This window comes from Oceanimonas sp. CAM02, assembly GCF_032842915.1.
Lineage (GTDB): Bacteria > Pseudomonadota > Gammaproteobacteria > Enterobacterales > Aeromonadaceae > Oceanimonas > Oceanimonas smirnovii.
The window spans coordinates 1-57,671 of record NZ_JAWJBK010000013.1 but is presented as its reverse complement, the minus strand read 5'-3'; the positions used below and the strand labels follow the sequence as shown (position 1 = coordinate 57,671).

Below are 57,671 nucleotides of genomic sequence, written 5' to 3'. Positions count from 1 at the left end.
GTGGTTAAAGGCAGCCACCAGCCGGGTGTGTCTGGAGCGCAGCATGCCGTTACCGAACACGTCGCCGCCCATGTCGCCAATGCCCACACAGGTGAAGTCGGTATCCTGACAGTTAATGCCCAGCTCACGGAAATGGCGCTTCACCGACTCCCAGCCGCCCCTGGCGGTAATGCCCATTTTCTTGTGGTCGTAACCCACAGAGCCGCCGGAAGCAAAAGCATCTCCCAGCCAGTGGCCATATTCGGCACTGATGCCGTTGGCAATGTCCGAGAAGGTGGCCGTGCCCTTGTCGGCGGCGACCACCAGGTAATAGTCGTCTTCATCATGGCGCACCACGTTTTCCGGATGAGTGACTTCGCCGTTAACGATATTGTCGGTCACATCCAGCAGGCCGCGAATAAACAGCTTGTAGCAGTCTTTACCTTCCTGCAGAAAAGCGGCGCGATCCCCTTCCGGCAGTTGCTTGCAGACAAAACCGCCCTTGGCCCCCACGGGCACAATCACAGTGTTTTTCACCTGCTGGGCTTTTACCAGGCCCAGCACTTCGGTGCGGAAGTCTTCCCGGCGGTCCGACCAGCGCAGGCCGCCTCGGGCCACCTTGCCCCAGCGCAGGTGTACCCCTTCCACCCGGGGGGAATATACAAAGATTTCAAATTTCGGCAGCGGCAGCGGCATATCACTGATCGACTCCGGAGCCAGCTTGAAGGACACATATTCCTTGTCATTACCATTTGCCGCAGGCTGATAGAAGTTGGTGCGCAGGGTCGCTTCAATCATTTCCATATAACGGCGAATAATGCGGTCGTCATCCAGGTTGGCCACCTTGTCCAGCTCTTCCACCAGCTCCTGGTGCAGGGCCTGCAGTTTTTTCTCGCTGCGTTTGAATGACGGGCTGAAGCGCTGCTCAAACAAAGTGAACAGCAAGCAGGATAAATGCGGATAGCGATACAGGGTTTCTTCAATATAGGCCTGACTGAAGGTGACCCCGGTCTGGCGCATATAACGGGCATAGGCACGCAGCACACTGACTTCCCGTCCGGTCAGACGGGTCGCCAGCACCAGGCGGTTAAAGCCGTCATTTTCCAGCCGGTTATTCCATACATCAGAGAAGGCATCCTGAAAGCGCTGCTGGCTGGCATCCAGATCCAGGGGGCCGCGCGGATGCAGCATGGAAAAATCCAGGATCCAGAAGGTTTCGTCACCGCAATCCACTTCATAGGGCGTTTCGCCAATCACTCTCAGCCCCAGATTTTCCAGCATGGGCAGCACATCGGACAGATGAATGGGCTCGGCCCTGTGATAGAGCTTTAGCCGCACCCGGTTGGAGTCTTTGGCCTGCTCCTGGGCACGATAGAACAACAGCCCCAGACGGTTATCATCACTCAGGGCTTCCAGTTGCTCAATATCAGCCACTGCCGTGCCCGGCATTACATCTTCGGTGTAAGCTCTGGGAAAGGCCTGCTGATATTTACTCTTGAGGCGATTGCCCTCAGCTTCGCCAAAGCTTGCCGACAGCGCCTGCTCCAGTTTGTCGTCCCAGCTGCGGGCAGCTTCTATCAGGTTGGACTGAATTTCGTTCACATTAATATCCATGGTGTTATTTTGCACGCGGATCAGATAGTGAGTGCGGGCCAGCACCCCTTCCGAGAAATAGGTAGTAAATTCCACTTCCTCTTCAGAGCCGAAGTAACGCTGAAAAATCCGCTGGGTTTTCTCCCTCAGGGCCGTGTTGTATCTGTCTTTGGTGACATACACCATGCAGGAAAAAAAGCGGCCGAACAGATCCCGGCGCACAAACAGCCGGGTCATGTCCCGCTCCTGCATGGCCAGCACTCCCATGCCAATGTCCAGCAGCTCGTCTTCACGGGCCTGAATAAGCTCGTCGCGAGGGTAGGTTTCCAGAATATTCAGCAGGGCTTTATAAGCATGGGATCCGGCTTCCAGGCCGGAGGCAGTGATGATGCGGGTCAGCTTTTCGCCAATCAACGGAATTTGCATGGCGCTGGTGTTATAAATGCTGGAGGCATACAGGCCAATAAAGCGATCCTCACCAATCACATTGCCCTTGTTATCAAACCGCTTCACGCCTATATAGTCGATATAAGCCGGTCTGTGTACGCGGGATTTATGATTGGTTTTGGTCAGCACCAGAATATTTTTGCTCAAGGCCTCTTTTTGCGCTGTGGGTGTCAGGCTGCTCAGGCGCAGGCCGTCACTGTGCTGTATATTACGCATCAGCCCCAGGCTGGTATCGTGATCCGGCACCAGCTCATAATCTCCCTCAATGGCGGAAATATGATAGCGGCGATAACCCATGAGGGTGAAGTTGTGATTGGCCACCCAGCGCAGAAACGACAGGGTTTCTGTTACATCCTGCTGATCGTGCTGTTTCACCTGAGCCGGCAGGGCTTCAATCACCTCATTCAAGGTATTGACCATGGGCTGCCAGTCATCTACCGACAGCGCAACTTCTTCCACCACCGACAGCAGCTCGTCTCTTAACTGATCCCGTCTGGCTTTCTCGGGCTGGCGATCAATTTCAATCAAAAAGGCCGTTTCCGCCCTGTTTTGCTTACGCTTGTCTTTGCTGGAAAGGATTTCGGTCAGACGGCCCTGCTTGTCGCGCACCAGGTGCATGGGCTGATGCAGCATCAGGTGAGCAGTAATGCCCAGCCGGCTCAGCGCCATGCGGATCGAGTCCACCTGAAAAGGTGCATCCCGCAGTACCAGCTCAACAATAGTGTGAGGTGATTGCCAGCCATGGCGGGTCAAGGTGGGGTTATATACCTGAACATGGGGTTTATCATCCGGGCGGGTTTCAAAATCGTTCCAGAGATTAATGGCGGCACCATAAAGATCACTGTCATTGCGATGGTTCAAATCATCATGGGTCATGCCACTGTAGAGCTTGCAGACAAATTGCTGTACCAGGGGAGCTATGTTCTCGGGAAACTTTTCACTAACCAGTTGTTCAACGTTTTCAAGTAATACAGAAGTGCTTGCATTAAGTGTCATGGTATTGGATTCCTCATGAGCAGGCTGACCATGGAGAAAAGAATGACCAATGAGTGTGACAACTCACCGGAATGACAATCAGTGTATGCCTGCTGAAACAGGAAAGCGAGGCATTCTCTGAGCAAGGATCTGAAAAATATCGCCACCGTCACTGATGCGCAGAATATATGCAAAGGCAAAGAGAAAATAAATGAATGAATATTCCATGAGGCGGCATATTTAAATCATTTTTTACAATATACAAAATAAAACGACGACACCGTCAGGGCATCGCCGTTAATTGTTATGAATAAATACTTAAATACGTTGCAAACGCTGCAGCGAATTGCGCTCACTCAGCTCCACTTCAAAGCGCCCGTGCAGTCCGCCATGGCCTACAAAAGCACGAAAGTGGTGCAGGGGCAGCTGCAACCTGAGCCCCTGCTCTGTCATGACCGTCAGCGCCGACACCCGGCCGGTATAATATCGCTGTAGTTCGGCCGCAGAAATTGCCAGCCGAAAGTGAAAACGCTGCATCAGTCCAGTGCCTTGCTGATCTTTTCATACAGATCACGAGACAGTGAGGGTAATGCCATCAGCTGCTGCAGCCGCTGCTTTATCAGGCTCTGACGGCCGTCATCGAGCCGGCGGAACTGAATAAAGGGCGTCAGCAAGCGGGAAGCTACCTGGGGGTTGCTGTCGTTCAGTGTGGTCAGTACTTCAGTAAGCAGATCATAGCCGGCACCGTCAATACGATGAAACTGCGCCGGATTACCCTGACAAAAAGCACCAATCAGCGCCCTCACCCGGTTGGGGTTGGTCAGACTGAAGGTGGGGTGTGTCATCAGCTCACGCACTCGTGCCAGCGTATCGGCACCAGGTGCCGTGGCCTGCAGCCGGAACCAGTTGTCCAGCACCAGTCCGTCGTTGCGCCACTTTTGCTCGAACTGTGTCAGCATAGAGTGACGGCAATCCAGCTCACCACGCACCGCTGCGCGCAGGGCTCCCAGAGTGTCAGTCATGTTATCAGCGGCGGCAAACTGATCTGCCACTCTGGTCTGATCACCGGTTAACGCCAGATAACCCAGCGCGGTATTTTTCAGCGCCCGGCGAGCCATGTCATCATGATCAATGCGATATTCCGGTGTCTGGTTCTCTTCATAAGCCTGCTGCCAGGCTGGTATCAGAGCCTCAGCCAGCTCTTTGGCCAGGTGCTGGCGCACTTCGCACAGCTGCTCGATATTCGCCTGTTCAAACAGCTCCAGCAGGCTGTTTACATCCGGCAAGGTCAGCATTTCTGCTTTTAGTGCTCTGTCTATGCCGCTGTCTTCCAGCGTACAGCGAAACACATCCAGCAGGCTGCGGGGCAATACCGGTGCCTGGCGGCGTTGCAGCAGTGCCATATTATGCCGCACCGTATTATTGATAAGCATCTGTACCGCATCCCAGCGTACAAACTCATCCAGACTGACCCGGGCCAGCAGGGTCAGCTGCTCATCGGTATAGAGATAATCCAGTTTTACCGGCGCCGAAAAACCCTGCAGCAGTGCCGGTACCGGACGGGATGGCACGCGCTCAAATACAAATTCCTGCTCGTTTTCCAGCACATCCAGCACGGCATCAGCAGGCTGGCCGTTCAGGTACAGCGATATCGGTTCACCCTGTTCGCTGTAGAGCGCCACGCTCAGGGGAATGTGCAGCGGCAGCTTTTCGGGCTGATCTTTGGTGGGCGGCGTGTGCTGCTGCACCGTCAGGGTATAGCGCTGAGTGTCTGCATCATAAGCATCACGCACCGTCAGCTCCGGCGTACCGGACTGACTGTACCAGCGTTTGAAACGTGTCAGATCCCGGCCACTGGCCTCGCTCATGGCCGCCACAAAGTCATCACAGGTGGCCGCCTGGCCGTCAAAACGCTGAAGATAAAGTGCCAGACCAGCCTGGAATGCCTGCTCACCCAGCAGAGTGTGCAGCATGCGGATCACTTCCGAGCCCTTTTCATACACCGTCAGGGTGTAGAAATTATTCATCTCGATCACCGCATCGGGGCGAATGGGATGGGCCATGGGGCCGGCGTCTTCGGCAAACTGGGGGCCGCGCATAATGCGCACATTACTGATGCGGTTAACCGTGCGCGAGCCCAGATCAGAAGAGAACTCCTGATCCCGGAACACCGTCAGCCCTTCTTTCAGCGACAGCTGAAACCAGTCCCGGCAGGTAACCCGGTTGCCGGTCCAGTTATGAAAATATTCATGACCGATCACCCGTTCCACATCCAGATAATCATCATCGGTAGCGGTTTTGGCGTCTGCCAGCACGAACTTGGCGTTAAATACATTCAGGCCTTTGTTCTCCATGGCCCCCATATTGAAAAAGTCCACCGCTACTATCATGTAAATATCGAGATCATATTCCAGATTGCAGCGCTGCTCGTCCCAGCGCATGGACGCCTTGAGGCTGTCCATGGCATGTCCGGCTCGGTGAAGGTTGCCCTTGTCCACAAAAATTTCCAGCGACACTTCGCGGCCGCTGTGAGTGGTATAGCTGTCGCGCAGTACATCAAAGTCACCGGCCACCAGTGCAAACAGATAAGCAGGCTTGGGAAACGGATCCTGCCACTGCACCCAATGGCGGCCATCATCAAGCACACCCTGCCCCACCCGGTTACCGTTGGACAGCAGGAAGGGGCAGGTGGTGGCATCGGCGGTAATGCGGGTGCTGAAGCGGGCCAGCACATCGGGCCGGTCAAGATAATAGGTAATACGGCGAAAGCCCTGCGCTTCACACTGGGTACAGAAAGCATCACCCGACTTGTACAGCCCTTCAAGGGCCGTGTTGGCCGACGGATTAATGCGGTTTCTGATGGTCAGCACAAATTCCTGGGGCACCTGAGGCAGCACCAGGGCGTTCTCTTCCTGTTCGAACTGAGTGGTTTCAATGCCGTTCACCGACACCGACAGTAACTCAAGTTGCTCGCCATTCAGCACAAGCGGCTCATTATGCTCACCATTGCGGCGCACACGGCTGATGGCCACTACCTCGGTGGCGGTGTCGTGCAGCTGAATATCCAGATCCAGGGTGTCAATCCAGTAATGAGGCGGCTGATAATCGTCGCGATATTGCACCTGAGGTTGGGTTTGGCTCATAGTGAATCTCGTTGAAAATGATGAATGGAAGTGATCAATAAAAAAACGGGGCCGCAAGCTGGCCCCGTATTAACCTGTTTTGCTCAGCCCAGCATGTCGGCCAGATCGGCGGTAATGCGCGCCGCTTCTTCCAGATAGCTGTCTTTAGGCTCAAAATCCTTGGGTGCCTCGTCCAGACTGGCTACCGGCTCCAGATTAGCACGACGCAGCCGGTCATTCAGCCGTGCCAGAGATTTGGCATCCTGCTCTTTCAGCTCGGCTTTACGTTCTGCCAGGTTGAGCGAAATGGACGTTTCGTCTTTTTTCTTCTGATATTCGCGAATATCTTCAAATACATAAGAAAATTCCGGATCCTGCTCAATTCGCGCCTGATGACGCTGGCGCAATTTAGCAAGATAAGGACTCAAATCCTGTACCTGGCTGAAATCAACGCTTTCAATCTGATCCCAGGGAAGTGCGTTTTTCTCCAGGCTTTCTCCGGTTTCATCAGCTTTTATGGGAGTGGGAAACGGAATATCCGGCCTCACACCACGGTTTTGAGTGCTGCCACCATTAATACGGTAGAACTTGGCAATGGTAAACTGAACAAAGCCCATGGGATGTTCATACAGGTCGTAAATGCGCGACAGGCTGCGGTGCTGTTGTACCGTGCCTTTGCCGAAGGTATTTTCACCCAGAATAATGGCCCGGCCATAATCTTTCATGGCGGCAGCGAAAATCTCTGAGGCCGACGCCGAATAGCGATCCACCAGCACAGCCATGGGGCCGTCGTAGCTGATACGATCGTCTTCGTCACCATTCACCGAGATGCGACCCAAACCGTCGCGAATTTGTACCACAGGACCATTATCAATAAACAGGCCGGTCAGGGCCGAGGCTTCGGTCAGCGCGCCGCCGCCATTGGTGCGTAAATCAATGACCAGCCCTTCTATATTCTCCTGCTGCAGCTTCTCCACTTCCCGGGCCACATCAACACTCAGGTTGACGTAAAAGCTCGGAATTTCAATCACACCGATGCGATGCTCGTCTACCTCCAGTACCTTGCCACTGGCGGCCCTGTCTTCCAGGCGCACGGTATCACGGGTCAGTTCAATCACCCGGGGCGTATTGGCCACCGCCTGACCACGCTGGATTTGCAGCCAGACTTTGGTGCCTTTTGGCCCCTTAATAAGATCCACAACTTCATCCAGCCGCCAGCCAATCACATCAGTAATTTTATCCTGCGACTGCCCCACCCCGATAATGCGGTCATCAGGCTGCAGCTCGCTGGACTTGGCCGCCGGACCACCAGGCACCAGGGAGCGAATGACAGTGTAATCGTCTTCGGCCTGCAGCACGGCACCAATACCTTCCAGCGACAGATTCATCTCAGTCTCAAAGCGCTCGGCATTGCGCGGGCTCAGATAGCTGGTATGAGGTTCAATGGCCCTGGCAAACGCATTGGCAAAGCTCTGGAAGGCATCTTCACTTTCACTTTGAGACAAACGTTTGATGGCATTGTTGTAACGCTTGGTCAGGGTGGTCTTGATTTCATCCCAGTCTTTGTCGGCCAGTGCCAGACTCAGGGCATCAAACTTCACCCGCTTGCGCCACAACTCATCCAGCTCCTGACGGCTGGCAGGCCAGTCGGCTTCGGTGCGGTCAAACTGGTAACGCTCGTTATCCTCAAACGTCATGGGCGTGTCGAGCAACGACAGTGCATAGGACAGGCGCTGATAGCGCAGTTTCAGACTTTCGTTGTACATTTCAAAGGCAGAGTCGAGCCGCCCGGCCCGCAGCAGGTCATCAAAGCTGTTGCGAAAGCGCTCAAAGCGCTGAATATCCTGCCGGGTAAAAATGTTACGGTTGTAGTCCAGGCTTTCAATGTAACGATCAAAAATCGCCTGAGAAAACTGATCGTCCAGCCTGAACTGCTTGTAATGAGAACGGGTGAACAGCGCGGTAATCCGCTTGGCCGCTGCTGCGTGCTGACTTTCCGGTGCCAGCGCAGGAATAGCATCAGCATCGATGGCCGGTGCCACTGCCTGAGCAAGGCCAGTGGCCAGCACAGCGGCGGCCACCAGGGAATAACGAATTCCGTGACTGATCAAACCCTACTCCTCAGAGAACTATATGTTCAAATTTAACGCGCACTGACATACCGGTTTTCAGTTCAACCTGAACATCGTCCCGGGTCACTTCCTTAATGGTAGCGGGAACCGGCGACTTGCCCAGCAAAACTTTGACACTCTGCTCTACCGCGAGTTTCGCAGGATCCACTTTTTTTGCACGCGGACGGGGCTTTTTACCGGCCGGCTTTTCCTTGCGCGGGCCAAACACCTTTTCCTTGCTGTCTTTGAGCGCCTGTCTGGCGTGATCAATATGCTCCTGGGTCAGCTCACCGCAGGGGTTGCCGTCGAGGTCAACACGGCTCATGCCGGCCTTGAGGCCGTGCAGATAACGCCAGCTGGAGGTGTACTGGCGCAACGCGGTGCGCAGCAAAGTCTTGGATACCTTGGGATCATCCGTCATGCGTGCCGCCAGATCCTGAAAGATACCAATCTTGAGCGGTTTGGCTTCGCCTTCCGCTACAAAACACTGGGGAAAGCACTCGGCCAGATAAGCAATGACTTCTTTACTGTTTTTCAGTTTTTCAGAGTTTTCCATGAATTACCTTGGGGTTTGAAACCAGTGGGCGCACCGCCCGTTGAAACCGGCATATTATAAGGGCCGCACCAACAAAAGCGACCCCGGCATATTACAGTATTGGCAGTACAGCCCGCACCAACGCAGACAAGCCCTGTTCATCGTGGGCATCAAAGCGATTTAAGTCAGGGCTGTCAATGTCCAGCACGCCCCAAACCTGCCCGTCAGCATCAGCCAGCGGCACCACAATTTCAGAATTGCTGGCGGCATCACAGGCAATATGACCGTCAAATGCATTGACATCGGCTACCCGCTGCACCTGATTGGTTGCGGCTGCTGTGCCACAGACCCCTTTACCAACGGGAATACGCACGCAGGCAGGCTTGCCCTGGAACGGGCCCAGCACCAGTTCATTGCCGTCATGCAGGTAAAAGCCGACCCAGTTAATGTTATCGAGGGACAGGTTCAGCAGTGCCGACAGGTTGGCCAGCTTGGCAATACGGTTGGGTTCGCCTTCGCACAAGGCCAGTGCCTGAGCGGTCAGGCTTTGATAAAATGTGTGTTTTTCGCTCATGGTGTCAGAGAGTTAACGGTTTTGGGTTAACTTACCTGCCCTTCAGGCAAATGAAAACCAAAGATGGTGATGAATGAATAAAAAAGATTCAAACAGCCGGGTTTTGCACTGGTCCGGGCTGATCAGCATGATGCGGCGACATAAAAAACAGCTGATCAGAGCCCACCTGCTGGCCATTGCCGGCACCCTGCTGGCGGTGCCTGTTCCCCTGCTGATGCCATTGCTGGTAGACGAAGTGCTGCTTGAGCAACCCGGCAGCCTGATTGCAGCCCTGAACCCTATATTGCCTGACAACTGGCAGACCGGAGTGGGGTATATTTTAGCGGTGCTGGTGGTGACACTGTTGCTGCGCGTTATGGCCCTGGTATTCAATATTTTGCAGGGGCGGCAGTTTGCCCGGGTAGCCAAACACATTACCTTTCAGATCCGCCAGCGTCTTACCCGCCAGCTGATGCGCACGCCCATGCGCACCTTTGAATCTGTGGGGGCCGGCAGTGTCAGCTCCCACTACATCACCGATGTGGAAACCCTTGACAAATTTCTGGGCGAAACACTGAGCCGGCTGCTGATAAGCCTGCTGAGTGTGATAGGCACTGCCGTGGTGCTGTTGCTGCTGAACTGGCAGCTGGGGCTGTTTATTCTGCTGCTTAACCCTGTGGTAGTGTTTTTTTCGAGCCGGCTCGGCTCAAAGGTAAAGTATCTCAAACGCAATGAGAACAAGGCTTTTGAGCTGTTTCAGCAGGCGCTGGTAGAAACCCTGGACGGCATTCAGGAAATTCGTGCGGCCAACCGGGAGCGCCACTATCTGCGCCGGGTCATCGACAGGGCCCGCGGCGTACGGGATACCGCCATTGAATATCACTGGAAAAGCGAAGCAGCCGGAAAGGCCAGTTTTCTGCTGTTTCTGTCCGGGGTGGAGTTATTTCGGGCCGTTGGCATGATCATGGTGTTGTTTACCGATCTTACTGTAGGTCAGATCTTTGCGGTGTTCAGCTACCTCTGGTTTATGATGGGGCCGGTACAGGAGTTGCTCAATATGCAGTATTCCTTCTATGCCGCCGATGCCGCTCGTAAACGCATTAACAGCATGCTGGCACTGGGCGGCGAGCCTGAGAGTCAGGGCCGCGTTAATCCTTTTACCGGCACCACTACCCTGCCCATTGATGTCAATCATCTGAGCTTTTCGTACGATGGTGAACGAAAAGTGCTGGATGACGTAAGCCTGAGCATTGCCGCCGGTGAAAAGGTCGCTCTGGTGGGTGCCAGTGGTGGCGGCAAGTCCACTTTTATTCAGCTGTTGCTGGGGCTTTATCCTGCCGACAGCGGCGATATTCGTTTTGGCGGTGTCAGCTGCAAGGATATTGGCTTTTCCACCATTCGCGAGCATGTGGCCACCGTGCTGCAGCAGCCGGTGCTATTTAACGATACGGTGCGGGCCAACCTGAATCTGGGTGACGAACACCATGATGATGCCATCTGGCAGGCACTGAAGGTGGCACAGCTTGATGAGGTGGTAGCGGCCATGGACAAGGGCCTGGATACGGAAGTGGGCCGGCGGGGAGTACGGCTCTCGGGCGGACAACAACAGCGGCTGGCAGTGGCCCGCATGATCCTGAAAGACCCCGCCATTGTGATTCTGGATGAGGCTACCTCGGCGCTGGATACCGATACCGAGCAGCGCTTGCATCAGGCCATGTCGGGCTTTCTGAAAGGTCGCACCACCCTGATAGTGGCACACCGGTTAAGTTCGGTGCGTCAGGCCGACAGAGTGATTGTGTTTGAAGACGGAAAAATCAGCCAGTCGGGCACTCATCATGAGCTGCTGGACCGGCCCGGTCTCTATCGCACCCTTTACAGCTGATCAGGCAACGTCTTTAACCTGTTCCTCTTCATGGCCGGCAGCAGCCTTCTGCTTGTCGGCTTTTTGAGCCGGCTTTTTCTTCGGTGCCGCCAGTGCCTGCTGGTTTTCTGCCAGATACAGCGCCAGCGCTTCCCTGTCTTGCTCGTTAAGTGCGACCGGTGCCCCTTCCAGCACGGTTTCGATATGTTCAGCCTGATCGAGCAGCCGGTCATAGGCATCGGCTTCTTTTTTGTTGGTGAAGATCATCTTCTCAATCCCATTACGCACAACACGATATTGAACTTCTACAGCCATAGTGGACTCCTTATCTGTATAAACATACAGTAAACAAGCATCCCTGTTATTTCAAGGGTTAACTGGCAGCCCTGCTATTAAAGGCTAAAATTTGTAAAGGGAGCGCCTGTCTGGCGTTCTCTTAGCGCACGGCTCAGTCAATGAGCCATTCCCCTGAGCCAGGTACACGGATTTCGTACCTGGCTTTTTTTGTGCTGGCTTACTGGCAAACAACGCCGATCTGTATTAGATTAAAAGCTTATATTTTTATGTTGGCATAACTTATGTTTACTCTGGCCGCCGAATTACGTCACACCATGGATCAACTGGAGCTGGCTCTGGCAGAGCTTAACCAGCACCTGCGCCAGCAGGCAGGATCAGCGCCGGTAGCTGCCGCCTGGTTGCTGCCGCAAACACCCACGGGCAAAGAGCACGAGCCGGTAGAGATCATCACCATAGAAGAACACATGGCCGGCCTTCCTGCCCTTGATGCAGCCCTTGCCGCCTTTGGCCGCTGGCATATCTCGCCCGGTTGCTCCGCCAAAGCCAGCTTTCGGCTGCCGGGCTTTGTGCTGCTCCCTGCAGCCAGCCACTCAGTCATCGCTCCTCTGGTAGAAGAGGTGAATCACCTTAAGCAGACCTTTCGTGCTCTGGTACAGCAACTGGACGACAAAGACAAAAAGTTCACTCTGGTGCACGACACCTTTCCGGGTCTGATCACCCTGCAGGTATATCGTCAGCTCACGCTGCTGCCTCGCTCCGCCTCCCGGCTGGGCTTTACCTGGGCCAACAAGCAAATTATTCAGAAGGTAGACAAGATAAAACTGGTGGAGCAACTGATGCAAAGCCGGCTCTCCCCTCCTCCGCTGGTAGATGAGCACACCTGGCTGCAATGTATCGACCGTGAAATTTACGATGTAAAACGTCTGCCCGCTCACATTGAACTGCGCCTGCGCCGGCCGGTCAAAACCCATCCCATGGTCAATGTGCGCTGGCATGAACAGCTCACACCCCGTCAGCAGCAGTTCAAGGCGCACCTGCCGCTGATATTGTGCCAGGATGAACTGCCGGCAGTCACGCCGTTGGGAAACTATCCTCCCGCGAACACCCGCAAGCGACGCAGTGCGCGCATTGGCGGTGAGCCCTTGATTCCGCGGCTGCATATTTATCCGTATCAGCCCTGACATACTGCTGAGTGGCAGTGTTATCATGGCATAATGTTTCTTTTGTAACTGCTGGAGCCCGAAATGGCGCTGCCCCTTTCATTACTGTTGCTGCTGGCAAGCCTGGCCGGGCTGACGCCCCTTGCCATCGACATGTATCTCCCCAGCCTGCCCACCATTGCTGAAGATCTGGGTGTGCCCGTGTCACAGGCACAGCTGACCATCAGTGTTTATCTGGCCGGCTTTGCGCTGGGCCAGCTGTTTTACGGGCCGCTGGCCGATGCCACCGGGCGCAAGCCGGTGATGCTCGGCGGACTGGCGCTGTTTACCCTGGCAAGCCTGGGCTGTGCCTTTGCCAACAGCATTGAAACCCTGATGACCTTTCGGTTGCTGCAGGCACTGGGTGGGGCCGCCGGATCTGTGGTGCTCAACGCGCTGCTCAGAGACATGTTTGAGCGGGACATGTTCGCCAGAGTCATGTCCATGGTCATTCTGGTGATGACACTGGCACCGCTGGTGGCTCCCATTATTGGCGGCTATCTGTTGCTGGTGGGGCACTGGCACAGCATTTTTGTGCTGCTGGCAGTCATTGGTGCCCTGGTCTCGGTCGCGCTGGCGCTGCGCATTCCGGAAACCTTAAAGCCCGAGCACCGGCAATCGTTTCGTATCTGGCCGGTGCTGCAGAACTACAGCCGGGTGCTGCGCCACCGCGCCGCCCTGGGTTACATTGGCTGTGGCGGTCTCACTACCGCTGCCATGTTTGCGTTTATTTCCGGCTCGCCGCTGGTCTATATCGAGTTGTATGGTGTACCTCCCGAGCGCTATGGTCTGCTGTTTGCCCTGAACATAGTGCTGATGATGGTGCTGACCTTTGCCAACAGCCGGCTGGTAAAACACCTGGGCAGTGATCGTCTGCTGAAAACCGGCCTGATACTGGCGGCGGTAGCGGCGATGGCGCTGTTGTTTTTTGGCATCACCGGCATCGGTGGTCTGTGGGGGCTGGTGCCCGCTATTATGCTGCTGATAGCGCAAATCAGTCTGGTGGGGGCCAATTCCATGGCCGGGCTGCTCAGTCATTTTCCCGAGTCGGCAGGCACTGCCTCGGCGCTGGCCGGCACAGTGCGCTTTGGTCTGGGTGCGCTGGCCACCTTTGCGGTCAATGCCAGCCATGCCCTTTCTGCCCTGCCCATGACCCTGGTGATGAGCCTGTGCGCCTGGCTGGCGCTGGCCAGCTATTGGTTACTGGTGCGGCCGGCGCTGACAGCACCAGCATAATTTATGCAACAGCAGCCCTTTTTTTACTACCGGTGCAAGTGATATAACTAAAAGGCATCGCTTTGCGATCACATTCGCTTTTATCAAGAAGGAATTGACAACACTATGTTTGAGAAGGTCACTGCTGCTCCGGCGGATCCTATTCTGGGTCTGACCGATGCGTTCCGCAAAGATGCCCGTACCGATAAAATCAATCTGGGCGTAGGTATCTACAAAGACGAAGCCGGTCAGACCCCGGTACTGCGCTGTGTCAAAAAGGCTGAAGCCCGCCTGGTGCAAGAGCAAACCACCAAAAACTATCTCAGCATAGAAGGCATTGAGGCCTATGGTCAGGTAGTACAGAAGTTGCTGTTTGGTGATGGTGCCGCCATTATTGCCGACAAACGTGCCCGCACCGCTCAGGCACCGGGCGGCACTGGTGCCCTGCGCATTGCCGGCGAGTTTATTGCCCGCCAGCTCGACACCAACACCATCTGGATCTCCAATCCTACCTGGGCCAACCACAGAGCCGTGTTTACCGCCGCCGGTCTTGAAGTAAAAGAATACGGCTACTATAACGCCGACACCAAGGATCTCGACTTTGACGCCATGCTCGCCAGCCTGGAAGATGCCAAAGCCGGTGATGTGGTGCTGCTCCACGGCTGCTGCCACAACCCTACCGGCATTGATCCCACTCAGGCGCAGTGGCAGCAACTGGCCAAACTGGCCGCCGACAAGGGCTGGCTGCCCATGTTCGACTTTGCCTACCAGGGCTTTGCTCAGGGTACGGAAGAAGACGCCTATGGCCTGCGTGAGTTTGCCAAACACAATGCCGAGTTGCTGATTGCCAGTTCTTTCTCCAAGAACTTCGGCCTCTACAACGAGCGTGTGGGTGCCTTTACCCTGGTTGCCGCTGATGAAGACACCGCCAATACCAGCTTCAGCCAGGTGAAAGCCATTATTCGCGCCAACTACTCCAACCCACCGTCTCATGGTGCCAACGTGGTGGCCATGGTCGCCAACGATCCTGAGCTGTATGCCGACTGGCAGGCCGAGCTCAAGGAAATGCGCGACCGTATTCAGGAAATGCGCACCCTGTTTGTGGAGAAGCTGGCCGCCCGTGGTGTTAATCAGGACTTCAGCTTTATTGCCCGTCAAAATGGCATGTTCTCCTTCTCGGGTCTGTCCAAAGAGCAGGTAGCCCGCCTGAAAGACGAGTTTGGTATCTACATTGTCGGCTCCGGCCGTATCAGTGTGGCCGGTATTACCAAGGCCAATATCGACGCTCTGTGCGACGGCATTGCTGCCGTACTGTAAGCAGGTACGCCGCTGACAGCAAAAAGCCCCGCACAGCGGGGCTTTTTTATTGCGGTAAGAATTGTGCTTAAATCACAAAACGGCTGACCAGACTGTTCAGCTCACCGGCAAGGCGCGCCAGCTCCTGGCTGGAAGCACTGGTCTGGTTGGCACCGGCCGCACTCTGTACCGACAGATCCCTGATATTCACCAGATTGCCATCCACTTCCCGCGACACATGCGCCTGCTCTTCCGCCGCACTGGCAATGGCGATATTGCGATCATTAATACCGGCAATGCTGGTGGCAATCTGCGCCAGCGCTTCACCGGCCTCACGGGCAATATTAAGAGTGCCGCTGGTACGCTCATTGCTGCTCTTCATGGCAATAACCGCATTCTGAGATCCTTGCTGCACCGCCTGGATCATCTGTTCAATTTCCTTGGTCGACTCCTGAGTGCGATATGCCAGCGCCCTGACTTCATCGGCTACCACCGCAAAACCGCGCCCCGACTCACCGGCCCGGGCAGCTTCAATGGCAGCGTTCAGTGCCAGCAGGTTGGTCTGATCGGCAATGGCCCGGATCACATCCAGCACTGTGGTGATGTCATTTACCCGCACCGCCAGACTCTCTATATTACCCATAGTTTCGCCAATTTCACCGGCCAGGCCTTCAATTGAAGTGACCGTCTGGCCCACCCGGTCCCGGCCGAACTGAGCACGCTCATCCGCTAGCTCCGACTCACGGGATGTACTGGACGCATTGCGCGCCACCTCTTCTACTGCTGTGGTCATTTCAGTAACCGCGGTAGCGGCCTGCTCCAGCTCCTGGCTTTGCTGATGCAGGCCTCTGGTCGACGCTTCTGTCACCGAGCTGAGCTGCTCGGAGGTAGAAGCAAGCTGATGAGAGGAGTCGCTGATAAGCCGCACTGTTTCTTTCAGGCTGTTCTGCATTTGCTGCAATGACTGCAGCAGGCGGGCAGGCTCATCATTCCCTTCCACGTTTACCGGCCAGGTCAAATCACCACCGGCAATGACTTTGGCTACTTTTACTGCATCGCTGATCGGGTGCACTATACTGCGGGTCAGCAGCAGGGCCAGCACGCTCATACCCGCCAGCGCCAGCAGCAGCAAGCCAACTATCGCATTACGCGACAGAGCATAAACCTCATCGGTTTCGGTATTGGTCTGGTCAATGCGCTGATGCTGCACCTGATTCAGCTCACGCAGCAGATCGGCCAGCTGCTCGGCCAGGGGAGCCAGATCCAGCCGCGACGCCAGGTTGGCACCGGCCAGATCGCCTCGCTCGGCCTGACGCATAATGCGTTCGTTGGCCTGCCAGTAGCGCGCTTCCACGGTTTCAAAACGCTGCAGCAACTCACGCACTTCCGGCATTTGCGCCAAACCGTCATATTCACGTTTAAACTCAGCAAGCTTGCGTTTGGCCGCTTCCAGATTGGCCCGGGATTCGGCCCGTTTGTCCGGCTCGGCCGAATTTGCCAGCGCCAGGCTGTGCAGACGAATGCGAAGAAATTCCTTATCAATATTTTCTACGGCTGTCAGGCTGGGAACCCGATGCATCGACAGTATGGTTATTTGCTCATTAAGCCTGTCCAGCTGCAGAATACTGAGCATGCCCAGAATCAACATCAGTGCGCCAATCACACCAAACGACAGTGCAGCCCTCAGGCCAATATTTATATTACGCAACACGCTTGCATGCTCTCCTTTTCAATTTATTACAACATTGTCATCAAACCGTCATGACACATTCATCTTATCGGCAGAGGTACCAAAACATGACTAAAAATGTGATCTGTGTTGCTAAGTGAAGATTATATGTACAGGGGTGTGATTCGACTTTATTACTGATAGGCAACTATCGTAGTATCAAGGCACTGATTTTATTTGCATTAGGTCATCTTTGAGCACGCATCGCCCTCAGCAGCAGCCAGTTTCATGTTCCGACCGCCGGCCATTGATTTCCCGCCGCCGGTTGCGGGTATGCCATGAGTGCGATCTGGTGGTGGCCCTGCCGTCATTATCGCCGGGGCAAAAAGCTGACTGTCCCCGCTGCGGACATACCCTGGTACGTCGTCATGCCAATCCGGCAGAGCGTTCTCTGGCACTGGCGCTGGCAACTCTTATCACCCTGGCGCTGTCGGTGGCCTTTCCCTTTATCGGCTTTGAGTTCAGCGGCATCGGTAACCGCATTGAGCTGACCGAGAGTGCATCAACGCTTATTGGCCTGCATCAGCCACTGGTGGCCCTGTGTGTGCTGCTCACAGTCATTATTCTGCCGCTGGTTTATCTGCTCAGCGTGTGCTGGCTGTGTCTGGGCATGCTGTTGGGACATCCGCTGCCCCGCAGCCCGCAAATTGCGCGTACCCTGCGTCATGTTTCTCCCTGGATGATGGCGGATGTATTTGTGATTGGCACCCTGGTCAGCCTCATCAAGGTGGTCGGCATGGCTGAAATAGAACTGGGGCTGTCATTCTGGACCTTCTGTGGTTTCGCTGTTCTGCTGCTTAAAACCACTCAGTCAGTGGACAAGGACTGGCTCTGGTTTTCGTTGGATCGCACAGGCATGGCGCCGCCGGGCACCCGGGCCGGCCTCACCGCCAGTGAGCAAAACCTGTGCGGCTGTGACACCTGTGGCCTGGTCAATGATATTGCACAAACGCGTAAACCTCGCTGCCGTCGCTGCGACGAGCCCCTGCATCCCTGGCATGGCATTAACAATCAGGCCACCCTGGCACTGCTGGCCGCTGCTATTGTGATGTATCTGCCTGCCAACCTGTATCCCATTATGGTCACGACCTCTCTGGGCAGCAGCTCGCCTTCTACCATTATTGGCGGTGTGCTGTTGTTTATTCAGCACGGTGACTGGCCCATTGCCTTTATTATTTTCACTGCCAGTGTGCTGGTGCCGGTGAGTAAAATTCTGGCACTGCTGTGGCTGTGTTATGTGGTGAAGCAGGAAAAAGCGGGGCTTAACCGCATGAATCGCATTCGGCTCTATCGCATTACCGAGTTTGTGGGCCGCTGGTCCATGGTAGATGTATTCGTGGTGGCCATTCTGGTCGCCCTTATTCGCAACGGCAATCTGATGTCTATCGAGCCCGGCCCTGCCGCCCTTGCCTTTGCAGCCGTGGTAATCCTGACCATGCTGGCCGCCATGCTGTTTGATCAGCGCAGTATCTGGGTCGGTGCCAACCCGAAAAATAATGATAACTCCAAGGAATCCAATCATGCCTGAGTCTTCCCGCGCTGAGCGTAAAACCCAGCGCTCGCTGTCGCCCATCTGGATAGTCCCGCTGGTGGCCGTGCTCATCGGTGCCTGGATGATCTATGACAACCTCAGCAAACTGGGGCCGTCCATTACGCTGGTTATGGATAACGCAGAAGGCATTGAAGCCGGCAAGACCCTGATAAAAACCCGCAATGTAGAAGTGGGCCGGGTCGAGAAGGTCAATCTGTCAGACGATCTGCAACACGCGGTAATCACCGCCCGCATGAGTCCCCAGGCTGAGGATATGCTTAATACCGAAACCCGGTTCTGGGTGGTCAAGCCGCGCATTGGCCGGGAAGGCATCAGCGGGCTGAATACCGTGCTTTCCGGTGCCTACATACAACTGCTGCCGGGCAACAGCAAAGAGTCTCTGCGCCGCTTTAAGGTGCTGGATCAGCCTCCGGTAGCCCCGCCCGACGCCGCCGGCATTCGCATTAATCTTGTCAGTCAGGTGGGCAATGCCATCAGCACGGGAGATCCGGTGACTTATCAGGGATATACAGTGGGCCGGGTTGAGCACAGCGAGTTTGATGCCGAAAAGCGGGAAATGCAGCTTCGCCTGTACATTCAGGCCCCCTATGACTCGCTGGTCACTACCACTACCCGTTTCTGGACCAGTGGTGGCATTGATATGCGGCTCGACTCTCAGGGCTTTCGCGTAAAAGTCGGCTCACTGGAATCACTGGTGGGTGGCGGTATTACCTTTGGCGTACCGGAAAATACCCCTATGGGAAAAAAGGCCAGAGCCAACGCCAGCTATACGCTGTTTGCCGATGAAGAAAGCGCCAATGAAGGCAGTTATGATCAATATCTGGAATATGTGCTGCTGGTAGACGATACGGTCAGAGGACTGGAGCCCGGTGCACCGGTAGAGTATCGCGGTGTGCGCATTGGCTCTGTGGTCAGCGTTCCCTGGCAGTTTACCGCGCCACAACCCGACTCTCTCAGCCGGTTTGCCATTCCGGTATTAATCCGTATTGAGCCCCAGCGTTTCGACAACGAACTGCAGACCATTGATGAGGACCAATGGTATGCCCGCTTTGAACGTATGTTCAGCCACGGTATGCGGGCCTCATTAAAAGCCGGCAACCTGCTGACCGGCGCCCTGTTTGTGGATCTTAATTTTCATAAGGAAGTGCCGGCATTTGAGAAAATGACCTTTGTGCAGCGCCGCGTATTTCCCACCACCTCGGGCAGCTTTGCCCAGATTGAGCAAAAAGTGTCTAACCTGCTCGACAAATTCAACAACCTGAACATAGAGCCGGTAGTCGACAACCTGAACAAAACCCTGGCAAGCACTGAGCAGACCATGGAGAAAATAAACCGCATTGCCGCCTCGGTTGACCGGCTGCTGGCAGATCCGGCGACCACTGAGCTGCCCGCCAATGTTAACCAGACCCTGCGCCAGCTCAGTCATACGCTTGAGGGCTTTGCTCCCGACTCACAAGGCTATAACGAGCTGACCCGGACTCTGTCACGGCTGGAAAAACTGATGGCAGATATGCAGCCGGTGCTGCGCACGCTGAACGATCAGCCCAATGCCCTGATCTTTGACCGTAAACCCACTCAGGATCCTCAACCAAAGGCGGCCAGATAATGCTGAAAAAACACATGAAACATCTAGCCCCGGCACTGCTGGCACTCACCCTGGCTGGCTGTGCAGGCTCCGATAACAGCGCCGGCCAGGCCGACTACCTGCTGCCGGAAAGCCCGGCCGACGAGCAGTATTCAGCCAGACTGTCGGTGATGGTTGCCCCGCTTGATACTGCTGCCTTTCTCGACAGTGACGGCGTTGTTATGCAGATCAGCAGCATTGAAGTTCACCAGGCACGCAATCACTTGTGGGCAGAGCCCCTGCCCGCTCAATTGCGCCAGTTGCTGATCCACCGGCTTCAGTCTGCGCTGCCCGAGTCTCAGGTTATTCAGCGTGGTCAGCCGCAGCATGCCTTGCCTGTGCGTGAAGTAAGACTGAGGCTGGATCGCTTTCAAGGGCACTATGACGGTGTAGCCCTGATCCGTGGCCACTGGCAGATCCTTGATCAAGAAAAAAACCTGCTGAAACAGCGCGCCTTCAGCATTGAGTCTCCGCTCCGGGCAGACGGCTATCCCGAGCTGGTACGGGCACTGGCGGCGGGCTGGGAGCAGCTGGCAGACGAGCTGGCGTCCACGCTGAATGAAATTCCGGGCTGATACAGCCGCTGAGAAGCAACCCCGGAAATTCCGGTCATTTTTGTAATCGCAAGCACAATGGCCGTTATGCGGCCACCGGCAAAGAGGATACGGAATGTTTCTGAAAATATTACTGTTACTGCTGCTGTTGCCACTTGCTGTTAACGCGGACGATGCCAGTGCCTGGCAGGCCCTGAAGGATGGCAACGCCATGTTACTGATGCGCCACACCCATGCTCCCGGGAACGGCGTGGCCACCGCCGTCATTCTGAACGACTGCAGCACTCAGCGTAATCTTGATGAGCAAGGCAAACGGGAAGCCAGAGACTGGGGAGAGCGGCTGCGCCGGCACGGCATTACCGAGGCAAGGGTATACAGCAGCCAGTTTTGCCGTGCACTTGAAACCGCCAGATTACTGAACGTGGGAGAGGTTGAGCCCGCTCCTGCGCTGAACTCGTTTTTCCTGACCCGCGAACGTCGTTCGGCGCAAACCGAGCAACTCAAACAGTTTATTACCGGGCTGGAGCCCGGCCTGCCCATTGTGATGATCAGCCATCAGGTTAATATCTCGGCACTGACCAGCCGCTTTCCTGCCGCCGGTGAAGCACTGATCCTGGCTTTCCCGTTAACAGGCCGGCCTGAGGTACTTGCCAGTATTCGCCCCTGAACTTGTGACGTCAGCTCAGGAGGCGATTTGTTAGCCTATTTCAGGGCCACAATTGTATGTTGGCATAAACTATTCCCGGTGAGATACAAAGATCAGCTTATTGGTATCAAAACCGGCGTCAGCGGCCTTTTCCAGCAAGGCTTGCTGCACCGCGGGATCCAGTTCAGGGGTGCGCGCCAGCAACCATAAATAGTCCCGGTTCAGGCCCGACACCAGCGCATGCTGATAGTCGTCATCCAGCGAAAACACCACATAAGCACCATAAAAAGGCCCGAAAAAAGACACCTTAAGGTGTGCCGTATCAGGGCTGTCTACAAAATAGGCCTTGCCCTCTGCTTCCTTCCATTCATTGTTTGCGGCATCAAAACCACGGTTAATCACTTTTACACCGCCATCATCACGCAGGCTGTACTCGGCGGTTACTTGCTCCAGCCCCCGCTCAAAACTGTGATCAAGCCGAGCAATTTCATACCAGGTGCCCAGATAGCAGTTAAGCTCAAAACCCGATACCGGGGTAATGCCATCCGGTTTGCCGGCACAAGCCGTCAGCAGTAACAGCAATGCAAATAACCCCTTGCGCATCCTTTATTCCTCTTGGTGTTGGTTGGTATTGGTTCTGGCCTGTTGAAGTTGCAGGTGTGGCACCGGAATATCAATGCCTGACTCGGCCAGCGCCACGCGAATGGACTCCAGCAACTCACAGGAAATGCGACCTTTCACTTCCACGTCCTGAGCACTGACCCACACCTGGGCACTCAGGATCTGGGCAGAGTCTGCCAGTTCTCGCATCTGCACTCTGGACGATAACATCTCATTATTAATGGCCCTGGGATGCGCCTGTAAAATAGGCATAATCACACTGCGCACCCGTGCTATGGGCTCGTTCAGCCCTACTCTCAGCGGAATGCGAATGCGGGTTGCGCCCTCGGCGCTGAAGTTCACAATATCTGACGTGGCCACACTGTCGTTGGGGATCATGGTGAACACATTGTCACGGGTGCGCAGCCAGGTGGTTCTGAAGGCAATCCGTACCACTCTGCCTTCCTGGCCATGAATACAAACCCAGTCGCCAATACGAAAAGGCCGCTCAATCAACAGCATAATGCCGGCAATAAAATTAGACAGCGTAGACTGAGCCGCAAAGCCCACCGCAATCCCCACTATGCCCAGACCGGCAATAATAGACAGCACATCAAACCCGAACTGCGCCATCACTGTAATGGCCCCCAGCGCCATTAATGTGACCGACAGGGTATTTTTACACAGCTGCACCAGTGAAGAGTCCAGATGACGGCGTGACAGGCGATTAATCAGGCCACGCGACAGCAGCGCCCACACCAGATAAAACGACAGCGCCATCAGGCCGGCACGGGCAGTGCCCTTTAACACGCCCTGCTCGGCACCAAACTGCGCCAGCACCGCCACCACCATGGCCAACCCCAGCAAATAGCGCAACAACACAATACCGGTACGAAACGGTGCCTCACCATGGCCAAGTCGCCCCAGCACCCAGCGCAGCACAGTGCGGCCCAGCATATACAGAATGCCAAACAGCAGCACTATCATCAGGGTTACCAGCAGCTGGCCAACACCATAGATAAGCAGCTCCTGCCAGTTCAGCCCTTCCAGTCCCAGGGCTTCTCCGGTTTCATGCAGGCTCTTTTCAAACTGTTGCCACAGCAGTGCTATGTCCTGTTCATTCATGTAGTTACCCTCAGGAAAGGCAATAAACGCCTGTCAAAAAATATAGCAGCCAGGGCCAAAAGCTGTGTCAAACGAATCGCCACCGACGAGTTTTGTCAGACTGAATATCAAAAAACCGACAAATTTTTATTACAGCTTCTACACTGAAGTGGCTGCAGGTTTGCTGGCTGCAGCATGTGGCAAGGATTAAATAACAAGGATCGACAGCAGCAAGTGCTTGATTGAAAACAGTGATTAATCCGAGGTGTGATAATGAAAATGCTGAAAAAAGCTCCCCTGGCCGTAGTAATTGGTGCCACGCTTCTGCCTGCTCTGGCCATGGCCAACATGCACGGCGGCCATTCCATTGGCCCAAGCGAAGGGGACCGTGAGTTTGCTCTCTCGGGCACCGGTGAAAGCAGCAAGGATTTCGACAGCGGCAGCGCTGGTGTAAGTGGTGATTATGGCTGGTATCTGACCGATAAAACCCTGGTGGGTTTACGTCAGGGCGTAAGCTACGCCAGTGTTGAGAATGGCAGTGACGAATGGAGAGGAAGCACCAGCGTGTTTGCTGACTACCACTTCGGTCAGGGCGCTGCCCGTCCGTTTGTGGGTGCGTCTTTGGGTGGAAAATATGGTGACGGCGTCAATGATACCGGCATTGCCGGTCTGGAAGTCGGTCTCAAGTATTATGTGCTGCCTTCCACCTTCGTACAGGCCCGCGCTGAATACCAGTTCCTGTTTGATGATGGCGACAGCGCCGAAAACAACTTTGACGACGGTGCCTGGGCCTACACCATTGGTATGGGTCTTAACTTCTAAGCACACAGCTATCAAAGCAAAGCAGCCCTTTCCGGGCTGCTTTTTTATTGTGTAAACCCTTGTTTGCGCTCGGCACAGCGCTCAATAATGGTCTGTTTCTCAGTGTCAGGCTTTTCTTGCCAGCCGGCAATCTCATCCACATGACGAAAGCAACCGGCGCACACTCTGTCGTCATTCAGCTTGCAGTAACCAATGCAGGGGCTGGCTACCGCACTCATTCCGCCACCCGCTCCATCACCACATTCACCAGCCCATTGCCCTTCATCAAGGTAGTCTCGTTAACGATGGTCCAGACCTCTTCCTGACCGTCTTTTACAAACACCAGATATTGCTTGCCCGCCGACTCACGCACCAGAATGTCATCAAAATACGTGCGCTCACCATTGTGCTCCATATAGTCTTTGCCAATCACGATCTGCTCACTGCCCACCAGGCCGGAAAAGTCACTCATCAGCTGCGACATCATCTCGTTGGAGGAGTCGGCACGGGTTTCATACACCCCTTCATAGCCATGGTCACAGCCAGACAGCAGAACCAGCAGGGCTGCACAGGCCATATATTTTATTGGTTTCATTATCAAATCACCGGCGAGTTAAAAATGCCTATGATGCCCATGGCCGCCTGAAAAACAAGATCTGTGCATGGCAGACATGCTCATCTCCTTATAATTGATTACAGTATGGTGTATCGGCTCCACCAACAACACAAAACGCCATGAAACAAAAACTGCTTATGTCCTGGAGCAGCGGAAAGGACAGCGCCTGGGCCCTGCATCAGCTGCAGCAAAACGCAGACTATGAAGTAGCCGGACTCTTTACCACGGTCAACCAGGCATTTGAGCGGGTAGCCATGCACGGTGTGCGCACCACTCTGCTGCAACAACAGGCCGATGCCATGGGCCTGCCACTGGAGATCATTCCCCTGCCCTGGCCCTGCAGCAATGAAGATTATCAGCAGCTGATGGGTAATTTTGTTGCCCGGGCCAAAGCACAGCATATTAGCGCCTTTGGCTTTGGCGATTTATTGCTGGAAGACGTGCGCCAATACCGGGAAGACCGGCTGGCCAACAGCGGCATTGAGGCGGTATTTCCCATCTGGCATACCCCAACCGACACCCTGCCTCACAACATGCTTCAAAACGGCATGCGCGCTGTGATCACCTGCCTGGACCCGAACAAGGTGCCAAGAGAGTTTGCCGGCCGTGAGCTAACGGCTGAGCTGCTGGCCCAGCTGCCAGAAGGCACCGATCTCAGTGGCGAAAACGGCGAGTTTCACACTTTTGTGTTTGACGGCCCCATGTTTAAAAAACAGGTTGCCATTACACCGGGAGACATAGTGGAGCGGGACGGCTTTGTTTTTGCCGATTTTTTGCCGGCGCGCTACACCTTAAACTGACTCACCAGAGCGCGCAGGTGCTCGGCACGCTGCTGCAGCTCACCAATGGCCGCCAGCTGCTGCTCGGCATTATGATGGATGCCGGAAGCACTGTCGGAAATAACATGAGCCGACTGGTTAATATGCTCGGCCACCGCGCCCTGCTCTTCCGTGGCGGCTGCCACCTGATGACTGCCGGAGCTGATGGCCTCAAAGCGCTGCTGAATGCTGGCAAGCGCCCGGGCCGACTGCTCGGTGCTTTCTGCCACTCGCTGGCTGCTTTCGGTGCCTTCCCGAATGGCTGCCGTAGACTGACGCGCCGTTTGCTGCAGCCGGCCAATTTGCTCGGAAATTTCCTGGGTGGAAGCCTGGGTGCGCTGCGCCAGACTGCGCACCTCATCGGCCACCACGGCAAAGCCACGGCCCTGCTCACCGGCGCGGGCCGCTTCAATGGCGGCATTCAGCGCCAGCAGGTTGGTCTGCTCGGAAATGGCGTTAATCACTTCCACCACAGAGTTAATGGCATCGGCCTGATCTGCAAAGTCGTTAATGGTGGCTTCAATGTCGGTCATCACCCGGTTGAGCTGGGCCATGGTCTGGGTGGTGAGCGCCATATTCGCATTGGTGCTGCCGGCTTCACCCACGGCAGCTTCGGTGTCGGTGGCAGTGCGCTGGGCAATGCCAGATACTTCCGTGACCGTTTGGCCCATTTCAGTAATGGCGGTGGCCACTTGTTCGGTTTGACCGCGCTGTACGTCGGTGGCTCTGAAGGTATCGTCCGCCAGGTCGGCCAGCTGCTCAATACCACTTTTCATGGCGGTTTCGGTGGCCTTGATTTCTGCCACCAGCTCACGGATTTTACCAATAATGGCGTTAAAACCATGAGCCAGGTGCCCCAGCTCATTGTCGTGGCTGTCATCCAGCCGGGTGGTCAAGTCGCCGCCGTTACCGGACATATTCAGCAAATCGTCACCCACACGACGAATGGCCTTGCCCAGCGCCCGGGCAAACAGCACCGTAATCACCACAAATACCGCCGCCAGCAGCACACTCACCAGCACGGAAGAAGAAATGGCCCCGTTAATGGCACCACTTATCTCCGCCGCCGGCAGCACCGCCACCAGCTTGAGGCCAGTTGCCTCAATGGCCTGAGTGGCAAGGTACACATCCTCTCCGTTAAAGCCGGTTTGCTGAAACTCAAAACCGGCTTCACTGCCGCCAAGCAGCTGCTTCACCGGCTCAAACCCGGCCAGGGCGCTTACCTGCTTGCCCACCAGCTCCGATTTGGGGTGAGCGTTAATCACGCCATTGCCATCCACCAGAAACAGATAGCCGTTTTCACCCAGGCGATAACCCGAGATAAGATCAACCACTGCCGATACGTCCTGACCCATGCCGGCGGCCCCCACACGCTTGCCGTCAATTTCTACCACCGAGTTTACAAACAGGGTCAGTTTGCCGGTGCGCTCGTCCGGATCCAGGTTCAGCGCCCGCTGCTGGTTGCTGTTAATAAAGGTGTAATACCAGTTATCGAGCGGATCGGACTGAGAAATCTGCTTGAACACGCCCGCATCGGTGTAATAGGTGCTGGTTTCGCCTGAAACCCAAAACAGGGTAGAAGCGCCGGTATACTGCTGCTGCTCTCTGAAAAAGCTCATCACGCTGCCATGCATGGGAGAGGCACTTTCGCCCTCACGCATCCAGTCGTGCACCAGGCCGTTGGCAGCCAGATTATCAGACAGCAAAATAGTGGGCAGCAGCTCGGCGCGCACCTGCTCAGCCACCTTGCCCACACTGTTGGGCAGATATTCGCTTTCGGTTTTGCCGTAATACAGCCCGGAAAACCGCTCCACGTTAATAACGGTAGACACCAGCGTCAGTACTGCCAAAGACAGCGTAACAAAAGCAATAAGAATGGTGGTTAACTTGAACTTGTGCATGCCGGCTCCAGGCGGTGTAGTGCTTAGACTTTAGTCTTATCGGCAGTATGAGCATAAAACTGTAGGGCAAATACTGACCGGTTGGTCAGGAGCGGCATGCTAAAGGAATCAATTAAGGCGGGCAAGAACAAAATTCATCCGGTCCGGCCGGTGCCGATCCGGATTAAGCTTATACCCCCAGAAAGGTAAAGGGCTTGGCTTCCTTAAGCTGATCATTGGCCATGCCTGAATAAATATTCTGTTGCTCAACGCCTAAATCAAGCTTAAGTACCTTGCCGGCGTCGGCAGAAAAATCCAGGCGGTTAAGATCGAGCCAAAACACATTGGGAGTCAGAGCCGATTCAAAAAAGTAGAGTTTGCGTTTTTGATCCGACACGGTTTTCCAGCGGGTGGATGAAATATTGGGCTGATCCGGCGTGCTGATGCCATAAGGCACAGAGACGTTATTAATCACACTGAATACGCTGGCAATGGTTTTTTTGGCATCCGCTGTTTTAGGAATGGCGTTCACATAAAAGGCCGCGCGGGCAAACCTGTCGGCGGCGCGGTTGGTGCCCGGCAGCATCACGGTTCCCCCCACTTCCTGCCAGTAGGAAGACAGCGCCAGCTGCTGATCATAAGCGGGTGAATTGGTCATTACCTGATAACGCTTGTCATGGTGAATAACCTGCCTGCCATCAATATATTCAATGATGGCGCTGTCTCCGCTGGCATCGGAAATAGACAAATGCAGCGTGGCCAGGCGGTTTTCTCCGGGCACAAAATCGGTGATCAGGGTAAACGGCTCCTGCTGCAACACCGCTACCGCTTCCTCTACACTGGCAAAGTTATCCAGCACATACTGCGCCCAGGCCGCTAACGACAAACCAGGCTTGCTGTTATCCCGCTCAGGATATTCAGACTCCACCAGCCACAGCACATTGGCGACCAGGCCGGCTTCGTTCATGCCGTCTGTGGTGGCAATATCATAGCCACTGGCAATCACACTGCCATATTTGGAGGTCCAGGTCAGAGAATCAGGGCCGGCTTCACCACTGCGGGACATGCCTCGCGGAAACACCCATAAATTAGTGCCAACATCGGTTTTCCAGTCCATGGAGCGTGCCGTAATAACCTGTTCATCGGCACCGTGATACACAAAACGCGTGCAGGCATGAACACTGCCTGCCAGCACGGGTAACAAAATGGCGGCACTCACAGCAAAGATTTTGCGGGCTTTTAAAGACATGATTAACTCCGTTTAATTTTTACCCGGGAAACATTATCCGTTGTTACACTACTTTAATGTTAATTACTGACCGCCGTTTCACTCTGCTGCAGCCATGGCATTAGCGCAGCGGCTGTTGCCGGGCCAACGGATGAAACCCACTGGCAACTCACTCCCTATCTCTGGGCTGCCGGGCTGAATGCCAATCTTTCTCCGTTTCGCCGGGCACCTGAGCTGAGCACGCAACAATCATTTTCCGACATCATCGACAATCTTAATGCTGGCGGCTTTATCAACCTTTGGGTGCGTCACAACCGGTTGGTATTTTTTGGTGATGCCATGTTTACCGACACCAGTAACAGGGAAGCCGTGGGACCATTGCCCGCCATGCAATTACCGGGCTTCAGCGTGACCATTCCGGCAGGAGCCAGCACTTCTGCCCGCCTCGACAGCCAGCAATGGTCGGCAACCCTGCTGGGCGGCTCCCATTGTTGCTGCCCGCGTTCAGGTGCGAGCCAGCGAGCAGCTTTCTTTACTGGTGCAGGGGGATATTGGCGGACATGCCGGCAAGGCCGACAGCACCTGGTCGTTACTGGCGGCAGTCCGCTATCAGTTGCCGTCGCAGTTATCCGTGCTTGCCGGCTATAAGGTGATCGACGTGGACTACCACCATGATGACTATATTTACAACGCCAGGCTGGGCGGCCCTGCTATTGGCCTGAGTTACCGTTTTTAACTGCACAACAAATGCCTGGTTAAGGTGAACGCAGACATTGTTTGAGCTCGGCCACGTTATGCTGACTGAACACCTGAATGCCATGCCGGCGCAACAGCGCAGTGGTAACGCCCTGCCCCGCTATTTTGGTGCCGGAAAAACGACCGTCATAAATCACACTGCTGCCACAGGAGGGGCTGGCTTCAGCCAGAATGGCAACGCGAATATGGTGCGCCCGGCAAAACGCCAGCGTTTGTTCAGCACCACGCACAAAGGCGTCTGTGCAAACAACCCCAGTATTATCCATTACCCGGGCATGAGCGGTTAACTCGGCCGGCGCTCTGGGCACCGGCAAACCGCCGGCCACTTCCGGGCACAGGGTTTTAATGCAAAAGTGCTGTTTAAGCCAGTCCAGATCCTGGGGCTGCAGCCCCAGGCTTTTGCCGTTATAGCGTACCGGCGCGCCCATCAAGCAGGCGCTCACAAGAATATTTTCCATAAAAAAAGCCGCCTGTTACGGCGGCCTCATGCATCAGGCTTTTTTTACAAAGGCGGCGGTGACCATCATCTCGCCCACGCCGTCTACCTTGCAGTCCAGCTCGTGATCCTTGGCATCCACAATGCGGCGGATTAACGCCTTGGTGCCAATTTTAATCACCATGGAGCTGCCCTTCACTTTCAGATCCTTCGCCACGGTAATGCGATCCCCTTCCTGCAGCAGGGTGCCGTTGGCATCCTTGGCAGTAATGGGCGCATCTTCGGCGGCCACTTCCGCAGGGTTCCACTCATGACCACACTCGGGGCAGATCAGCTGCGCCTGATCCTGATAAACATATTCGGAATTGCACTGGGGGCAAGGAGGTAAAGACATAATTCGCTTCTTCTTTAACGTGATTTTGCCGGCTATTCTACCCGTTATTTCCCGACTTTTCGAGTGGGTTTAAACTTGCCCGACGTTCGCGTTATTTGGCAGCAATAATCACACTACTTCGAGCAAGATTTATACACTTGGCCGTTCAGCTCACCTTATATAACCACTCTTCAGTGAGAAACTTGCTCGACACCAGAGCTTTGGCTGCTTCCAGCTCCTGCGGCAAATAACTGCCGGCCTGAGTCTGATACAGCTCGGCAAAATGGCTGATAAAGGATTCAATAATGGCCTGACGCTCCAGCCCGGTCTGGCTGCGCATGGGATCCACCCGCTTGTTGGCGCTGGTAATGCCCTTGTCCGACAGTTTCTCACGACCGGTGCGCAGCACCTGCAGCATTTTGCTGGCGTCTATGTCGTAGGCCAGAGTGGCATGGTGCACCAGCACGCCATTGGCAAAGCGCTTTTGCGCCGCGCCGCCAATCTTGCCCTTGTCGGAAGCAATATCATTCAGCGGCACATAACGGGCCCTGATGCCCACCTTGTTTAGCGCGCCCAGCACCCAGGCATCCAGCTGCTGATAAGACTGCTCAATGTTAACCCCGTCCACCAGCGACGTGGGCACGGTAAGCGAATAAGTAATGCAGTTGCCCGGCTCCATAAACATGGCCCCGCCCCCGGTAACACGGCGCACCACCTGCACCCCGTGCTCGGCGGCGGCGTCCATATCCACCTCGTTCTTTACCGACTGAAACGAGCCGATCACCACCACCGAATCGCTCCAGTCCCAAAAGCGCAGCGTGGGTTTGCGCAGGCCGGTGCCCACGGAATGAGCCAGCACTTCGTCCAGCGCCACATGCTCCGCCGCCGGCAGGCAGACCGGGGCAATAACCTCAAATTTATGATCCAGCCAGCTGCTGGCCTTGCCCAGCGCCCGGCGCACCGCCGTGGCCACCGCCTCGGCAGAAAAGCCGAACATCATTACATCGTCATTCAATGCCGCGTTAATGGCGGCCGCAAGCGTCTGGTGGCTGGCAGTCACCGGCATGCCGGTAAGTGCCTGGTTAATGCAGTCCAGCGCCGACTCCGGCTCCAGAAAAAAATCACCGGAAATGCTCACGTGCGCAAGGCAATCCTGCTCAACCTCAACGTCGGCCACCACCAGTTTGCCGCCCGGCACCTTGAATTCTCCGTGCATGACACCACCCTTCAGATAAAAAATCAGTGTAACAAAACTCTGTGCATTAACGGTGCTTGTATTGCGTGGGGCAATAGCCCCGGCTCACATCCGGGCTGCGCAGTTTGAGATGCTTGGTGGCACGCCCCGACACCCGCGCACGCCACACCCTGAAACTGCCAGGCTTTAGCTGCCGGCGCATAAATCGAATCACCTCCGCCTCACCAAGGCCAAACTGCAACTCAATGGCCTCAAAGGGAGTGCGGTCTTCCCAGGCCATTTCAATGATTCTGGATTCGTCTTCTTGGGTTAATGCCATAACAACACCTGATAAAAATATGTTGCCGTTCATGACCCAGGCAGCAGGGTTTCTATTTCATCACCCGTCGTTGTTTAACCTTGCGACGAAAGTCCTGCCAGATATCCATTAATGTGCTTAAAAACCCCCAGACGGCGAGCGAAACAAAGGTGCCTATAAAAAGTTTAACTGGCCAGCTGTCATCACGTCTGCCCAGGCTGACAACCATACCGCCATGATAAAAAAAGTCGTAAGCCAACGCCCCTGCAATAAACAAAAGAAAAATGCTGATGCAAAGTGCATATTGATGTTCGGCAACAGCGGAATCCCAGGCTTCTGTTCTGGATAATGTTCTGATTTTTTTTCCTTTTGCATTCCTTTCAAACCGCTTTCTTTTGGTATTCATAACAGCATTGCTTACTAAATCAGAGATTTATCTTACCCAACGATGTTCTGACGAACAGACTGTTGAAACACATTTTTTACCGCGCCGAATTACAAGGCAAAAGTAACAAGTTGGCTGCGACCTTAAAGCAGCTGCAGCCAATTTCGTTAACATCAGAACCAGGGTTTATAGCCTGTTACATACGTCTGCTCAAACTCTTCATCAGACTTAACCAGGTAAAGTATGAACTCCACAAATGCGATAATCCCAATCACCAATGAAGGAAAACCAAGCAGAATAAACCCAAACAGGAACACCAGTAACATGATGGCACCCTGCTTGTTATATCCCAGATAAAACTTGTGTGCCCCAAATGCACCAAGGAAGAAGGCAAACAAGGCCGCAGCAATTTTCTTTGATGATGCACTATTGGTGGCCGGCTCGGCATAAATGGCCTCTGCAGCATCGCCGTTAGCAAAAAAATCAACCCTGTTACCTGCTCTGGGAAGCTGACTGCCCTTCCATTCCTTTATCTCAAAGTTGTATCTGTTATCGTCGTCTCCCGAGATAATGCCTGAGCGACTTTCTTCATTAAAATCAAGGATTTTACCTTTCATACCAGACTCCATTGTTAAAAAATATTTATTCATGAGTACCGCAACTGGTAACCACAGAGCGGGAATAATCCAGCATCACTAATATATCGCGCACTAATTTTATCCGGATCATCGGGAAGCGACTTCATCGAGTTCAATATGAAGTTAGCGTGATCAAAGTCTTCAATCCTTTGCTCTTTTTCACCCCAAAGGAGCAAAAAACGCGCAACATTACTATCTATAACATACTCATGCTTATTATCGATTTCACGTACAGTCGCAATAGCCGCATCCGCTCCGAGAGTATTGTAATGATATTCAGCCCTGCACAGCAAATCATTGATGCGCTCATTACTATTGCAAGCAGGCAGAAAGATTAAAAGAGGGATAAAAATATAATTTACAGTAGTGTATGTAGTATGGTAACTCCTAAGTTTTGAGTAGTCGCTCATAGCTGAATAAATTGATAATGCCACGTTAAGGCGTGAGTGAATATGCGCCAAAATTAGAGCGAATTCGACAATGAAAATCGTCTAGGAGTTCATAATTTTCCCGTAAGGTAATAACGCTTGCCGTAAACGGCACAAAATAGCAGGCTAAAATTTGCGACGAAGGAGCACAGCCTGCTGTTTTGTGTCCGGTGCGACGCTTTGTTATGTCTATTTTTGATACTGTTCATCAATTTCTTCAGCAATTTGTGTGAAGCCTGCATGCTCATTGCGTAGATATGACCAGTATATCCGAGCATCTGGTTCTTCCATTGATTCACTGCTTCCCGCGAAATAGCCTTCTAATCGCTCTATTGCATGAAAGTATTGGTCAAGATCGAATTTGGTATATTCGCTAAGCTCATTTCGCTCTTCTAGAGCGCTTTGGAATTTTTCATACGTTTCTCTTAGCATCCGAAGGTTAGATCGTCCAAACTCCCGGTCGCCTGGCGAATGAGCCCAAATGCCTTGGCCTATTTTTTCGAAAAAGTAACCCATCGCCGACGGGAATACATCTCGAAGTAGTGAACTCTTAAACCTTTTCTTATGCATCCTATCGGCCTCTGCAAGTTTATCTGCGATTACCGTGTACCCCGAGATCACTTCAGCTAGTTGACTTTTCACCATGGCTGGAATGTCGACATTGACCACATCGAAGTTTCTATGTTCGGAATGCCGCAGTAGGTCGAAGCCGTGTTTTGACATCGACATTCTGGATATATAGTTATAGAAACGTTCGCCCTTCTGATTCTGCTTGGTAGGGTGCCCTATAGACGCGTTACGTATACCTCTTATTTCCATCAGAGTAGGCGAAGGATTCAACTGAATGTCGAATGCCTCACTCAAGTGACGCAGGGCATCTTGCTGCAAAAAAAGAGACTGAAGCAAACCGTACGTGTAAATGTATTGGAGCCCAGAATCCTTTGGGAATTCGCTCGCTCCATACGAGCCTATTGCGAACATCGTGTCACCAATAACGTCAAGCGAGCTACATATCTGATTCCAATTCGACGAATCTTGTAGCAAATCGACTTGATAACGATGGGTATTGATGTGATCTCGAATAACCTTCTCAAGGTCACCAACTTGACTTATTAAAGATCCGAGTTCCACTTGGTGACTGACTCCTCTTCTGCTTGTAGACATAACGCCGCAATTACCCGAGCCGAAAGTGGCGCGGATTTGTGTTATAAGCGTAGCGTACACAAAGCCGCGACGCTTTTGGCTTCGGGTACATTGCTTTGTTAGAAGCCTATTTCAGTAAATCTTCAGTTCTAAGAAACTTACGTATAGCAGCCTCTAGCTCGGTCTTCACCGTGTCCAGCCGAGCAAAAGCCTCGTGCTTCTTTTGACGGCTTTCGTGGTCTTTTTTAAACCCCTCAACAGCATTTTTTACTTCGTTAAATGCGTCAATAGAACGCTCATGCAGTTCTAAAATTTTCTCAGGAAGAAGAATTCGTATTCTTCCCTCTTTCTCGGACCATTGCAAAAGAAACTGATCTAGGCCTGCATCAAAATCATCTTGGGTAAAAGTAATTGAACCGTCCGGATGCCTATGCGCATCAGCATCGCATGCGTGTTGACATAACCTATAGTGCTTGTAATACGCATTGTAGTAATCCAGAATTTGGTCAAGGTAATTTTCGTAACTCGATTTTGCTAAGCTAAGCTCCTGCTTGTAAGACTCAAGCTTGTGCAATAGAGCATTTTGCTCTTTTTGCAATATTCGCTTTTGCAAAAGCACACCCAGCCAGGTGACTAGTGCAGTAATCAATGCTATAGCTCCACCAAAAGCCAGTAGCATTTCCTCAACTATTTTTATTATCTCAATCTCGCTCATAACTCTGATTTTTGTGACCTTCTAACGCCGCCAACACGCGCAGCTTTGTAGTGAAGGCGAAGCCGTAACGAAGAAGCTGTCGCCGTGCATGGCCTTGTTATGCATTTTAGCAATTAAAAACATGCCACTGACCACTCATGTATCTAACTCCCTTGCCATTCAAAGTAATCCATACCCCTGTTATAGGCTCAGGTAATTTTGGTGGAATATTCGGAACCGGCATCTCACTAAAAAAATAAGATTCAACGCTCCAAGGTGCGCCACCAAGAACAATCGGAATAAAGGCATGCTTTTCTTTTGCGCTAGAGTTTCGAAGTTTCTTTACAACATCAGCCTTATCATCGCTGCTTAAAAACTTGCTCACCCAACCGACTACATCATTACCACTTTGACTGACTGGGCCGCCTCCCCCATCCATGGTCAAATGAGCATTACTACTTCCCGCTTCTCGATACATGTACAAGGAAGTTATTCCAAAACCATCCAAGGCGTTGAATAACTCTGCGTTAAAGCGCCTTAGCTGCCAATCAACAGGTGTATATTCTGTAAGACCTAAATCTTCACATTGTCCTATAATATTGGCAATACCTCGATTGAGCGATTTAATGTTCGCAGATCTCTTAATAGAGACAATCCAATCACCTGCTGAGTTAACCTTAAGGGGGCCTTTTGCTGGGCCAACATTCCATGTTTCAGTTGCGACAGGATCGACTGCGCCAACACATTCAATAGCATATTCAGGAGCGTTCTTTGATCCTATCCTAAGATCATACATTCCAGATTCAGAACCATCATCATGGACTTCAACTATCTCGCCCAGCTCATTGGCAACAATTTGCTTAGCCCAATCCTCGACAGTGCTCAATGCTCAGTGCCTCCTAATGCATAACGCCGCCAGCAGGGGCAGACAAAACGCGCAGCGGTTTGGCTGTCCCTCTGGCTGGCCTTGTTAAGCATTACCAACTGCAAGTTTCCCGAAGTGGTTTAATTGCATTCTCTAAACCAGCGGTATTAAAAATAGCTGTAACAGGACTCTCATTATAGGGAGTTACCTGAGCTACCAATTTTGGTGAAGTTAGCATTTCTTTTAAGAAGGGTATCGGTTTACGATGAAAAGATGCCTTTTTATCAGTGGACATGCTCCACCTTTGCGTGACTGCTTTGTTATCGCCGACTCGCGTAAGTACGTCCGCTTCACTACCAAGATAATCATTCCACCCTATGTAAAGGTCTGTAGAATTACTTTGGCATCTTGCGACTAGAAAGACAGGATTACCCCATCTATTTTTGCCCGAATCTGCATCCAGGACTAATGTAACAGTCTTTGAGTCATCAATTGGGTTTACATCTACAGAGACTTTCCATTTTCCTTTGCCTTCTATAGACGTTGGCTGAACTTGCCGACCATCAAGATTCTTCTTTTTTGCCAAATTGTCAAAGCACTCTAAGCGAGCCAAGTCCCCGTCAATAACAGCGCATTTAGCGTATTCTTTATCGTCTATTGCTGAGATAGCTTGGCCAGAAAAGGCAAATACAGCTACCAATAGAATAATTTTCTTGAGCATACTTCGATATCTCCTTGTGATGCTTAACGCTTCAATCAGCCGCCGCGTCAGCGGTCGGTTGAATTGACTTGTTAAATTTTGGTTGTGCCACCAATTTTATGGCATTAGTTGGTAACACAAGCAGCAAATCGCCAGCACTTCCGCTCAATTTAATCTTAGTGTTTGTCCCAATATTTGTGAATAAAATATCAGCTTGTTGAATAGTGCATAATTCACTGCAAGCCAAATCAGAGATCAGGCCTGCATTCTCATAATCCTCCAGTATAGACTTATATTCACTCGCTTCTACGTACAGCGTAACGCCCTCTTGCCTAACCCCCATAGTTTCGAACGTTGTTCGTGTTACACCGCCACCCACCTGACCAAACAGCAAAGGGGCAATGTATACAAATACGTAAAAAATAATTTTTACAACCTGGGGACTGATAGGACTTGTATTTATTGGCTTTCCATTTGAACCTAGTAGACTGTCACTAGCGGCGCTACGCTTTGATACATTTTCGATTAGCGTATAAATAAACCCAATCAGAAATAGGGCTCCAAATATCGCTAGCAGGGGGTGTCCCTTAAAATAGCTAATACCCAAGATCAAAAGATTAGCGATAAAGCCTCCACCCAATACCATCAACCAATCGGATTTTGGTAACGGAACAACAATATCAGCCTTATTCTTTTTTAGCTTGAGAGCTAAATTGATGGGCTTTGCAAAAATTGCGACCCAAAAAATACTGGCAATAAAAAAAGCAAACGCGACGACTGAATAATAGAAACCAAATACCACAACAACCCATAAGAAGAAGAGCGTGTCGGCTATGGTTAAGCCTGATGGGTAAAAGTTGATACTGCCACAATAATAAATCACTAGTATTGCACCAATGACTGCGGCAGTAACGCCAAATGCCCTAGAGTGCTCCTTTATCGCGTTAGTTAAGCTTCCAACTAGCGAACTACGTTCCATGCACCTTCCTACTCATAATGTGAAAAATTTAACATTATAATAATGAGCATGCTCATATTTCTTCCGACACGCCCGTTCAGTTTTCACTTATAAGCTTTTGAATAATATAAAGCTTTTCGCAGATCAACCCTATCCAACTATGAGCAAAAACACGCATGCTCGTTATCAACATTTGCTTGCGCACTATCTACATTTCCCTGCCATAACTTGTTCAGATCATGAGCATTTTTATGCCAGGTTTGTTGTGCACGCGCATGGCTTGGGTGATAGTGCGCACCGTTTCTGCAAGCTCGGCAATATACTGTACAAATCATCAGGGTTTTGCTTCATGCAGGCTACCGCCGGATCTTACGGGCGACCGGGCCTCTGGGTGTGGGTGCAATATGAGCCGTTATTGTGCCTGTTGGGATGCAGAATTCAAATGGAACTTTTGCATAATGGTGGTTTTGCATGGCGTTTTGGTGAAAGTGGCGTAGTTGGTGGGATGGATTCCGGCTCGGAGGCCTGAATGACGGACGACGGGGTTATGGTCAGGAGTGACGGGGGTTCGGGAGTGGGTTGCCCGACTGAAGTCGGGCCTACAGGTGCAAAATGCGGGTACGCAGTTGACGGAGTAGTTGCCGCGCGTAAAGCGCGGCCTTTATTTTGTTACGCCGCCTCCCCTGCAAAGCCGCGCAGGCCCACTACGTGCACGTGCTCCTGGTTGCCGTGCACCTTGCGGATCAGCTTGTAGGTGGTGCCTTTTTCCGGGCTGATGTTTTCCGGCGCGGCAATCAGCAGCTGCATGTCCTGGCGCTCGCACAGCTCGAACAAAGTGGCAATGGAGCGGGCGTCGAGGCGCGCGGCTTCGTCGAGGAACAGCAAGCGGCAGGGCAGCACGTCACGGCCGCGCAGGTGGCGGGCTTCCTCTTCCCAGCTTTGCAGCACCATCAGCAGAATGGCCTGGCCGGTACCAATGGCTTCACCGGTAGAGAGCGCGCCGCTTTCGGCACGCAGCCAGCCGTCAGCGCCGCGCTGCACTTCAATGTCCAGCTCCAGGTAGTTGCGATAATCCAGCAAGGCCTGGCCCAGCACCTGCGGGCTGCGATCGCCCCGCTCCAGTTCGGGGTTCAGCCGCTGATACAGCTTGCCCATGGCCTCGGAGAAGCTGAGCTCCTTGCTGCTGAACAGGTCCTGATGGCGGCCTTCCGGGTCGCTCAGGGCATCCAGCAGGCGCTGATAGGTGTCGCGAATGTTCACGTTCAGGCGCACCCCGGCCACCAGACCAAAGCGAATGTTCTGCAGGCCCTGGTTAAGCTGGCGAATGCGGGTCTGCTCCCGACGAATAATGGTGTTGATCTTGGCGGCCACTTCCACGGAAGACAGCGACAGCTGGCCTTCGCGCAGGGTGAGTTCATCGGCCAGGCGCGCCAGCTCCACTTCCATTTCTTCCAGCGCTTCCACCGGATCGTCGGCACGGATGATGTCGTGGCGAATGCGCGCCTTGAGGTGACGAAACACCAGAATGTAGAACTGCACCTTTTGCAGGGTGTTGCGGTTACCCTCACTCAGGCGCAGGGCATCGCGCAGCTCTTCGTCGTGCTCCACCGCCACCCGCAGGGTGCCCAGCGCCTTGTCGGACATGGAGCGCAGCTCGTCGGCATCGAGATAGGCCAGCTCGGGGCGCTTGAGCCGGCGCTCCACATCGTGCTCTCGCGCCAGCCGCTCCACTTTTGACCAGTTGGCCTTGTGGGCCACCAGCGCCTTGCGGGCGGCAAAGTAGCCCTGGCCGTCTTTGGACAGGCGTTGGCTGAGGGAGTCAATTTCCCGCTTAGTTACCTGGCGCTGGGCCTCGGTCTGGCTGCGCTTGTTGCGGGTTTGCACCAGCTCGTTTTCCAGCTCGCGCTTGGCGTCTCGGGCTTTTTGCTCCATGTCGTCGGCAAGGGTAATGCCCAGGGCCGCCAGCTCCTCGCGGAACTCACTCAAGGTGCGGTTGCGGGCATCGCGGCCGGTCACCAGGGCGGTGCGGGCCTGCAGGGCGTCACTTACCCGGCCGGCCAGCTGCTCGGCACGCAAGCCGGCCTTGCGGCGGGCTTCTTCGGCCTGGGCTAGCTTGGCCTTGAGGCTGTCATTCATGGCCGAGCTCTGGCTCAGCAGCTGCTCCGCATCTTCATAAGCCAGGTGCGGCAATCGCGCCACCAGCTGGTTCAGGGCATAGGTGCGGGCACGGGCCTCGGTCAACTCGCTTTCCGCCTGCTCGGTGGCGGCCTTCAAGGCATCAAAGCCGGCGGGATCCTGGCGCAGCACCTGCACCTGCTCGGCCAGCCGGCCCAGTTTCTGGCCGTGGGCGGCCATAAAGTTACGGGCCTCGATGAGCTTGTCGGCTTCGGCCTTGGCGCTTTGAAGCCGCTCGGCCACGCCGTCGTCGGCCAAGAGGGATGCCAACGGCAGCAGCTTGTGAAGCAGGCCCTGCTGCTCGCGCAGGCTCTCTACCTTGCTGGCCCACTGAGTGCGCTGCTCGGCAAGCAGCATACGCTCCTGCTCCAGTTCGTTTTGCTGCTCGGCCAGCTCGGCCAGCAGCTCTTCAGGGCTGGGGGCAAAGGCCTGTTGCAGGCCGTCACTGACAAAGTCGCTCAGCTGATGGTACAGCCGGCTGTGCTTTTGCTGGGCAAAGGCGGCCTCGGCATAGCGGGCGCTTTCCACTTCCAGCTCGTCACGCAGCTTTTCCACCTGGGCTTCCCGGGCGGCACGGCCAAACAGCGGCACGGCGGGAAAACGGGAATAGCGCAGCTGGCGCTCGCCGTTTTGCACATACACGGCCCCTTCCAGCTCGGTGGCCTGCAGCAGGTCTTCGTCAAAGGCGTCGGGGTTGCCCTGAATGAGGTACACATCCGGCGGACAGCTTTCCAGCGCCTGCAGTTTTTCCAGGGCGGCCTGGGGGTCCGCCACCACAATGGCGTTGCGGGCCGGGCCGTACAGCGCCTCGTAATAAGGGGCGTCTTCCACCGCTATGTCGTCGTACACCTCGCACAGCAAAGTGCCGCCCAGGTGCTCGCACAGGGAGACCAGCTCGGGCGAGGCATCGCTGCCGCCGCTCAGCACACGAATATGCTGCTCCAGCCGCTGTTTGGCGGCCAGCGCCTGCTGCTTGGTCTGCTCGGCCTGGTGCTCATCGCGCAGGGCCTGCTGCATGGCGGTGGTAATTTCGCTGCTGTCGGTGAGCGGCTTGTCTGCCAGCTCACGCAGCCGCTCCAGCGTCTGCTGGGCCTTGTGCCAGGCCGGTGCATGAGCCTTCAGATCCTTGATGCGCGGGGCCAGCTGCCCTTCGGCAGACTGCAACTGACGCTGAGCCTCGGTGCACTCGGCCAGTTGCTCTTCGGCCTCGGCCTTTTGCTCGTCGAGCTCGGCCAGTTGCAGCTCAAGCTCGTCTTCGCTTTGTACCCGGCGGTTGTGACGAGCAAGCTCGGTTTGCAGCTCGCGCACCTTTTGCAGCCGGGCCTCGGCCTGCTCGGCGTCTTTCAGGCTGCGGCGAATGACCTCTTCCCGGCCGAGCAGGCTCTGGTGCTCACGGCCCTGCTCAATCAATTGCATGGCCTTGCCAAAGGCGGCAGCGCGGTCCACCGGGCCGGCCACGGCTTCCAGCAATGCCAGCGCCTGGTCATACTGGGCGCGAGCGGCCTCGGCCAGGCTCAGTTGCTGGCGTTGCTCCAGCACGGTCTGGGTCAGTTCCTGCTCGCGTTGCTGGTGGCGCTGCTCTTCTTCCTTGGCCTGCTCGGGCTCAAGTGCCGGCAGCTCGCAGCGGGCGCGCACGTTTTCCAGCGCCTGGCGGGCCTGACGATACTGAATGGCGCGGGTTTGCTGGGTGTCGAGGGCTTGCTGATAGTCGGCCAGCTGGCTCTTCAGGCTGTCTACCTCGGCGTCGGCCTCGGTGCGGGCATCCTGCGCTTCGTGATGTTCGTCCTGCAGCTCGGCCAGCATGTCTTCCTGAATGGCGAGCTTTTCTTCCAGCTCGTCCAGCTCCAGCTGGTAAGCCTGAATTTTCTCATTGAGCTTGACCCCGCTCATTACCTTGGCCAGATGCTCCGAGGCAATATCCAGCTCGTCGGTCAGCATGCGCTCCTTGGCCTGCAGGTGCTCATATTCATCGGCCAGATAAATCAGCCGGGCCTTTTCTTCGGCCAGAATGCGGCGCTCTTCCGCCAGGGCCTTGCGGGCCGAGAGGGCGAGATCCGACAGCCGCTGCTTTTCGGCGCTGTTGCGCACATAGTCGGCGGCAGCGTAATGGGTGGTTTCGGTGATAAGCTTCCGGAACAGATCCCGCTGGCGCTGGGTTTCGCGAATAGACTCCAGGGTGCGGCGGTTTTCAAAGATCGCCGCTTCCATGTCGGTAAAGGCCTTGCGAATGCCGGCGTTCTCCGGCAGCAGGTAGTCTTTCAGGCTGCGGCTGATGGTGCTGGAAATGCCGCCATAGAGCGAGGCTTCAATCAGACGATAGAACTTGACCCGATCCCGCTGATCTTTCAGCTTGCGCGGGGTCACGCCCATGTCGAACAGAAAATTGTGATACTCGCTCACCGTATTGAAACGGGTAAAGCGCAGGCCGGCCTCGGTGGCAGCAGCTTTCAGCTCATTCAGGGAACGCACCTGGCCGCGGCCGTCGTCCAGGCGGCTTAACAGCAGCTCGGTGGGGGCCGCGCCCTCATTCACATCCTGCAAGGCAAAGGGCACCAGGTTCACCTTGTTGTCGCGGTTGGCCACCTGCTCCAGGTGCACGCCAAACCACACCCGCTCCTGCTGTGACGTGGTCACCTCAATCAGCGAGTAGCAATGGCCCCGCTGCAGCTTGCCATACAGGCCCTTGTCCCGGCTGCCAGACTGGCTGCCCGCTTCCGTGGTATTGCGAAAGTGCAGCAGGCTGAGATCGGGAATAAGTGCCGCAATAAAGGCCGCCATGGTGGTGGACTTGCCGGCGCCGTTGCCGCCGGACAGGGTGGTCACCAGCTGGTCCAGATCAAAGGTGCGGGCGAAAAAGCCGTTCCAGTTGACCATGGTCAGGGATTGAAACTTGCCTCGGGTCACACTCACTGCTCGTTCTCCTGCTCGTCCTGCTGTTCGGTGCCGGCAACGGCTTCGCCTTCCTTAATCATGCGCAGTTGCAGCTCGCGCGGATCCTCGTCGCTGCGCACGTCGGCGGCAAAGCGGAACACCGCTTCGGTAATACGGAATTTGTCCTGGCTGCCCACGCTGCTCACCATGCCAATGCGCTTGAGCCTTCGAATGGCGCTTTTTAGCTTGTCCGCCAGTTTGCGCTTGTCGAGATCACTGCCGCCGGCGCGCTGGTTCACCATGCGCAGCAGCGCCTGCTCGTTGGACAGGGTCAGAATCTCTTCCTGCAGATCCTCAACGGAGAACACCCCTTCGTTGATCAGGCGGTCCGGGCTCAGGTAGAGGTAGCACAGCACCTTGCCCACCAGCATTTCCAGCTCGGAGAGAATAGAAGTGCCCAGTTCACTGGTGGAGCGCGGCCGCAGGTAATAAAAGCCCTCGGGGGCGCGCACCAGCTCGGCCTGGTAGCGCTGATAAAAGGCGTCGAGCTCGGGGTAATACTCCTGCAGCAGCGAGTGCTGCTCCAGCTCGTCGGCGGTTATGTGCCGGCCCGACCGCAGCTGGTTGTCGAGGGCCGGAAACAGCGGGTTGGCAATGGCCTGAACCAGTCTTGAGTCCAGGGCCTGTTCAGTATTGGTCGATAACATGTGCTTGTACCTTGGCCCCGTGGGCATTAATGGGTTGCCAGTCGGGCATGGGCGCGCCCGCCAGTTCGCCGTCGGCATGGCCGAGCTTGACTGCTTCGTCAATCAGCAGGCGCGCAATGTCAAAGTGCTGGTAATGAGGGTAATCATTCAGGTAATCGCGCAGCACCCCGGCCAGATCCAGCGGCTTGCCGGCAACGGAAAACACCTCAAGATGCTCGCGAATGCGGCCCGAGAGCTCGGCGGCCACGTCGGTCATGTCCTGATATTCCAGCTCCACCGGCAGCTCGCCGGTCACTTCCTCGGCGTAGGCGGCCATGGTTTCGTCGCGCAGCTCAAGCAAAGGCAGGGTCTGGCTGACCCGCAGCCGCCAGTTATGGTTCTCGAAGTGACGAATGGACTCGCGTAGCCGCTGGCTGAAGGCGCGGTTTTTGTCCATGTCGATGGCGGTGCGAATAAAGCGGTGCACGTGGCGGTCGTAACGGGACCAGAGCTCAATGCACTGGCTGCCCCAGTGAATAATGGCATCCAGCCGGGCCTGCAGTTGCTGGCACAATACCGCCACCGCTTCGCCTCTGGGGCTTTGCTGCAGCTGCTCTTCAATGTTGAGCAAGCTTTGTTGCAGGCCATGACCGGCTTTATCCAGGGTGTCCTGCAGCTCTCGCAGGGTGATGCCGGTTTCCCGCAGCAACTGCTCGCAGGCGTGAATGGCCTCGTGCCAGTTCTTGTTGAGCAGAGACGCGATATTGGCCTTCACCGCGTTTTGCTGCTCGTCCATGGTGCGTTGAGTGTCGTCAATGCGCGCCAGCTGCTCCGCAACCGAATATTTAAGCCGGCCTTCCACGTTCTGGGCCCAGCCCTGCTCGTCGGGATTGGCGGCAATGGCCTCGGCCACGCGCTCCAGCTCCTGGGCGATGTGCTCCAGCAACAGCGAGAGTTTAATCTGGCTCACTTCCCGCTGGGCGGCAAAAAATTCCACAATGGCCAGCCCCAGCCGGGTTAAGCGATAGAGGCTTTCGCCCTCGCCGCCGTCGCCCTGAAAGCGGCTCAGCAGGCGCTGGCGCACCAGATCGTTAATGGCGTTGTTGGCCCGGCTGACTTGCGTGTCGGCGGCCTGGTCAAAGCCCTTGCTGATATAGCCAAAGGCGTGGTGCAGCTCGGCCTCGGAGAGTTGCGGCTGCTCGCCGCCCCGGCCAAAGATGTGCACCGCCAGCAAAAAGGCCAGCCGATCAGGGGGCAGGCTTAAGCCCAAATTTTCCTCTCTGACCCAGCCGATCCAGTCCGGCAGAGTCCGGGACATTTCCGTCATGGTGTTGCTCTCTTCACTTTGTGCGCAAATACGTGCATATAACGCCCCAGGTGCATAAAGGGCTGGGTGCGGGAGTGGGCCAGCTCCATCTGTATAATTTCTTCCTCGGTGGGAAAGGGCCCGTGCACGTTCGACATATAATCGTGAAACACCCGCACGCCGCTGCGTCCGGTTATAACAAAGCCAAGCTCACTCAGCCAGCCGTCTACCTCGGCGGGCCGGCAAGGCCAGCCCGGTGTCAGTTTCTGGCGTCGTTTTCTGACCAGGTTGGCGTGCACGTAATCGAAGTTGCCTTTTACCAGGCTGTGATAGTGCAGACCGTCGCGGTTGTAATACATGAGCGACAAATGCCCGCCGGGGCGCAGCAGCTCGTTCAGACCGGACAGCAAATCCGCCTGATTTTGCACCCATTCCAGCACGGCATGGCACAGAATAAGGTCGAACTGACCCAGGTCGGCCGAACATAACGACTGTATGGGGCCGTGAATAAAGTCGAATTGCTCAGTCAGGCCCTTTTCGGCCACCTGAATCCTGGCTTCTTCAAGCATTTCGGCAGACAAATCACACAGCACCACACTGTGGCCCTCGGCGGCCAGGCGCTGAGACACGGGGCCAAAGCCACCGCCGGCATCAAGAATGCGCAGGGGCCGCTCGCTTTCCGGCAGCCATTCGGCCAGATCCCGGCTCAGCACCCGCAGGCGAATTTGCCCCTTGGTGGTGCCGTAGATATTGCGGGAGAAAGTGCGGCTTTTGCCGTCAAAGCTGGTGTTACGCGTCAAACCGAGTGTTTCTTGTCATTTCAAAGGCAGCTATTCTGGCATAACCCGTACGGTTAACAAATGCGAGAGTGCATGACCGCTTCCTTTTTGGCTAAAAAATGGCTGGGCAGCCTGCTGTTACCCCTGCCCCTGCTGCTTTTAACGGCGTTGTTTGGTGTGTTTCTGCTGATGATACGCCATAAGCGCAGTGGAATTGTCTTTGTGTCTGCGTCTCTTTTGGCACTTATGCTGCTCAGCACCCGGCCGGTAGCCAATGCGCTGATTGCCCCGCTGGAGCAAACCTATGCGCCTTTTGAAGCGGGCAGCCAACCCGTTGACGATATTATTGTGCTGGGTGCCGCTCAGGTGGCAGACCCGCGCCAGCCCCTGCTCAGCCAGCTGGGCAATGCGGCGCTGGCGCGCATCAGTGAAGGCGTGCGGCTGGCTCATGCTTACCCGCAAGCCCGGCTGATTGTAAGCGGTTATGCCGGCAGCGAGGGCCGCTCCAGTGCCGAACTTTATGGCGAGGTGGCGCAGGCACTGGGCATTGAAGCCAGTCGCATTGTGATGCTGCCCGAGCCGAAAAACACCACCGAGGAAGCCGCCGCCATCACGCCGCTGATTAAGGATCGCACGGCGGTACTGATCAGCTCTGCCAGCCACCTGCCCCGCGCCATGGCGCTGTTTGCTGCCAAGAACGCCGCGCCTCTGCCTGCCCCTGTTGATCATCAGGCCAAAGACAGTGCCGGCACCTTGCCGCTATATAGTTACCTGCCTCAGGCGCGATATTTAGCGCGCAGCGAGCTGGCCTGGCATGAATATCTGGGCCGGCTGTGGATAGAAGTGCACAAGCCTTAGCAAATCCCTATAATCCCCCATCATTTAACTGAAAGGAACTGACCAATGCGACAGACTCTGGTAATGGGTAACTGGAAACTGAACGGCAGCAAAACCATGGTGCACGAGCTGATTTCTGCCCTTAAGGCGCCTGCCGCCGACGCCGCCTCTGTGGCTGTGGCCGTGTGCCCGCCCGTGCTGTTTTTAGGCCAGGCCGAAGCCGAGCTTGCCGGCAGCCCCATTGCTTTGGGCGCACAGGATGCCGACATCAATACCAGCGGTGCCTTTACCGGTGAAAACTCCCCGGCCATGTATAAGGAATTTGGTGTTAAATATGTGCTGGTGGGCCACAGCGAACGCCGCACCCTGCACAATGAGTCCGATGCCGTGGTGGCCGCCAAGTTTGCCGCCGTGCTGGAGCAAAATCTGGTACCTGTGTTGTGCATTGGTGAAACGCTTGAGCAGTTTGAAGCGGGCGAAACGCAAGCCGTGGTTGAACGCCAGCTGCAGGCCGTGATTGACCGGTGCGGCATTGAGGCACTGGGTCGTGCTGTGATTGCCTATGAGCCGGTATGGGCCATTGGCACCGGCAAAACCGCCACTCCCGAGATTGCGCAGGGTGTGCACAGCGCCATTCGTCAGTTCCTGGCTGCACAAAGCGCCACTGTGGCCGCCGGCGTGCAAATTCTTTACGGTGGCTCGGTAAAAGGTGACAGCGCCGCCGGCCTGTTTGCCATGGAAGACATAGACGGTGCTCTGGTGGGCGGTGCCGCCCTCAAAGCCGACGAATTTGCCGCCATTATTCGCGCGGGGGCTTAAGGGATTTCATGATTAAACGCATTGGAGTACTCACCAGCGGTGGTGATGCACCGGGCATGAACGCGGCCATTCGGGCTGTGGTGCGTACCGGCCTGCATCATGGTCTGGAAGTGTTTGGCATTCAGAGTGGTTATCTTGGTTTGCATCAGGATCAGATAATACCGCTGGACAGGCACAGTGTGTCGGATGTGATTACCCGGGGCGGCACCTTTCTGGGCTCGGCACGGTTTCCCGAATTCAAGCAGGAGCAGGTGCGGGCAGAAGCGGTGGCCAACCTGAAAAAACACGGCATAGACGGCCTGGTGGTGGTGGGCGGCGACGGCTCTTATATGGGTGCCATGTGCCTGACCGAAATGGGCTTTCCCTGCATCGGCATTCCCGGCACCATCGACAACGACATTGCCGGCACCGACTTTACCATAGGCTTTGACACGGCCCTGAATGTGGCAGTGGAAGCCATTGACCGGCTGCGGGATACCTGCAGCTCCCACAACCGCATTTCGGTGGTGGAGATCATGGGCCGGCACTGTGGCGATCTCACTTCCTCTGCCGCCGTGGCCGGTGGTGCGGAATACGTGATTGTGCCCGAGGTGGCCTTTGACAAGGATGAGCTTATTCAGCAAATTCACGAAGGGGTGGCCAAGGGCAAAAAGCACGCCATTGTGGCCATTTGTGAAAACGTCTGTGATGTAAACCAGCTGGCCAGAGATATTCAGGATGCCACCGGCCGCGATACCCGCGCCACCATTCTGGGGCATATTCAGCGGGGCGGCACCCCCACGGCGCAAGACCGTATTATGGCCAGCCGCATGGGTGCCCGCGCCGTGGAGCTGCTGCTGGAAGGCTTTGGCGGCCGCTGCATGGGCCTGCAGAATAACCATATTGTGCATCACGATATTATCGACTGCATCAAGCACCTGCGCCGCCCGTTTAACGAAGAGATGTATCAGCTGTCCAATACGCTGTTCTGACCTTCAACCCCCTCCCAACCTCCCCCTTGGCAGGGGGAGGTGTTTTATTCCCTCCCCTTTTCAAGGGGAGGGTCAGGGTGGGGTTGTTCCCGTGGTGGTGCCAGCCCACATTATTGATAAGGCCAGCGCCGTTTGGCCTTCTGCTTGTTATAACCAATGGTCATAATGGTGCTTTGTTCTTTGTTGTGAGCCGTTATGCAGCAGATTGATACCCTGACATTAATACTCGCCGCCCTCGCCTGCTTTACCGGTGCCTATGTGCAAACCGCCATCGGCTTTGGCATGGCAGTGGTGGCCGCGCCCATTTTGTTTTATCTCGATCCCGTGCTGGTACCCGGCCCCTTGATGATGGTGCTGCTGGTGATGTGCCTGGTAAACGGCTGGCGCTTTCGCAAGGGCATAGAGATGAACCTGCTGGCGCCGGCGCTGCTGGCTCGCATTCCCGGCAGTGCGGTGGGTGTGTGGCTGCTGGTGGTGCTGCCCGTTAAATGGCTGGCAATACTCATTGCTGTCACCATTATGCTGGGTGTGCTGGTGCGGCTGAAAGACATTGCTCTGCCCATGACCAGAGCCAATATGGCGCTGGGCGGGTTTCTGTCGGGGGTGATGGGCACCAGCACCACCATAGGCGGGCCGCCCATGGTGCTGGTAATGCACGGTGCCGACATGCACCGCATTCGCGCCAACCTGGCGGGCTTTTTTGTGGTATCTACCCTGATGTCGGCCGGTGCGCTGGCCAGTGGCGGCTTTCTTACTCAAACCCACCTTGAGCTGGCGCTGCCCCTGGCCCCCGCTGCCCTGTTCGGTAACTGGCTGGCGGTGCACAGTTTGCACCTGGTGTCGCGGCCCGTGATGCACTACGGCTCTTTATCACTCTGTACGTTGGCGGTTATCGGTATGTTAATCAATACCTTGACGTAAACCCGTGTAAATCGTGGCATTGTTAAACGGGTCATAAAGTCCGATAATAACCCCCGTTTATTGCTGAATGCCGAGTGATCATGTCTGAATACCTGCTGCTGTTTGTCGGCACCGTGCTGGTCAACAACTTCGTGCTGGTGAAGTTTCTTGGCCTGTGCCCGTTTATGGGGGTGTCGGGCAAACTGGAAACCGCCATTGGCATGGGGTTGGCCACCACCTTTGTGCTGACCCTGGCTGCCGCCTGCTCTTATCTGGTGAACCAGTATATTCTGCTGCCGCTGGATCTGCTTTATCTGCGCACCCTGTCGTTTATTCTGGTGATCGCCGTTGTGGTGCAGTTCACCGAAATGGTGGTGCATAAAACCAGTCCGGCGCTGTATCGCCTGCTGGGCATTTTTCTGCCGCTGATCACCACCAACTGCGCCGTGCTGGGCGTGGCCCTGCTCAACATCAACGAGCAGCACAACTTTATGCAAAGCCTGATCTACGGCTTTGGGGCCGCCGTGGGCTTTTCCCTGGTGCTGGTGCTGTTTGCCGCCATGCGCGAGCGCCTCGCCGGTGCCGATGTGCCCGCCCCCTTTAAAGGGCCGGCGCTGGCGCTGGTGACCGCCGGGTTAATGTCACTGGCCTTTATGGGCTTTACCGGACTGGTGAAGTTGTAATATGACACAGATTCTTATCGCCATTGTGGTGCTGGCGCTGCTGGCGCTGGTGTTCGGGCTTATTCTGGGGTTTGCCGCCGTGCGCTTTCGTGTGGAGTCGGACCCCATTGTGGAACAACTCGACGAGCTGCTGCCGCAAACCCAGTGCGGCCAGTGTGGTTACCCCGGCTGCCGGCCCTATGCCGAGGCCGTGGCCAACGGCGACGACATTAACAAATGCGTGCCAGGCGGCGATGCCACCATGCGTAAAATTGCCGATCTCATGGGGGTAGAGCCCCAGGCCATGGGTGAAGACGCCGCCGAGCCCGAGAAAAAGGTCGCCTTTATTCATGAAGACATGTGCATTGGCTGCACCAAGTGCATTCAGGCCTGTCCGGTGGATGCCATTGTGGGCTCTACCAAGGCGCTGCACACCGTCATTGCCGACGAATGCACCGGCTGCGACTTGTGCGTGGACCCCTGCCCCACCGACTGCATAGAAATGGTGCCGGTCAAGGTGACTCCCGACAACTGGAAATGGCAGCTTGAGCCCATTGCCATTAAGCAGGTGAAGTAAATGTCGTTGTTACAGGAACTCCAGGCAGGCAAACTGCACGACTTTCATGGCGGCATTCATCCGCCCGAGCGCAAAGCGCCCGCCAACCAGAGCCCCATTGCTGATGCCGGTCTGCCCGACGAGCTGGTGCTGCAAATCCGCCAGCATATTGGTCAGCCGGCCCGTTTACGGGTAAAAGTGGGTGATAGCGTGCTCAAGGGCGAGCGCCTTACCGATCCCGATAATCCCATGATGATGCCGGTGCATGCGCCCACCTCGGGCATCATCAGCGCCATTGAACGCCGGCCGCTGTGTCATCCGTCCGGGCTGGAAGGCGACTGCATTATTCTTACGCCCGACGGCAAGGACGAATGGCGCCCTCGCTACCCCATGACCGACATTCACACCATGGATGCCGATGTGCTGCTGCAGCGCATTCATGAATCGGGCATTACCGGCCTGGGCGGCGCGGGTTTTCCGGCTCACGTTAAACTGCGCCCGCGTAAAAAAGCGATAGAAGTCCTCATTATCAACGGCGTGGAGTGCGAGCCCTATATCAGCGCCGACGACCGCTTAATGCGCGAGCACGCCGATGACATTCTGGCAGGCGTGGGCATATTGCAGCACATAGTGCAGCCCGGGCTGACCGTGATAGCGGTGGAAGACAACAAGCCGGAAGCCCTGGCCGCCCTGCGTGAGGCCAACCGCAGCGAGCAGATACTGGTGGTGTCTGTGCCCACCAAATATCCGTCCGGCGGTGAAAAGCAGCTGATTGAAGTGCTCACCGGCAAACAGGTGCCCCGCAACGGCCTGCCCGCCGACATTGGCATAGTAGTGCAGAACGTGGGCACCGCCTTTGCGGTGAAGCGCGCCGTGCTCGACGACGAACCCCTTATTCAGCGGGTAGTCACCCTGGCCGGCGAAGGCTTTGGCCAGAAGTGCAACGCCTGGGTGCGCATTGGCACACCGGTGCGCCACCTGCTGAAGCGCTTTGACTTTGTGCCCGGCCCCGAGCCTCGCATTATTATGGGCGGGCCCATGATGGGCTTTACCCTGCACACTGCTGCTGCGCCCGTGATCAAGGGCAGCAACTGCATTCTGGCCCCGGGCAGCCACGAGCTGGCATCACCGGCGGCAGAGCAGCCCTGCATTCGCTGCAGCCAGTGTGCCGATGCCTGCCCTGCCAGCCTGTTGCCTCAGCAGCTGTACTGGCATGCCCGCGCCAACGAGCACGATAAGCTTAACAGCCATCACCTGTTCGATTGTATTGAATGCGGTGCCTGTGCCTGGGTGTGCCCCAGCCAGATCCCGCTGGTGCAATATTACCGGGTAGCCAAGGCCGATATTCGTCAGGCCCAGCGCGAAGCCGAACAGGCCGAGCAGGCAAAAAAACGCTTTGAGGCCCGTCAGGCCCGGCTGGAGCGGGAAAAAGCCGAGCGTCAGGCGCGTCAGCAAAAGGCCGCCGCCGAGCGCAAGGCCCGTATGAAAGAACAAGTGGACGCCGGTGGTGAAGATCCGGTGGCGGCCGCACTGGCCCGGGTAAAAGCCCGTAAGCAGGCCGAGGGCACCGACGACATGGCCGCCGCCCGCGCCGCCCGCAAGGAAGAAGCCCGCCGCAATCGCGAGCGCAAGGCCGCTGAAGCTGCGCCTCCAGCCGCTGCTGATGACAAAAAATCGGCGGTGGCCGCTGCGGTGGCAAGAGCCAAGGCGCGCAAAGCGGCGCAGGCTGCGGAGCAAGCCGAACCGGCACCCGGGACCGAGCAGGCAGAAACCCCGGCCGATGATAAAAAAGCGGCTGTGGCGGCCGCCGTGGCCCGTGCCAAGGCCCGTAAAGCGGCGCAGGCAGCGGAACAAGCCGGGGCCGCACCGGCAGAAGCACCCGCCGAAAAGCCGGCGGAAACATCTGACGACGATAAAAAAGCCGCCATTCGCGCCGCCGTAGCCCGGGCCAAGGCCCGCAAGGCTGCTGCCGCCAACTCAAACACAGAAACGGAAGACGAGTCCTGATGGGTTTTCATATCAGCAGTTCACCCCATGATCATGCCCCGCTCAGCACGGCCACCCTGATGCGCAGGGTCTGCTATTGCCTGCTGCCGGGCATTGCCATGCAATGGTGGTTTTTTGGCTGGGGCAGTCTCATTCAAATTGCGCTGGCGGTGCTGACCGCCTACGCCGCCGAAGGGCTGGTGCTGACTCTGCGCAAGCGTCCGTTAACCATATTGCAGGACAACTCGGCCCTGCTGACCGCCCTGCTGATTGGCATTGCCATACCGCCGCTGGCGCCCTGGTGGATGGTAGTAATAGGCACCGCCTTTGCCATTATTATTGCCAAGCAACTTTATGGCGGCCTGGGCCAGAATATTTTTAACCCCGCCATGGTGGCCTATGTGCTGCTGCTGGTGTCGTTTCCGCTGCACATGACCAGCTGGCTGCCGCCGCTGGAACTGCAGCAATACCCGCCCGGGCTGGCCGACAGCCTGTCGGCCATTTTCACCGGTTATACCCTGGACGGCTTCAGCCCGCACCAGCTGCGGGAGCTGGCCGATGGCACCACCATGGCCACGCCGCTGGATACCCTTAAAACCGGCTTTACTCAAGGGCACACCGCCGGTGAAATACTGAGCGAGCCGGTCTTTGGCGGCCTGGCGGGCATTGGCTGGCAGTGGGTGAATCTGGCCTATCTGGCCGGCGGCATGGCGCTGCTGCGGTTAAAGCTCACCAGCTGGACCATTCCGGTGTCCATTCTGGTTACTCTGGCAGTGCTGAGTTTTCTGGGCTTTATGATCTCGCCGGATAACACCGCCGGCCCGCTTATTCAGCTGTTTTCCGGTGCCACCATGGTGGGTGCTTTCTTTATTGCTACGGATCCGGTGTCGGCTTCCACCACCTTCAGAGGCCGGCTGATCTACGGAGCCCTGATTGGCCTGCTGATTTACCTGATCCGCACCTTTGGCGGCTACCCAGATGCCATCGCCTTTGCCGTGCTGCTGGCCAATTTAACCGTGCCCATGATCGACAGCCTGACCAAACCCGCCACCTACGGAGAGCGCCGCTGATGCTGGAAACCATGCGCAAAAACGGACTGGTGCTGGCCGCCTTTGCTTTGGTGTGCACCGCGCTGATTGCCCTGACCAACAGCCTGACCCGCAGCACCATTATTGAGCAGGAGCAGGCCCAGTTGCTACAGGTGCTGAACGAGCTGCTGCCTGCCAGCACCCATGATGAGCCGCTGTATGAACACTGTGTGGCACTGCAAAGCCCGCAATATCTGGGCAGCCGTAATCCCCTGCCGGTGTTTACTGCCGTTAAGCAGGGTGAAATACAGGGTTATGCCATTGAAGCCATTGCCCCCGACGGCTACAGCGGTGAAATCAAGCTGGTGGTGGGCGTGAATGCCGACGGCACTCTCTCGGGCGTACGGGTGCTGAACCACAACGAGACGCCGGGCCTGGGTGACAAAATTGAACTGAAAAAATCCCGCTGGTTGCTGGACTTTGACGGCAAGCGGCTGAACGGCGCCGACGATCCGCGCTGGGCGGTGCGCAACGACGGCGGTCAGTTTGACGCCTTTACCGGTGCCACCATTACCCCCCGCGCCGTGGTAGGTGCGGTGCGCAAGGTACTGCTGCTGGTGAATGAACAGCCTCAGCTGCTGATAACAGCCCCTCGCTGTGGAGAAACCTTATGACAGAACAACACAAAGACATTGTTCGCCAGGGCCTGTGGAGCAATAACCCGGCACTGGTGCAAATTCTGGGGCTGTGCCCGGTGCTGGCCGTCACCAACACCCTGACCAACGCCATGGGCCTTGGCATTGCCACCCTGCTGGTGCTGGTGGGCTCCAACCTCACCGTCTCCCTGGTGCGCCGGTGGGTGCCCAATGAAGTGCGCATTCCCATTTATGTGATGATTATTGCCAGCCTGGTGACCTGTGTGCAGCTGCTGATGAACGCCTACACCTACGGGCTTTATCAGTCTCTGGGTATTTTTATTCCGCTGATCGTAACCAACTGCGTGATTATCGGCCGTGCCGAGGCCTTTGCGTCTAAAAACAGTCCAGCCCTGGCGGCACTGGACGGCCTGATGATGGGCCTGGGCTTTACCGCCGTGCTGCTGGTGCTGGGCGGCCTGCGTGAGCTGCTGGGCATGGGCACCCTGTTTGACGGTGCCGAGCTGTTGCTGGGCGACTGGGCTGCCAGCCTTAAGGTTGACGTGCTGCATCTGGACAACGGCTTTTTGCTGGCCATTCTGCCACCGGGGGCCTTTATTGGCCTGGGGCTGATGGTGGCCGCCAAAAACTGGATAGACGGCCGGCTGGCGGCACGCCGGGCTCCCGAGCCCAAGGCGGAAGTAACCCGGGCAAGAGTGACCTCACTTTGACTGCTCCCCTCCCTATAAGGAAGGGAATTCCCAATTCATCGAGAACAGGACACGGAGACTGGCCCCATGCCACTGACATTCTCTCCAAGGGCTAACACCGCCAGCCCGGCGGCTTTTATGTTGGTCGCGGCGTTAATGTCGCGGTCATGGTGTGCACCACATTCGGGGCAGTCCCATTTTCTGACCGACAACGGCAGCGACGATAACGTGTACCCGCAACCCGAACAGCGTTTGGAGCTGGGGAACCACTGGTCAATGGCGACCAGTGAGCGACCGGCCCATTCTGCCTTGTACGCCAACTGGCGCACGAACTCGCTCCAGCCTGCATCGGCAATGGCTTTACTCAGGGAAGGGTTACGGATCATGTTTTTCACTGTCAGGGATTCAACGCAGACTACTTGGTTCTCGTTAATCAGTCTGCGGGACAGCTTGTGCAAGTTGTCCTGTCGGCAATCGGAGATGTTGGCGTGAAGTTTCGCCACCTTCTGGCGGGCCTTGGCGCGATTGGCCGAGCCGAGCTTTTTCTTGCTCAGCCGGCGCTGTGCCTTGGCCAGTCTGGCGGCGTATTTCGCGCTATGGCGGGGATTGCCGATCCGCTCACCCTGGTCGGTGATAAACAGATCTGTCAGGCCCAGGTCAATGCCGATCATGTTGGGGGTGACCGGCAGTTTGCTGGACGCGAACTCACACAGGCAGCTTACAAAGTAACGGCCTGCCGAGTCCTTGGAAACGGTTACGGTGCTGGGCTCGCCGGGCAGTTCACGGCTCCAGCGAATATTCAGCGGGGTTTTGCTTTTAGCCAGGTACAGCTTGCCGTTCCGGTATTTGAAGGCCGAGCGGGTGAATTCCGCCGACTGGCGGTGCCGCTTGTGCTTAAATACCGGGTACTTGGCACGGCCTTCAAAGAAATTCTTGAAGGCGGTTTGCTGGTGGCGCAGGCACTGCTGCAAGGGCACACTCGACACCTCAGACAGAAACGCCAGCTCAGGATCTTTTTTGAGTTCGGTCAGCCGGGCGTTAGCGCCAACGTAGCCGATTTTTTCCTGACGCAGCTCAAAAGCATCGGTACGCCAGCGCAGTATGGCGTTATAGACAAAACGCACACAACCGAAGGTCTGAGCCAACAGCTCAATTTGTTCGAGGGTCGGGTAAAACCGATATTTATAAGCGCGTTTTGTCATGCGCTTAGTTTAGTAAACCACTGTATAAATAGCCAGTTTGAAAGGAGAGGCGGGAACAGGGGCGGCTGACGCCGCCGTGCTATCCCTCCCCGCCCTGAAAGGACGGGGTTTCCCGCGCAAAATTGATGAAAAAAATCAGCCGGTTGCGTTCATCCAGGTGTTTGAAGATTAACGCGACTTCAGCCTGCGTAAGCACAACGGGAAGGCGGCGATATTGAGTTGCACGATGAAAGTCCAGCTCGCCAAGCTCGATGTTCAGCACCTTGTGATACATAAATGCCAAGGCATTGAGGGCGGTTTTCTGTGTGTTAACGGCAACATGGCAATCGGCGGCCAGCCAGGTAAGAAAACGGCGCACCTCTGATGCTCCCATGTCGGCCGGGTGGCGCAGCTGATGAAAGCGAATGAATCGCTTGATCCAGTGCAGGTAGGTTTTTTCGGTGCGAAGACTATAGCCACCCAGGCGAAGCTCCCGGCGAATGCGATTCAAAAACGGACTGGCAGCCATGCTGTTACCCACCTCACGTTTAACTGTATTTATATACAGTGTATTGCAAAATGTGAGCTTTGCATGCGCGTTATCAACAAAGTGTGCTCGTGTACAACAGAAAAGTGCAGAAAAGACCAGTAGATAGAAGGGTTTGAGTTATGGTGATGTAAATAACGAGCAAAGTCGTGCAGATAGTGAGCATGCTCATTTTTATCACGGAGTGATTGCTCTAAAAGAGAGAAAATGATTCTATAATCAAGGTATTATAGAATTTACCGAGAGCGGGTGCCTGAACATATATGAGCACGCTCAATATTATAATGTTAGGCAATCAAGGAAAATATGAGCTTTCCCAAATATAATCAGACTAATTCTCAAGAAAGGTTAGGAGTTAATGCTGTAGCTGAAGCTATGGCGAAAATTGGTCAGATTTGGCGTGAAACCCCAATGGCTGATGTTGGTATTGATGGTCAGATTGAATATGTTAGTCCTGAAGGATTCGCGACAGGAAGAATGATTGCCGTTCAAATAAAATCGGGGCCATCATTTTTTAAAGAGAGCAATGGAGATTGGGTTTTCCATCCAGATGAAAAACACCGATTTTACTGGGAAAGATTTCCTTTGCCTGTACTTATAATTATCCACAACCCAGATACTAATTTAAGTTACTGGCAGGATGCCCGTCAGGCATTGAGGGTTGCTAAGCCTTCAGATGCAAAGGGCATAAGCATCCCCAAGTCAAATGTCCTACAAGCCACCAGCGCTCAAACTCTCTTTGAAGGGTTTGCGGTAATAGATCAAGGCTTCATGTCAGTCGAAGAAGTTTTGGACTATTTGATTAAGTCACAAAGTGATAATGCATCGTTCCCTGTCACTTATTTAAATTTATTCTGTTCAGGTCTAACTAATATATGCCGCTCTTTATACTTTGGCATGGATGTAGCCATGACCGTGGCAGAAGTTGAATTACATAATCAAAATTCACCATTCGGAGTCGGAGTAGGTGACTCTGAACATAACTTCTTGTTTGATTATATAAAGTTCATAGTGCACCAGCGTATAGCCGATGTTGATTTCTCGGATTGCATGATTGATTGGTATGATCGTGAAATGCAGCCATCATTTATGGCACCTTTGACTTCTAGGGGGAAAGAGTTGGTTCGGCTTATCCATGAATTAGAAGGTAAGCTAAAGTCGGAAGGTAAAATAGAAGGCACGGGGAATTTGCATGCCGCACAAGAGGGTTTTGTACAGCTCTTATTTACTCCGAGCGAGATACAGAGGATTGAACTTACAAACAAAGTTCAAAGAGAGTATTTAAAAAATGCCTAACAAACGCATGTTGCCGGACTGGTTTTCCGCTGCGCTTCAAACCAGCCGCAAATGCGGGCGTTAGGCAGAACATTATGATTTCAACATGTGAGTGGTTTTCTGTGAATTTGGGCGATGCGCTTATATCACAATCGATATTAAGTGAATATCAATGTCATCTGACCAAAGTTTATGAACAAGCCAGTAGCCCAGAGTACTTGGTTGCAGTATTTAGGCACGAATCCCGAGACCTCCATTGCCACATAAAGCTGTTTCTTACTTCGGAATTTCAGCAATTAGCAATGTTAGACGGTGCAGTAAGATGTGTTAAACCAAGCTTTGACAATACTAGCTATTTGGCTGGTAATCCAAACTATATGGCAAACAACAAGTAGTTATGCCTAACAAATAAGGATAAGTGTCGCGCAGCCGACACTTCATCCGGGTGTTGAACAAGCCCGAAGCTGCCTTATTAAGTAAATTGCTCGGTTGAGCATGAGGTGGACGGTGAGGCTACTATTTTCTGCAGGCATAGCTAGCCGC

General features: G+C 55.0%; 54 protein-coding genes (1 of these 54 running past the window's edge). 22 read left to right on the top strand and 32 right to left on the bottom strand.

All coding sequences use genetic code 11. The annotated features are described in order from the left end of the window. The 6 genes from R0I78_RS03520 to R0I78_RS03495 form a co-directional block, all read right to left on the bottom strand. A protein-coding gene (locus R0I78_RS03520) for an NAD-glutamate dehydrogenase (RefSeq protein WP_317074335.1) crosses the window boundary here: on the bottom strand, positions 1–3,015 show its 5' portion. It extends 1,818 nt beyond the left edge of the window; the window shows 3,015 of its 4,833 coding nt (coding positions 1–3,015); it begins with the start codon at positions 3,013–3,015; its stop codon lies off the left edge, out of view. Between the two features lie 297 nt (positions 3,016–3,312). Next, positions 3,313–3,531 (bottom strand): DUF2835 family protein, encoded by a 219-nt coding sequence (locus R0I78_RS03515; RefSeq protein ID WP_317074334.1) that lies wholly within the window; start codon positions 3,529–3,531, stop codon positions 3,313–3,315. Further along, entirely contained in the window at positions 3,531–6,137 is a 2,607-nt protein-coding gene (pepN, locus tag R0I78_RS03510; RefSeq protein ID WP_317074333.1) for an aminopeptidase N, read from the bottom strand. Before pepN ends, R0I78_RS03515 begins: the two co-directional genes overlap by 1 nt. A gap of 83 nt (positions 6,138–6,220) precedes the next feature. After that, positions 6,221–8,227, bottom strand: coding sequence for a carboxy terminal-processing peptidase (gene prc, locus R0I78_RS03505; protein WP_317074332.1), 2,007 nt, complete (start codon positions 8,225–8,227; stop codon positions 6,221–6,223). Positions 8,228–8,237: 10 nt separating this feature from the next. Beyond that, positions 8,238–8,783 carry an RNA chaperone ProQ gene (proQ, locus tag R0I78_RS03500; protein ID WP_019935339.1) on the bottom strand — a complete coding sequence of 182 codons (546 nt, stop codon included), beginning with the start codon at positions 8,781–8,783 and terminating at the stop codon, positions 8,238–8,240. A gap of 91 nt (positions 8,784–8,874) precedes the next feature. Continuing rightward, on the bottom strand, positions 8,875–9,336 hold the full coding sequence (locus tag R0I78_RS03495; protein ID WP_019935340.1) for a GAF domain-containing protein: 462 nt from the start codon (positions 9,334–9,336) through the stop codon (positions 8,875–8,877). Between the two features lie 73 nt (positions 9,337–9,409). Here R0I78_RS03495 and R0I78_RS03490 point away from each other — a divergent pair, with 73 nt between their 5' ends. Then, positions 9,410–11,197 carry an ABC transporter ATP-binding protein gene (locus tag R0I78_RS03490; protein ID WP_317074331.1) on the top strand — a complete coding sequence of 596 codons (1,788 nt, stop codon included), beginning with the start codon at positions 9,410–9,412 and terminating at the stop codon, positions 11,195–11,197. Here the strand turns inward: R0I78_RS03490 and R0I78_RS03485 are convergent, their stop codons facing one another. Next, the gene (locus R0I78_RS03485; RefSeq protein ID WP_317074330.1) at positions 11,198–11,491 is read right to left on the bottom strand and encodes a YebG family protein; all 294 of its coding nucleotides are present in this window, start codon (positions 11,489–11,491) and stop codon (positions 11,198–11,200) included. 263 nt (positions 11,492–11,754) lie between these two features. On the opposite strand from R0I78_RS03485, the gene R0I78_RS03480 reads away from it, so the two are divergent. The 3 genes from R0I78_RS03480 to R0I78_RS03470 all read left to right on the top strand — a co-directional run bounded on the left by R0I78_RS03480 (position 11,755) and on the right by R0I78_RS03470 (position 15,204). Further along, positions 11,755–12,654 carry a DNA replication terminus site-binding protein gene (locus tag R0I78_RS03480; RefSeq protein ID WP_317074329.1) on the top strand — a complete coding sequence of 300 codons (900 nt, stop codon included), beginning with the start codon at positions 11,755–11,757 and terminating at the stop codon, positions 12,652–12,654. 63 nt (positions 12,655–12,717) lie between these two features. Continuing rightward, positions 12,718–13,908 (top strand): Bcr/CflA family multidrug efflux MFS transporter, encoded by a 1,191-nt coding sequence (locus R0I78_RS03475; protein WP_019935344.1) that lies wholly within the window; start codon positions 12,718–12,720, stop codon positions 13,906–13,908. A 105-nt stretch (positions 13,909–14,013) separates the two neighbouring features. Next, complete coding sequence (locus R0I78_RS03470) at positions 14,014–15,204, top strand: amino acid aminotransferase (protein ID WP_317074328.1); 1,191 nt, start codon at positions 14,014–14,016, stop codon at positions 15,202–15,204. A 67-nt stretch (positions 15,205–15,271) separates the two neighbouring features. Here the strand turns inward: R0I78_RS03470 and R0I78_RS03465 are convergent, their stop codons facing one another. Beyond that, positions 15,272–16,894 carry a methyl-accepting chemotaxis protein gene (locus R0I78_RS03465; protein WP_317074327.1) on the bottom strand — a complete coding sequence of 541 codons (1,623 nt, stop codon included), beginning with the start codon at positions 16,892–16,894 and terminating at the stop codon, positions 15,272–15,274. Positions 16,895–17,105: 211 nt separating this feature from the next. Between R0I78_RS03465 and R0I78_RS03460 the strand changes: the two genes are divergently transcribed. From R0I78_RS03460 to R0I78_RS03445, 4 genes are all read left to right on the top strand, one after another. Next, complete coding sequence (locus tag R0I78_RS03460; RefSeq protein ID WP_317074326.1) at positions 17,106–18,440, top strand: paraquat-inducible protein A; 1,335 nt, start codon at positions 17,106–17,108, stop codon at positions 18,438–18,440. Beyond that, positions 18,433–20,070, top strand: coding sequence for an intermembrane transport protein PqiB (pqiB, locus tag R0I78_RS03455; RefSeq protein WP_317074325.1), 1,638 nt, complete (start codon positions 18,433–18,435; stop codon positions 20,068–20,070). The genes R0I78_RS03460 and pqiB overlap by 8 nt, the downstream gene beginning before the upstream one ends. Before the next feature lie 14 nt (positions 20,071–20,084). Next, complete coding sequence (locus tag R0I78_RS03450) at positions 20,085–20,663, top strand: membrane integrity-associated transporter subunit PqiC (RefSeq protein WP_317074324.1); 579 nt, start codon at positions 20,085–20,087, stop codon at positions 20,661–20,663. A 94-nt stretch (positions 20,664–20,757) separates the two neighbouring features. After that, a complete protein-coding gene (locus R0I78_RS03445; protein ID WP_317074323.1) occupies positions 20,758–21,309 on the top strand; it encodes a histidine phosphatase family protein in 552 nt (183 codons plus the stop codon). A gap of 69 nt (positions 21,310–21,378) precedes the next feature. Here R0I78_RS03445 and R0I78_RS03440 read toward each other — a convergent pair whose 3' ends face one another. Beyond that, positions 21,379–21,891 (bottom strand): lipocalin family protein, encoded by a 513-nt coding sequence (locus tag R0I78_RS03440; protein ID WP_317074322.1) that lies wholly within the window; start codon positions 21,889–21,891, stop codon positions 21,379–21,381. 3 nt (positions 21,892–21,894) lie between these two features. After that, positions 21,895–23,013 (bottom strand): mechanosensitive ion channel family protein, encoded by a 1,119-nt coding sequence (locus R0I78_RS03435; protein WP_317074321.1) that lies wholly within the window; start codon positions 23,011–23,013, stop codon positions 21,895–21,897. 252 nt (positions 23,014–23,265) lie between these two features. On the opposite strand from R0I78_RS03435, the gene R0I78_RS03430 reads away from it, so the two are divergent. Beyond that, a complete protein-coding gene (locus R0I78_RS03430) occupies positions 23,266–23,814 on the top strand; it encodes an OmpA family protein (protein ID WP_317074320.1) in 549 nt (182 codons plus the stop codon). A 44-nt stretch (positions 23,815–23,858) separates the two neighbouring features. Here the strand turns inward: R0I78_RS03430 and R0I78_RS03425 are convergent, their stop codons facing one another. Then, positions 23,859–24,032 (bottom strand): DUF1289 domain-containing protein, encoded by a 174-nt coding sequence (locus R0I78_RS03425; RefSeq protein ID WP_317074319.1) that lies wholly within the window; start codon positions 24,030–24,032, stop codon positions 23,859–23,861. Beyond that, complete coding sequence (locus R0I78_RS03420) at positions 24,029–24,388, bottom strand: hypothetical protein (RefSeq protein WP_026344876.1); 360 nt, start codon at positions 24,386–24,388, stop codon at positions 24,029–24,031. The genes R0I78_RS03425 and R0I78_RS03420 overlap by 4 nt, the downstream gene beginning before the upstream one ends. A 140-nt stretch (positions 24,389–24,528) precedes the next feature. On the opposite strand from R0I78_RS03420, the gene R0I78_RS03415 reads away from it, so the two are divergent. After that, on the top strand, positions 24,529–25,209 hold the full coding sequence (locus R0I78_RS03415; protein ID WP_317074318.1) for an ATP-binding protein: 681 nt from the start codon (positions 24,529–24,531) through the stop codon (positions 25,207–25,209). Here the strand turns inward: R0I78_RS03415 and R0I78_RS03410 are convergent. Then, positions 25,194–27,128, bottom strand: a complete 1,935-nt coding sequence (locus tag R0I78_RS03410) for a methyl-accepting chemotaxis protein (RefSeq protein WP_317074317.1) — start codon at positions 27,126–27,128, stop codon at positions 25,194–25,196. The two genes, R0I78_RS03415 and R0I78_RS03410, sit on opposite strands and share 16 nt — an antisense overlap. Before the next feature lie 169 nt (positions 27,129–27,297). Next, a complete protein-coding gene (locus R0I78_RS03405; RefSeq protein WP_317074316.1) occupies positions 27,298–28,356 on the bottom strand; it encodes a linear amide C-N hydrolase in 1,059 nt (352 codons plus the stop codon). A gap of 487 nt (positions 28,357–28,843) precedes the next feature. On the opposite strand from R0I78_RS03405, the gene R0I78_RS03400 reads away from it, so the two are divergent. Then, complete coding sequence (locus tag R0I78_RS03400; protein ID WP_317074315.1) at positions 28,844–29,071, top strand: hypothetical protein; 228 nt, start codon at positions 28,844–28,846, stop codon at positions 29,069–29,071. Between the two features lie 19 nt (positions 29,072–29,090). On the opposite strand, the gene R0I78_RS03395 is transcribed toward R0I78_RS03400, so the two are convergent. The 16 genes from R0I78_RS03395 to R0I78_RS03320 all read right to left on the bottom strand — a co-directional run bounded on the left by R0I78_RS03395 (position 29,091) and on the right by R0I78_RS03320 (position 45,042). Beyond that, the gene (locus tag R0I78_RS03395) at positions 29,091–29,549 is read right to left on the bottom strand and encodes a DUF523 domain-containing protein (protein ID WP_317074314.1); all 459 of its coding nucleotides are present in this window, start codon (positions 29,547–29,549) and stop codon (positions 29,091–29,093) included. A 33-nt stretch (positions 29,550–29,582) separates the two neighbouring features. Continuing rightward, complete coding sequence (locus R0I78_RS03390; protein ID WP_395535318.1) at positions 29,583–29,924, bottom strand: zinc ribbon domain-containing protein YjdM; 342 nt, start codon at positions 29,922–29,924, stop codon at positions 29,583–29,585. A gap of 142 nt (positions 29,925–30,066) precedes the next feature. Further along, on the bottom strand, positions 30,067–31,116 hold the full coding sequence (locus R0I78_RS03385) for a biotin/lipoate A/B protein ligase family protein (protein WP_317074313.1): 1,050 nt from the start codon (positions 31,114–31,116) through the stop codon (positions 30,067–30,069). 46 nt (positions 31,117–31,162) lie between these two features. Next, positions 31,163–31,414 carry a TIGR03643 family protein gene (locus tag R0I78_RS03380; protein ID WP_019935364.1) on the bottom strand — a complete coding sequence of 84 codons (252 nt, stop codon included), beginning with the start codon at positions 31,412–31,414 and terminating at the stop codon, positions 31,163–31,165. Between the two features lie 52 nt (positions 31,415–31,466). Beyond that, positions 31,467–31,799, bottom strand: coding sequence for a hypothetical protein (locus R0I78_RS03375; RefSeq protein ID WP_019935365.1), 333 nt, complete (start codon positions 31,797–31,799; stop codon positions 31,467–31,469). 152 nt (positions 31,800–31,951) lie between these two features. After that, positions 31,952–32,395 (bottom strand): TM2 domain-containing protein, encoded by a 444-nt coding sequence (locus tag R0I78_RS03370; RefSeq protein WP_019935366.1) that lies wholly within the window; start codon positions 32,393–32,395, stop codon positions 31,952–31,954. A 29-nt stretch (positions 32,396–32,424) separates the two neighbouring features. After that, positions 32,425–32,850 carry a hypothetical protein gene (locus tag R0I78_RS03365; protein ID WP_317074312.1) on the bottom strand — a complete coding sequence of 142 codons (426 nt, stop codon included), beginning with the start codon at positions 32,848–32,850 and terminating at the stop codon, positions 32,425–32,427. 183 nt (positions 32,851–33,033) lie between these two features. Beyond that, positions 33,034–33,975, bottom strand: a complete 942-nt coding sequence (locus R0I78_RS03360) for a hypothetical protein (RefSeq protein ID WP_317074311.1) — start codon at positions 33,973–33,975, stop codon at positions 33,034–33,036. 139 nt (positions 33,976–34,114) lie between these two features. Beyond that, a complete protein-coding gene (locus tag R0I78_RS03355) occupies positions 34,115–34,702 on the bottom strand; it encodes a hypothetical protein (RefSeq protein ID WP_317074310.1) in 588 nt (195 codons plus the stop codon). A 106-nt stretch (positions 34,703–34,808) separates the two neighbouring features. Further along, positions 34,809–35,567 (bottom strand): hypothetical protein, encoded by a 759-nt coding sequence (locus R0I78_RS03350; RefSeq protein WP_317074309.1) that lies wholly within the window; start codon positions 35,565–35,567, stop codon positions 34,809–34,811. Positions 35,568–35,658: 91 nt separating this feature from the next. After that, complete coding sequence (locus tag R0I78_RS03345) at positions 35,659–36,267, bottom strand: type VI secretion system-associated protein TagO (RefSeq protein ID WP_081798247.1); 609 nt, start codon at positions 36,265–36,267, stop codon at positions 35,659–35,661. A gap of 31 nt (positions 36,268–36,298) precedes the next feature. Beyond that, complete coding sequence (locus R0I78_RS03340; protein WP_317074308.1) at positions 36,299–37,225, bottom strand: hypothetical protein; 927 nt, start codon at positions 37,223–37,225, stop codon at positions 36,299–36,301. A 648-nt stretch (positions 37,226–37,873) separates the two neighbouring features. Further along, positions 37,874–42,289 carry a chromosome partition protein MukB gene (gene mukB, locus R0I78_RS03335; RefSeq protein WP_317074307.1) on the bottom strand — a complete coding sequence of 1,472 codons (4,416 nt, stop codon included), beginning with the start codon at positions 42,287–42,289 and terminating at the stop codon, positions 37,874–37,876. Next, positions 42,286–42,957, bottom strand: a complete 672-nt coding sequence (gene mukE / locus R0I78_RS03330) for a chromosome partition protein MukE (protein WP_019935374.1) — start codon at positions 42,955–42,957, stop codon at positions 42,286–42,288. The genes mukB and mukE overlap by 4 nt, the downstream gene beginning before the upstream one ends. Further along, positions 42,938–44,263, bottom strand: coding sequence for a chromosome partition protein MukF (gene mukF / locus R0I78_RS03325; protein ID WP_317074306.1), 1,326 nt, complete (start codon positions 44,261–44,263; stop codon positions 42,938–42,940). The genes mukE and mukF overlap by 20 nt, the downstream gene beginning before the upstream one ends. Continuing rightward, positions 44,260–45,042 (bottom strand): methyltransferase domain-containing protein, encoded by a 783-nt coding sequence (locus tag R0I78_RS03320; protein WP_317074305.1) that lies wholly within the window; start codon positions 45,040–45,042, stop codon positions 44,260–44,262. Before R0I78_RS03320 ends, mukF begins: the two co-directional genes overlap by 4 nt. Before the next feature lie 72 nt (positions 45,043–45,114). Between R0I78_RS03320 and elyC the strand changes: the two genes are divergently transcribed. From elyC to R0I78_RS03270, 10 genes are all read left to right on the top strand, one after another. Further along, positions 45,115–45,879: an envelope biogenesis factor ElyC gene (gene elyC, locus R0I78_RS03315; protein ID WP_317074304.1), complete on the top strand. Its 765-nt coding sequence runs from the start codon at positions 45,115–45,117 to the stop codon at positions 45,877–45,879. A gap of 45 nt (positions 45,880–45,924) precedes the next feature. Then, a complete protein-coding gene (gene tpiA, locus R0I78_RS03310; protein ID WP_019935378.1) occupies positions 45,925–46,677 on the top strand; it encodes a triose-phosphate isomerase in 753 nt (250 codons plus the stop codon). An 8-nt stretch (positions 46,678–46,685) separates the two neighbouring features. Beyond that, positions 46,686–47,648 (top strand): 6-phosphofructokinase, encoded by a 963-nt coding sequence (pfkA, locus tag R0I78_RS03305; protein ID WP_019935379.1) that lies wholly within the window; start codon positions 46,686–46,688, stop codon positions 47,646–47,648. A gap of 195 nt (positions 47,649–47,843) precedes the next feature. Next, on the top strand, positions 47,844–48,569 hold the full coding sequence (locus tag R0I78_RS03300) for a sulfite exporter TauE/SafE family protein (RefSeq protein ID WP_317074303.1): 726 nt from the start codon (positions 47,844–47,846) through the stop codon (positions 48,567–48,569). Between the two features lie 80 nt (positions 48,570–48,649). Continuing rightward, positions 48,650–49,231, top strand: a complete 582-nt coding sequence (rsxA, locus tag R0I78_RS03295) for an electron transport complex subunit RsxA (protein WP_019935381.1) — start codon at positions 48,650–48,652, stop codon at positions 49,229–49,231. Position 49,232: 1 nt separating this feature from the next. Next, positions 49,233–49,787 (top strand): electron transport complex subunit RsxB, encoded by a 555-nt coding sequence (gene rsxB / locus R0I78_RS03290; protein WP_019935382.1) that lies wholly within the window; start codon positions 49,233–49,235, stop codon positions 49,785–49,787. Further along, positions 49,788–51,773: an electron transport complex subunit RsxC gene (gene rsxC / locus R0I78_RS03285; RefSeq protein WP_317074302.1), complete on the top strand. Its 1,986-nt coding sequence runs from the start codon at positions 49,788–49,790 to the stop codon at positions 51,771–51,773. Next, a complete protein-coding gene (gene rsxD, locus R0I78_RS03280; RefSeq protein WP_019935384.1) occupies positions 51,773–52,822 on the top strand; it encodes an electron transport complex subunit RsxD in 1,050 nt (349 codons plus the stop codon). The genes rsxC and rsxD overlap by 1 nt, the downstream gene beginning before the upstream one ends. Further along, positions 52,822–53,454 (top strand): electron transport complex subunit RsxG, encoded by a 633-nt coding sequence (gene rsxG, locus R0I78_RS03275; protein ID WP_317074301.1) that lies wholly within the window; start codon positions 52,822–52,824, stop codon positions 53,452–53,454. Before rsxD ends, rsxG begins: the two co-directional genes overlap by 1 nt. Then, entirely contained in the window at positions 53,451–54,146 is a 696-nt protein-coding gene (locus tag R0I78_RS03270) for an electron transport complex subunit E (RefSeq protein WP_019935386.1), read from the top strand. The genes rsxG and R0I78_RS03270 overlap by 4 nt, the downstream gene beginning before the upstream one ends. 35 nt (positions 54,147–54,181) lie before the next feature. Here the strand turns inward: R0I78_RS03270 and R0I78_RS03265 are convergent, their stop codons facing one another. Both R0I78_RS03265 and R0I78_RS03260 read right to left on the bottom strand, forming a co-directional pair. Next, a complete protein-coding gene (locus R0I78_RS03265; RefSeq protein ID WP_317074300.1) occupies positions 54,182–55,327 on the bottom strand; it encodes an RNA-guided endonuclease TnpB family protein in 1,146 nt (381 codons plus the stop codon). 79 nt (positions 55,328–55,406) lie between these two features. Continuing rightward, positions 55,407–55,835, bottom strand: coding sequence for a phage integrase N-terminal SAM-like domain-containing protein (locus tag R0I78_RS03260; RefSeq protein ID WP_317074299.1), 429 nt, complete (start codon positions 55,833–55,835; stop codon positions 55,407–55,409). Positions 55,836–56,159: 324 nt separating this feature from the next. On the opposite strand from R0I78_RS03260, the gene R0I78_RS03255 reads away from it, so the two are divergent. After that, entirely contained in the window at positions 56,160–57,149 is a 990-nt protein-coding gene (locus tag R0I78_RS03255) for a DUF4365 domain-containing protein (RefSeq protein ID WP_317074298.1), read from the top strand. Positions 57,150–57,671 lie beyond the last annotated feature (522 nt).

What these genes read in the sequence shown, in the direction of transcription:
- R0I78_RS03515 (WP_317074334.1), bottom strand. Translation starts at nt 3,531, where the DNA reads ATGCAGCGTTTTCACTTTCGGCTGGCAATTTCTGCGGCCGAACTACAG.
- R0I78_RS03475 (WP_019935344.1), top strand. Translation starts at nt 12,718, where the DNA reads ATGGCGCTGCCCCTTTCATTACTGTTGCTGCTGGCAAGCCTGGCCGGG.
- R0I78_RS03435 (WP_317074321.1), bottom strand. Translation starts at nt 23,013, where the DNA reads ATGAATGAACAGGACATAGCACTGCTGTGGCAACAGTTTGAAAAGAGC.
- rsxG (WP_317074301.1), top strand. Translation starts at nt 52,822, where the DNA reads ATGCTGGAAACCATGCGCAAAAACGGACTGGTGCTGGCCGCCTTTGCT.
- R0I78_RS03300 (WP_317074303.1), top strand. Translation starts at nt 47,844, where the DNA reads ATGCAGCAGATTGATACCCTGACATTAATACTCGCCGCCCTCGCCTGC.
- R0I78_RS03265 (WP_317074300.1), bottom strand. Translation starts at nt 55,327, where the DNA reads ATGACAAAACGCGCTTATAAATATCGGTTTTACCCGACCCTCGAACAA.
- pfkA (WP_019935379.1), top strand. Translation starts at nt 46,686, where the DNA reads ATGATTAAACGCATTGGAGTACTCACCAGCGGTGGTGATGCACCGGGC.
- R0I78_RS03255 (WP_317074298.1), top strand. Translation starts at nt 56,160, where the DNA reads ATGAGCTTTCCCAAATATAATCAGACTAATTCTCAAGAAAGGTTAGGA.
- R0I78_RS03270 (WP_019935386.1), top strand. Translation starts at nt 53,451, where the DNA reads ATGACAGAACAACACAAAGACATTGTTCGCCAGGGCCTGTGGAGCAAT.
- R0I78_RS03375 (WP_019935365.1), bottom strand. Translation starts at nt 31,799, where the DNA reads ATGAATACCAAAAGAAAGCGGTTTGAAAGGAATGCAAAAGGAAAAAAA.
- tpiA (WP_019935378.1), top strand. Translation starts at nt 45,925, where the DNA reads ATGCGACAGACTCTGGTAATGGGTAACTGGAAACTGAACGGCAGCAAA.
- R0I78_RS03370 (WP_019935366.1), bottom strand. Translation starts at nt 32,395, where the DNA reads ATGAAAGGTAAAATCCTTGATTTTAATGAAGAAAGTCGCTCAGGCATT.
- R0I78_RS03485 (WP_317074330.1), bottom strand. Translation starts at nt 11,491, where the DNA reads ATGGCTGTAGAAGTTCAATATCGTGTTGTGCGTAATGGGATTGAGAAG.
- R0I78_RS03490 (WP_317074331.1), top strand. Translation starts at nt 9,410, where the DNA reads ATGAATAAAAAAGATTCAAACAGCCGGGTTTTGCACTGGTCCGGGCTG.
- R0I78_RS03345 (WP_081798247.1), bottom strand. Translation starts at nt 36,267, where the DNA reads ATGCTCAAGAAAATTATTCTATTGGTAGCTGTATTTGCCTTTTCTGGC.
- R0I78_RS03450 (WP_317074324.1), top strand. Translation starts at nt 20,085, where the DNA reads ATGAAACATCTAGCCCCGGCACTGCTGGCACTCACCCTGGCTGGCTGT.
- R0I78_RS03405 (WP_317074316.1), bottom strand. Translation starts at nt 28,356, where the DNA reads ATGTCTTTAAAAGCCCGCAAAATCTTTGCTGTGAGTGCCGCCATTTTG.
- mukF (WP_317074306.1), bottom strand. Translation starts at nt 44,263, where the DNA reads ATGACGGAAATGTCCCGGACTCTGCCGGACTGGATCGGCTGGGTCAGA.
- R0I78_RS03470 (WP_317074328.1), top strand. Translation starts at nt 14,014, where the DNA reads ATGTTTGAGAAGGTCACTGCTGCTCCGGCGGATCCTATTCTGGGTCTG.
- R0I78_RS03445 (WP_317074323.1), top strand. Translation starts at nt 20,758, where the DNA reads ATGTTTCTGAAAATATTACTGTTACTGCTGCTGTTGCCACTTGCTGTT.
- R0I78_RS03380 (WP_019935364.1), bottom strand. Translation starts at nt 31,414, where the DNA reads ATGGCATTAACCCAAGAAGACGAATCCAGAATCATTGAAATGGCCTGG.
- R0I78_RS03495 (WP_019935340.1), bottom strand. Translation starts at nt 9,336, where the DNA reads ATGAGCGAAAAACACACATTTTATCAAAGCCTGACCGCTCAGGCACTG.
- R0I78_RS03395 (WP_317074314.1), bottom strand. Translation starts at nt 29,549, where the DNA reads ATGGAAAATATTCTTGTGAGCGCCTGCTTGATGGGCGCGCCGGTACGC.
- R0I78_RS03385 (WP_317074313.1), bottom strand. Translation starts at nt 31,116, where the DNA reads ATGCACGGAGAATTCAAGGTGCCGGGCGGCAAACTGGTGGTGGCCGAC.
- R0I78_RS03410 (WP_317074317.1), bottom strand. Translation starts at nt 27,128, where the DNA reads ATGCACAAGTTCAAGTTAACCACCATTCTTATTGCTTTTGTTACGCTG.
- R0I78_RS03425 (WP_317074319.1), bottom strand. Translation starts at nt 24,032, where the DNA reads ATGAGTGCGGTAGCCAGCCCCTGCATTGGTTACTGCAAGCTGAATGAC.
- R0I78_RS03420 (WP_026344876.1), bottom strand. Translation starts at nt 24,388, where the DNA reads ATGAAACCAATAAAATATATGGCCTGTGCAGCCCTGCTGGTTCTGCTG.
- elyC (WP_317074304.1), top strand. Translation starts at nt 45,115, where the DNA reads ATGACCGCTTCCTTTTTGGCTAAAAAATGGCTGGGCAGCCTGCTGTTA.
- rsxC (WP_317074302.1), top strand. Translation starts at nt 49,788, where the DNA reads ATGTCGTTGTTACAGGAACTCCAGGCAGGCAAACTGCACGACTTTCAT.
- R0I78_RS03355 (WP_317074310.1), bottom strand. Translation starts at nt 34,702, where the DNA reads ATGAGCGAGATTGAGATAATAAAAATAGTTGAGGAAATGCTACTGGCT.
- R0I78_RS03415 (WP_317074318.1), top strand. Translation starts at nt 24,529, where the DNA reads ATGAAACAAAAACTGCTTATGTCCTGGAGCAGCGGAAAGGACAGCGCC.
- rsxB (WP_019935382.1), top strand. Translation starts at nt 49,233, where the DNA reads ATGACACAGATTCTTATCGCCATTGTGGTGCTGGCGCTGCTGGCGCTG.
- rsxD (WP_019935384.1), top strand. Translation starts at nt 51,773, where the DNA reads ATGGGTTTTCATATCAGCAGTTCACCCCATGATCATGCCCCGCTCAGC.
- pqiB (WP_317074325.1), top strand. Translation starts at nt 18,433, where the DNA reads ATGCCTGAGTCTTCCCGCGCTGAGCGTAAAACCCAGCGCTCGCTGTCG.
- R0I78_RS03260 (WP_317074299.1), bottom strand. Translation starts at nt 55,835, where the DNA reads ATGGCTGCCAGTCCGTTTTTGAATCGCATTCGCCGGGAGCTTCGCCTG.
- R0I78_RS03340 (WP_317074308.1), bottom strand. Translation starts at nt 37,225, where the DNA reads ATGGAACGTAGTTCGCTAGTTGGAAGCTTAACTAACGCGATAAAGGAG.
- mukE (WP_019935374.1), bottom strand. Translation starts at nt 42,957, where the DNA reads ATGTTATCGACCAATACTGAACAGGCCCTGGACTCAAGACTGGTTCAG.
- proQ (WP_019935339.1), bottom strand. Translation starts at nt 8,783, where the DNA reads ATGGAAAACTCTGAAAAACTGAAAAACAGTAAAGAAGTCATTGCTTAT.
- pepN (WP_317074333.1), bottom strand. Translation starts at nt 6,137, where the DNA reads ATGAGCCAAACCCAACCTCAGGTGCAATATCGCGACGATTATCAGCCG.
- R0I78_RS03440 (WP_317074322.1), bottom strand. Translation starts at nt 21,891, where the DNA reads ATGCGCAAGGGGTTATTTGCATTGCTGTTACTGCTGACGGCTTGTGCC.
- rsxA (WP_019935381.1), top strand. Translation starts at nt 48,650, where the DNA reads ATGTCTGAATACCTGCTGCTGTTTGTCGGCACCGTGCTGGTCAACAAC.
- R0I78_RS03480 (WP_317074329.1), top strand. Translation starts at nt 11,755, where the DNA reads ATGTTTACTCTGGCCGCCGAATTACGTCACACCATGGATCAACTGGAG.
- R0I78_RS03430 (WP_317074320.1), top strand. Translation starts at nt 23,266, where the DNA reads ATGAAAATGCTGAAAAAAGCTCCCCTGGCCGTAGTAATTGGTGCCACG.